The sequence below is a fragment of the Companilactobacillus bobalius genome (assembly GCF_009764355.1).
The window spans coordinates 1-57671 of the sequence record NZ_LNUA01000076.1 but is presented as its reverse complement, the minus strand read 5'-3'; the positions used below and the strand labels follow the sequence as shown (position 1 = coordinate 57671).

Below are 57671 nucleotides of genomic sequence, written 5' to 3'. Positions count from 1 at the left end.
CGAAGATCATCTAGATCATAGCCTTTATACAAGTATGCTTTTCTGAAACGGTAATGTGAAAAGGCTATTCCTAACCATGCAATGAATCCGGTTAGTCCTGATGCGGCAACTAACAATTCATAGAATGAATCACCATACAAACTTGTAAACAAGGCGATGGCTCCAACTAAAGCTGTTAATAATAGTGAAAATACGGGAACGCCTCGACCATTGGTTCTTTGGAAAGCCTTTGGTGCCATGCCTTGTTTACTCATTGACCAGAGCATACGGCTGGCAGCATATAATCCTGAATTAGCAGCAGAAATAACTGATGTTAAAATAACGGCATTCATTACTCCAGCAGCTAGTGGAATACCAACTTTTTTGAAGACAATAGTAAATGGACTGATAGCAATATCGCCAGCTCCTGATCCTAATAAGTTAGGACTTGTATAAGGAATCAAGGCACCGATAACGGCGATTGACAATATGTAGAATAACAAGATTCTCCAGAAGACTTGCTTGATAGCCTTAGGTATACTCTTCTCGGGTGTAGCAGATTCACCTGCGGTAATTCCGATCAACTCGGTACCCTGGAACGAAAAACCAGCTACAACGAATACACTCAGAATTGCCGGTATTCCACCAACAAATGGTGCTTTCTTGTAAGTGTAGTTAGTTAAACCAACAAAATTTTGATTGCCTAGAATACCTAAAATACTCAAGATACCAACAATCAAGAAGATGATTACAGCAATAACTTTAATTGATGATAACCAATATTCAGTTTCACCAAATGATCCAACTGAAATAAAATTAATTACTAGTAAAACAATCATAAAAGTTAAACTTATTTTCCATGATGTCCAACTTGGGAACCAATACTTAACAACCAATGAAATAGTTGATAAGTCTACCGCTAAGGTAATAGCCCAGTTAAACCAATAATTCCAACCTAAAGCAAAGCCAAAGGCTGGATCGATAAATTTAGTTGCGTAAGTTGCAAAGGAACCGGAGACCGGCATATAAGTTGCCATTTCTCCCAAACTTGTCATCAAGAAATAGACCATGATACCGATAGCCGCATAAGCTATCAGAGCTCCTCCAGGTCCTGCGGTTGAGATTGAAGAACCACTGGCAACAAATAATCCAGTTCCAATCGAACCTCCTAACGCAATCATTGATAGATGACGAGTCTTTAACGACCGACTCACATCATTATTTTCCATCTTTCATTCCCCTTTTATTTGGACATAAAAAAAGTCCCTATTATCAGAGGAACTACTGACAATAAGGATTATAATTATCCCAATAATCAATAGCTCAACGTTTTTCAAAAAATAAGAAACTCATTCTCTGAACGTACGACAGTCTACCACCTATTAAGTAATAGCCCAATCAACTTTATCAAGTAGGGATAAAATGATTTCGGCAACTTTTCCTTTAATGTTTTTTCAAGGTACCCTATCGTACTCCAAAACACGACTAATAAAAATTGCGCCTCTATCTGATTACAAAATATTATAAATAAATGTTAAGATAGTAGCAAGTAGTGTTTCTTATATTTATTAATCTTTTTAAATTAACAATTTAACATTGCCGGGGGAAACAAACATGTTGGAGCAAATTTTCTTAGTTAAGCAAGACGTAGAGAAATATCGAATGCTAACTGTTATTAAGTCGCTACCTCCTCGTGAAGTAAACTTGAGTAATATTAGTAGTAGATTACAATTTACGTACCAAAAAACATATAACATTTTCCAAGCACTGCTAGAAGATTTTGCCGATGTCGCCCCTGATATCGATCCTAGTGACACTAAGATTGAGTCAATCGACTTTAGTAAAATTTTCATTGATACTTACCGCCTATACTTAGTTAAGAACTCGGTAGTTTTTCAGGCCTTTAATTATGGCCTGACCAGTGCTAATCCATCATTTGAGAGTTTCAGTAACGAACACTTTACTAGTAAATCAACTCTCAATCGTCGAATGTCCAAATTCAGAGCCTTCCTTAAAAACTTTGGACTTAAAATTTCCAATTCAACCCTTGAGATCAAGGGTAATGAGAAAAATATCCGATGGATGGCTTATTATGTCTATTGGTATACTTACCATGCTCAAGAATGGCCATTTAGCCTTATTCAAGAGAACTCAATCGATCAAATTATTGCCAAAGCGGGAATAACTTTTGACAATCCAATCGTACATTTTCAACTGAAGTATTTCTTGGCAATCTCCAGAATTCGTTTGATCAAACGAAATTATATTGAAGATTTGCCATATTACAACGTTGTCTTCGATAATCAACAACTAGGTGAAGAGATTTTAACTCACGATGATTATCCAATTGTGCCACTAGATGCCTTACATAATGAAAATAAGCTGATCAATCTCTTTAGAAAGACAGCCTTTCAACCTAGTGACACCGCCTTTGAACAACCAATCAATACTAATGCTCGTATTAATCCGAAGTTCTACGCGCTCGTTTATCACTTTATAGATTTTCTTAAAGAGCATTATCACGATGATATGACTGTTTATCATAATCAAAAGACTTTGAAGCACATCATGACTTATGTCACCCGTGATATTGTTTTCTATTACATCATGGCGCCATATTCCTTGATGCATCTCGATACAATGTACGCTGAGGGTAATGAACAATCATATACTGACTTGTACAAAGACGTTTATACCTTCTTCTCAAATGTTGATCAAAATGAATTTCCGGGCATTTATAATGCGGCTGAATTAATTTCAAAAGATTTATATCAAATCTTGCCAAGTTATATTTCAACAATTCGTGAAGAAGATTTCATCCGTGTTAAAGTCTTAATTGACCCAGGTAATCAGGCCGCTGAGGTTGCTTTAAGAACAGTTCGTAATCTCGAATTCGTTGAAGTAGTTCCAAGTAACGTTTACGATGATGTCGACGTCTTAATCACTTCATTGGATGTCTTACCATTGGATATCGAGAAAAAGAAGTATCCAGGAAATCTTAAAGTCATTCCCTGGGATATTTCCTCCACTAGGCCAGACTATATCTGGTTATTGATTCAATTGAATCAAATCTACGTCAAAAAACTTAAAAATAAAATCACCACAAATAAAAAGAAAAAAGTTTTGTAAAGAAATAGACGAACTCATAACGAGTCCGTCTATTTTTTTACAATGAATTAATTGCTGTCCAATTTAAAGTACCAGTATATTGACCAGCCTCATTTTCTTTACTAGTATCATTCTCCAATAATAGACCTGAATTATTTGTCCAATCATCAGAAATATCATCAACTGTCTTCGTTTGAAAATGTTTTTTCATAATCAAGCCGCCTTCACTGTGAACTACGTCGGTACTAAAATACCGAGCTTCTAGGAACATTCCATACTTGCCAACTAGTATTTCAACTAGTCAGTAGAGGTTACTAAGGCTTGTTCCAAGCCAATATTTAATATGTTTTTACTTGCATTGACATCTCTATCATGGTGAATACTACAATTTGGACAATCCCATTCTCGAATGTTTAATCCGTGTTTACCATCGTCATAACCACAGTTAGAACAAATTTGACTAGTTTTGAATGGATTAACTATCAAAAGTTTTTTACCATACCATTCACACTTGTATTCAAGCATTAGTCTTAATGCACTCCATGATTGGTTGGCAATAACACGTGATAATTTATGATTCTTAAGAAGATTTTTGGTTTTCAAATCTTCAATTACAATCATGTCATTATTTTCAACTAATTCACGAGTTATCTTATGAAGATAGTCTTTCCTTTGATTAGCTATTTTTTCACTGTATTTAGCTACCATGAGCTTAGCCTTTATATAATTACTGTACTGTTCTAAAGTTTTTGGGTCACTCAATCCAAATTTTTTCTTGTATTGAATGTCCCTCAAAGCCTGAGTACGTCTTCTAGCTAATCGTTTTTCCCAATGGTGTTTCTTTTTAGCTAATTTTTTATCAAACCGTATAGCCTTATATTTTCTACCGTTTGAACAAATGACTAGATCAGAAACACCATATCAATTCCAACTGATTTATTAGTCTTAGGTAATTGCTCTGGTTCTTCATCAACCGTTAAAACAGCATAATACTTGCTAGTAGATGACTTACGAATCGTAACGTACTTGATGATACTAGGAATTGATTTCTTGTTCTTATATTTCATTACTCCAAGTTTAGGAAGTTTTATATAAGAGTTATCAATGATCTCAACGTTGTTATTTACGAACTTAGATTGATAACTTTGTTTGGGAAACTTCTTGCTCTTGAAACGAGGAAACTTACGCTTTTTACTAAAGAAACCCCTATATGCCTCAAACAAATCTTTATTAGTGGCCTGAAGACTGGTGCTTTCAGCTTTCTTTTACCGGATAAAACACCAACAAATACCGTAAAAAATCTAAAAAGAATATCGGTTAGAGAACGGCTCAAGAAATACCCGGAAACAAAATCACAATTATGGAGTGGCCATCTTTGGTCTTCAAACTATTTTATGAGCACATTAGGAAATGCATCTAAAAAATTGTAATAGAATGTGTTAATTAACAATTAAAAAATATAATAATGGTCGTCCAAAATATTGAAAAAACTCGGTAATAAATTACCGAGTTTTTTCAATTGACGACCTTTATAAAAGCTTTTATTTCATAAAATGAATCATTTTTAACCTAAATTGAGTTATTCAAAGTCCAACTAATTGTTCCTGTATATTTTCCACTAGAAACTAGATCACCATCTGAATGCAACAAGATTCCAGTATTTTTCGACCAGCCCTTAGTCACATCAAAGGTACCCGTCTCCGACTTTTCAATTTCTGAATTACTAATAAGTGTTGGTGAATTCAAATCAGCTACCTCACCTTGGGCATCCCGATAAAACATTTCACCATCAAAAGTCTCACTATCGTCGTTCACTAAAGAAGTACCACTGGCTGACAGAGACCACGATGAATCCTGAGCAATCACATTGACCTGCCAATCGTCATTTCGACGTACATCTCCAGAATAATATGATTGGATATTAGCAAATGAAAAGTTACCATCACCTAAATCAAGTTTCAACGATTGCGCATCAACTGTCACCGTAAAGGTCTTCGTCTCTGATTTATTATTGTAGTGATCATTGGCTGAAATTGTTATCGTGTGTGTACCTGGGCCTAGAATCTCTTGTTCAGGTAAGTCAGTTCCGGCGTCAGAACTACCATAAAACGGAAGTGAAAAATCAATCTTCTTATTGTCATCAGTAGCCGTGACTGCCATTTGACTCAAATTTTTACCATCAACTGTCACATTTAAAAGAGCTCCCTCACTTTCAAAGGCACTACCATCAGCATAAGTAAGTGAACCCTTCAAATTGGTACTAGTAATAGTTGAAATCTCAGTTGATGACAAACTAGCATCCAAATTTAGAGTTTTGATTTTAGGATTACGGATAACAAAATCAGTTGCCATTGCATCACCAATATAAGTATCACTGGCAAAATGAACATGACTAGATGCTACCTTCGTATTGTCAGCAACCGTTGTTGGCGTGGTACCAGTTAAAGTAAGCGTAGCCTGATTATTAGTCGTATTCAACACGTTCGTAACCAAACTGATTGTGTGGGTCAAAACACCAGTCTTATTAGCTGTGTCAATTTCTGAATTAGAAATATTCTCCGTATTGCCATTAGCAAATTTAATTGAAGCACCATAATTTAAAGTAACGTTTTTGGGCACATCAATTGTCGTTTTGATTTTACCAACATCTTCTTGTCCACCATTGTATTTCAAATCGTACTGTAACTTCAGATTATCGCCAGCATTGATTTCTTTATAATTAGAAGTCAATTCGCGATCATTTTGAGTAGAGTCGAAGATTTTAGCATCAACTGAAACATCAGCCAATGAAGATAATTGTTCATAAATCAACTGAGATTCACTTGCTCCCGTATTACCAGCACCAACAAAACCCCAAGTAACCTTTTTATCACTGCCTAAATTAAATTTACTCAAGTCGATTTCGACCGTTTTATCTGCCTCGATTGGATTTGTAGCAGAATCTACTCCAGTATTAGTGTTAGGTGTACCATCAATATTTTTATCATTGAATTTATAAGTAATATTGGCCGTCTTACCATCATTATTCGGATTATATAGAATCGAAACATGATGCCAACCGCTATTTGTACCAATCGTCCGATAAATTGGTGACTGATGAATCAATGAATAAGCCCCATTACTCAGTGGTGAATAAGATTGCTCATCATCAGGATATCCCGAAGCAATGTGAACCTTGTCACTGACTAATTGAGTACTATCCAAACTCGAATCTTTGTCAAAAGCATCATTCACGTTCCCACTGACGTTAGGATAATTATCAAATTCTAGTGCCCAACTATTTTGAATAGCGTTCGCCAAATGGGATGTATTCTGATCCGCTGCCCAAACACCTAATGTTTCCATTGGTGCCGTCGCATTGCCATTCAAAGTCGACAAAGCATTAGTGCCATTAGGATCGTTTTGCATAACGAATGCTAATCCACCACCACTAGCAGTGTCTACAGGAGTTTTTATCCAAAATGAAAAATAAGCATTCTTAGTGACATCCATCTTATTCTTCTCATTTGACCATAAAATCCCATTATTATTTTTACTACTCCAAAAAGTCATGTAAACCGTATTACTCAAAGTATTATTAACAACAGCGGCTGCATTCGTTCCACCATTGATCAAACTGGATGGTTTAGTAAAAATACCATCTTTTGCTGGTCTACCTATGATAGAACCATTCGGTGTATATCCCAAGACATCATCATTACTTAGCCCAGTTGGCGTATCATCAGCTTTAACTGTCGTTGCACTAAAAAGAACAATCATAATACTGGCAAAAAATAATAGAACATTCTGCCAAAGATTTTTAGTCTTCAAATTAACGCCCTCCTTCAGCCTACTCATCAAGCTTATTATATTCTCAATAAAATAATATCTCCACCTTAATTAAAAGAATAAAAAAATACCTCAAGCATTATTTGCTTGAGGTATCGGTAGCTTATTTCTTATGACGAGATGATCTTGTATTACCAGATCTAGTAGTCTTATTAGGATCATTCTTTGGTTTTCCACCAAATCTCAATCCACTACGACCTTTAGGTCCTTTACCGTTCTTATTACGTTGTGAATAGTACAAGTACATCCAAACAACAATTACGATTAAAACAATAATTCCAATGATGATACCAATCCACTGCTTATTATTACTTTCCTGCTTAGGATTGATGGCATCTTTAACACTATCGACTTCTTTTTGTTGAACCGATATATTTTTATCAAATGATTGAGAAAATCCAGAATCATTTTTCAAAGTAATATGTGCTTTATAAGTTCCCGATGTCAACTTACTAATCGGAATAAAGTAATTGAATTGTGAATTAGGCGCAATTTGCAAATTGTCAGCGTTGTACTTAATCGTCTTACCATTATGTTTGATGTGAGCAGTCAATTTAACTTTATTAATGTTAATCGGAGCTGTGTTATCTAACATATAAGAAATACCAGTTGAACCCGCCACAGCCCTTGGAGCAGCTGAAGTTAAATGCATACTAGGCATTACTCCATCGTCTTTTGAACGTAGAACAACACCCTTAACGTAACGCACTTGATTCTTGATATTGATATTTTTTGACTTAGTAGGACTGACTGACGCTGTGGTCGTGACTCCACCAAGAATAATTCCGGCGTATTCTGAATCTGGAGATTTAACTTTGAATTCAACCGTCTTATTCTCACCAGTATCCAACTTAACAACTTGTTTCCTTGAACCATCAACTAATGAAGTCAATGAAGGAAGCTTAGACTTATACAATTTAGTATTGTATTTATCATAGCCAATCACACCTGAGTCAGCTGTATAAGCATTGTTAACCTCAGCAGTAACTGTAATTGGTTTCGTACCAGTATTCGCAATTAAAACTTTTAAAGTTTGTTCCTTCTTAGGAGTTACCTTCAAATCAAAATATGATTCATTCTTGTCAATTTGATTGTCAGGTAAAATTGCTTGAATAGCATAAGATTTGTCTGGTGCTGCCTTCACCGTTGTTGCTGGTAAAAAGGCAATTAATAACATCAACAATGTTGAGAAAAATAATATTATTCGTTTTTTCATATTTTTAACTCCTACCTGAATACCAAATGGCCCAGAAAATAAGGAAAATCAATGATACTAAGACACAGACAATCAAAATATAAGTTGTGGTCTTGTTATAGATCAAGCCTTTACAACGTTTGTTGATATCATTCGCCTGATCTTGCGTAATTTTATATGTCTTATGGAAAGTCCAAGTAGCTTTTCCACTTCGGGCCGCACCCTTAACAACATATTCACCCGCTTGAATTGGTGTCTGATTCTGATCAAAATCAACCGGAATAGCTGAATTAGGTGCAACTTTATTATACGTCGTATCGGCAACCATTTCCTTAGGTCCCAAATTGAAACGATCCAACCAACTCTTACGTTTTACAGTCATATGAACGATAACATTCTTCATCTGACCAGGTTCTTTATTTTGCAAATTGATAATAATATGCGGTTTTCGACTAATTACGTCCAAAGCCAAATTATGTAAACTGATAATACCACCAACAGCTTTATTGTTGCCCGTTATCCAGACTGCAACATTGGCATTACCTTTGGCACCATCCCTAGCTGCATCATAGATGTTAAATCCACCCATAACTAATCCTTCTATCTTATCAGATGGCAATTTAATTTTAAAAGTCACATCTTTAGTCTTATTCGGCTCCAAAACTAAGGTCTGTGGCTTGGTCATATCGGCAAAAGCATATTTCAAACCATACTGACCTGCACGAACCTTGTCTGTATAGACGATTTTACCATCCATGGAAGTTGTTGCATTTGTTGGTACAATTCTCAAACGTAGTTTATTAATACTGAAATTACCAATAGAAATCTTAACTGTACGTGTAGCATTCGGTTTGCCAACAATATCAAACCTATCAGTAACATCACTATTAGCATCCTCAATTAAGGGAGTCACTGTAACATTACTAATATCGGCCTTCACGACAGTGTTGTTAAACGTTATAAAGCCTATAAAGGCAAAGAATACCATTGATAGAAAATAGATTATTTTTTTATTCATTGTTCTGCCCCTGATAATTACTTCACCTCTAATAATACTAAAAAAGCCGTTCCAAGTCTTGGAACAGCTCAATATTTAATTATTTATCAAAGAATATTAACGACGACGACGTCTTGTAGGTTGATTGCCATCTCCACCGTTGTTGTTCTTGTTATTGTTTCTCTTACCTAAGTAAATACCTAATCCTAGGATAATTGCCAAAGCAAGAATGCCTAATAGGATGTACAACCATAGATAATTAGGCTTGATACCAGCTAATTTATTATACTTAGCAGCATCGTTATTTGTGATTGCAAAGTCTTTATTTAAAACCCAACTCTTCAAACCACCATCTGTTTTATAAGTTAACTTCAAATGATAATTACCCGATTGAAGAGTTTTTTTACCCCACGGAATACTCAAATCATAATTAGTAGTTGAAGCAATATCTTGTGAACTATAATTCTGAGTTATCTTAAAGCTTTTATCACCTTTTTTAGTGACAACAGCCTTAGCAGAAAGTGTACCTGCATATGAATTAGTAGAGTTATGAACATTGGCTAAAACGCCTTGTTTTCTACCCTTAAATGTCTGTACCAAACCAGGTTTTACCGTTCTAACTGAATACTTAGGTTGTACTTTAGGTTGGCCAGTTTGATGAATTTGCACAGGTATAGAATAACTAAACTTATTTTTAATCAAAGTACCATTATCTGAGACGCTTCCTTTAGCCTTCTCTTTATATGGAGCAATTGTTACACCACCCATTAAAGTACCTGCAAATTTTTTCTTAGGAACAGTCACGTTTAAAGTAATTGTGGCTGTTGTATTGCCTGGAACTTTAAATATTGATTTTTTTGGAGATAACGCGTCTTTAGTTTGAATTTTAAGAGATGGATCTTTTACATTCGTATCATCATACGATAAAGTACCATTATTATTAGTATAGGCAGTTGCTGCATAATAAATAAAATTACGTGTATCACTGGCCTTATTAACAACCATCAATTTCAATTGTGCAGTTTGACCAGGTTTACCCGTTACCATATACGATCCATTATCAATATTTACGACATCATTACTTTCGCCACCTGGTTTAATCGTATAGTCACCAGAGGTTGCGGCCCTAACATTAGTAGCACCGAATAATCCTGTTATCATAGTAAAAATAAATGAAATTAGAAACAAGAATCTAACTTTTGGTTTCAAAACTTGAACCTCCCTTTTTAAAATCAATGCATAAGTCGTTTATATTATAAAATAAAAACCACTACTATTGTAGTAGTGGTTAACATTTTAACATTTATATTTTAAATACTCACTATGCTGTAACAGTAGATTTTGTCTTCAATGTCCATGTAATTGTAGCATTGTATGATTGAACACCATCTTTGCCACTTGTTGCTGGAGTATCTGTAGCTAAGTTCAAGTATGTGTTCTTGTCAGTTGGTGTAAATGAAGCATTGATAGGACCATCTGTATATGTACCCTTATCCAAGTCAATCATAGTTGAAGCTTCTGGAGCTGTTGAATCAGCACTTCCGGCTTTATTAGCTGCACCGGCAATATTGATACCTGTAGTATATCTAGGACCATCGGCTGAAACATCGCCACCCTTATCATTCTTCAATTGTGTCTTTTGTAGATTCAAAACAAATGGTTGACCTGTCTTGTCATCACTACCGGCAAAGAAGTTTGTAATAGCAGCATCAACTGTGAATCCAGGTGCGTCAGTACGTGAATCAGTTACTGTTAATACACCTTTATCTTGACTATCTGTAGCACTGTCATCACGATTGTTGCTATCCAAAGCAACTGTTGTGCCAATGGCAGCATTACCAAATCCAAAATCAGGAACAGAATCTAATGTCAAAAGACCTGATTGAACTTTAACATTAGCATTTGATTGAGCTGATGCTTCACCAACAGCTGTAGTCTTTCCATCTGTAGTTTCATCATATGCAATTGCTAATTTACTATCACTGCCACCAAGTGGTCCAACATCTGTACCAGCTTTGTATGAAACAGTTCCATCAGCAGCTGTAGCACCTGAAGATGTAGCAGCTTGTGCTGTGATTGTTGGTGCAATTGCTCCTAAAACGATTCCTGCTGTTGCTAATGATCCTGCTAAAACACTCTTAGATAATTTCATGATATATCCTCCCTGATATAGAAAATTATTTTTTGTTTTTGTCTTTCTTGATTACAATTAGATAATACCAAATTTTACGAACCGTACATCTCATAATTTGTAAAAGATATTTATCAGAATTGAATCAATTTGTTACCTTTGAAACGTGTAAAGATTGGAAGCTTTTCCGGAACTTCAATCCATAAAAAGCGAATAGACCAATCAAAATAGTAAAGCCTAAAATGACTAATCCGGTATCATGCGCATCCCCGGTTTGTGGGTATGTTGACATGTTGTTGACGTTGACTGACGGTGTATAGTCAGTATCTTTAGCTTGTGTTTGGCTACCGGTACTTGTTCCAGTATTATCACCAACTAAGACGTTAGCATTAGTTGCTGCACCGCCTGCGCCTGAAGTACTACTATCAGACGTCTTAGCGAGTACCGCAACTGGTGCTGCAGCGTCATTCCCTGCCGTGCTGTCAGATTCAGCAATAACTTTGTTAATACTGAATCCACCAACCACACCTAACAAAATAACGGCAATTGCGAAGAAACCGACTATTCGCTTTTTGACTGTGAGACTTTTTCTAGTTCTCGTTCTTTTTTTCATATAAAAACCTCTCATCAAAAGTCAGTCTATTTTCTCCTTACAAGAAGTATAGTACCATCCGTATACCATTTGCTTACTCCGAAATAATTAAGAATTTCTTACAAAAAGTGAACTATTCCTTCAGAAGATAATATCTGACTATATTGCTATGTGTTGCGAATGGAAGCGCTTGGTCGGCACTGTAGATATATTTGAACCCTAATTTTTCTAAAATCTTCTGAGGAACTTGATTTTTTTCTTCAGTGGACGCCCAAATCTCTTTCAAGTGCAACTGTTTAAATCCATAATCAATCACTAACTGCATTGCTTCTGTCGCAAATCCCTTTTGTCGATACTTTTGATCGATAACAAAGCCGATTTCTCGTGTCAAAACAAGGTCTGCGGACTCTCCACGATGATTGATCTCGATAATTCCTACCATTGTATTATTTTCTACTTCAGCAATGACATTAGCATCATCTCTTTTGCAATACATTTCAAACAACTGGTGAACATAATTGGAATCCGTGCTATATTCCAATCCCGCTAGTTCATGATTAGTCTTATCACCGACTAACGCTAGAAACTGAGGAAAGTCAGTTTCCGTAAAATTTCTTATCTTAATATCTTTTCCTACTATTAACATGGCATCACCTCAATTTGCAATCTAATTTCTAGGTTTTTATTTTGCCCTAACTTATAATGAGTCTAGCATCAAAAAAGAAAGGGTGAATATTCGTATGAATTTGGAATTTAAAGGACAAACTGTTGCCACAATTGGTCAACCACTATCTGTTGGAGATAAGTTCCCCGACTTTACCGTATTAAATAAGAACAATCAAGAAATCAAACTCAGTGATCTATTAAACAAACCATTATTGATCAGTGTCGTTCCTAACATCAATACTAGTGTCTGCAGTATTCAAACTAAACATTTCAATGAAGAAGTCGATGGTCACTCGGCTATCAACTTCGTTACCATTTCTACTAACACTGTTGAGGAACAAACCCACTGGTGTGCAGCTGAAAATGTGAAGAACATGCAAATGTTAGCTGATGTCAACCGCGACTTCGGTAAGAAATCCAATCTTTGGATCAAGGACTTGGACATTTTGGCACGTTCAGTCTGGGTAGTTGACCCTAACGGCGAAATCACTTATTCTGAGGTAGTTCCAGTACAAACTGACGAACCAAGTTATGATAAGGTACTGGATCAGATTGACCAAATGAATTAGATTCATCGAACCATTCAGCATTTGTAAAAATTCCTATACAAATGTAAAGAACCATTCCTGATAATAATACATTTCAATAAGAAATCTCGACCAATTTACAATAAATTGTCCGAGATTTTTTTAGTTTAACGACGGCGATGTTTGACAAACGTTACAAAGTGCAAGATACAAGCCAGTAAGACAAAGAAAATAATAGTAAAACTAGTATAATTCAACCAGAAATTGTTACCGATCCATCCTGAGAGTGGTAATTGAATCCCCATTGTTATTAGTGCCATCACGGCAATCATAAAGAATAGCTGTATATATCTTTTCACGGTTGAATCATCCTTTCTCTTTCTGACAGAAATCTTTTTAGCATACTTTTGACACAGTTTCTTCTTATTATATGGAATGGTTTTCATGCCAAAGGTATTCGGCAAAACTATTTCCCCTACTTTAATTACTCCAGCAGCGGACATTACTCGATCAATCGTCTTAAATGAATCGTCAGTCACACCAGTAACAAAGTTTTCTAATATAGAAACGTAACAAGACGAAATACTCAAGTAGTGCTTATTCTTGAATGGACCTGGTATCGTGTCGCCATTTTGTTTGAAATAGACAAACTTAGGTCGCATGCAGTCGAAAAAATTCTTTAAAACTCCTGACAATTCTCGCCAATAAGTAGGTGCAGCAAAGATCCAGACGTCACTGTCCATTAATTTCTGCGCCAATTCATCCAAAACAGGATTGTCCTCATGATATTTGTGAGGCGTAATATCATAATTCTCTAAGAAGATTGTTTCTGTTTCGATTCCACTATCAACATTTTTCAACACTTCATCCAACATTTGGGCATTGAGACCATGTTCTTGATGGGAGGCCAAAATTCCTAATATTTTCATACGCTATTTCCCCTTTGTATATAAGTCTAATATACTCAAATATAAGATTCAAAACACTAGCATTATTAAAAAAATGTTGCTACAGTATGTTTAACTAAGGAGGTTTTGAGTATGAAAGTTCTTATTATTGGTGCCCATGGCAAAATCGGACACCTACTGATTGGTGAATTACAATCAAGAAACATCGAATTTGTTGCTGGATTGCGTAGTCAAGAACAAATCAAGGCCTACAACGAAAACAATATCGAAACTCAATTTATCGATCTAACAGCTTCTCTAGACGATATTAAGAATTCAATTGAAGAGTCTGGTGCTGACATTATCGTCTTCTCTGCCGGTGCTGGTGGTGCTAGCGATGCTCTAACAATTGAAATTGATCTCGATGGTGCTATCAAAACAATGATGGTTGCCGAAGCAATTGGAATCAAACGTTATATTATGGTTAGTTCTGTCTTTAGTGACAATCGAAATAAGTGGGACGCAAGTGGTATCAGACCTTACATGACTGCTAAACATTACGCTGATGATCATCTGCGTGGCACTAGTCTCGATTACACAATTATTCATCCCGGAACACTAACTAATGAAGATGGTACTGGTAAGATCAAATTATTGGGACCTAATGAAAATGACACAATTCCTCGAGTTGACGTTGCTAAAGCTTTAGCATTGATTATTCAGAATTCGTCAACAATCGGTAAAGAGTACACCTTTGCCAGTGGTGATCAACCTGAAGAAGATATATTTAGTTAATATCGAAAATAACAGTCAGTGACTCAATTTGAGTTGTTGACTGTTTTGCTTTTTAAATATAATTCGTTATTTAATTATTTAATGTATAACTTTTAGATAACAATTATAATTATATAGATATAAATACGAACAATTATCCAAATTGTAGCTTGAATTAATCGTATTTTACTTGCTATTTTCCATAATTTTTGTAATACTTTCTAAGTAGTAAAAAACTTAGGGGGTTATATCATGGAATCATCAACAGATTCAAATCGTAGCTTCATTGAAAAATTATTCCATCTCCAAGAAGCTCAAACTACTGTTAGACGTGAAATTCTAGCTGGTTTGACGACTTTCGTATCAATGGCCTACATCCTCTTTGTCAATCCGCAAGTTTTAGGGGTCGCGGGTATGAACAAAGGTGCTGTCTTTACAGCTACTGCTCTTTCAGCAATCTTGGGTTCTATTTTAATGGCATTATTAGCTAATTATCCAATTGCAATAGCTCCAGGTTTAGGCGATAATGCCTTCTTCACTTACTCAGTTGTACTAGCCATGGGAATTCCTTGGCAAACGGCAATGGCTGGTGTCTTCATGTCCAGCGTTCTCTTCCTCTTGATTTCCGTACTTAAATTACGTGAACTGGTCATCGACTCAATTCCACATGATTTAAAATTGGCTATGGCGTCTGGTATCGGACTCTTTATCGCCTTTGTTGGATTACAGGGTGGTGGTCTAGTTGTTGGTAGTAAATCAACCCTTGTTGCTATGGGTTCACTGACAGTTCCTACAACTTGGTTAACTATCTTTGGACTAGTTGTAACTGGCTTACTAATGGCTAAAAAAGTTCCTGGTTCAATCTTCATCGGTATGGTGCTAACTACTATTTTAGGATTAGTAACTAAATTGATTCCTTTGCCAAAACAAGTTATCTCTACTATTCCAAGTATGAAACCAACTTTTGGTGTCAGTATCGCTCATTTACCTGATCTATCAGATCCAAAACTTTGGGCAGTTGTCCTAGTCTTCCTACTTGTAGCTTTCTTTGATACTGCTGGTACTTTGATTGGTTTAGCTGAACAAGCTGGCTTCATGAAGAACAACAAGATGCCTAGAATTGGACGTGCTTTGATGGCTGATTCTATTTCAATGCTAGGTGGTGCTGTTATGGGTACTACTCCAACTGCCGCTTACGTTGAATCTTCTGCCGGTATCGCTGTCGGTGGTCGTACAGGACTAACATCCCTCGTTGTCAGCATCATGTTTGCCATTGCCATGTTCTTCTCACCACTATTGACTGTTGTAACTTCAAACGTTACCGCACCAGTATTGATCATTGTTGGTATTTTAATGGCTCAATCAATGAGACAAATTAACTGGAACAAATTCGAAATTGCTATGCCAGCCTTTCTTACTATTGTAGGAATGCCTTTGACATACAACATCTCTTATGGATTTGCTTTCGGAATCCTCTTCTACCCATTAACAATGTGGGCTGCAGGTCGAGGCAAGGAAGTTACACCTATTATGTACATCCTCTTCTTCGTCTTCGTTGTTCTACTTTACTTTATTAATATTTTGCCAGGTTAAAAACGAATCTGGTACGAAAAAGAGACTCTAATTACAATTAGGGTCTCTTTTTTTGTCTCGAATTTTTAATATGATTTATTCCCTCAATTATTAGATATTATCTTTAACCAGAAACAACCAGTCTTTATTAAATCAATGTCATAACATGTCATTAGTTTAATAAAATTCAAATTATTATAATTTATATCTTATATATAGCACATTTTATATTTTGATATTATAATAATCGTGAAAGCTTACGGATAATGTATTTTTAAGGGGAAATTAATATGAATTATCACAAGTTATGGCATAATTTGCTACCTACGATTATGTTCTTTTTGACGTTAACAATTTTTTCTATGTGTACAACCAATGTTCATGCGATTGTGGACTTCTCAAGTGTGGCACCATCAAATGATGACGTCCTGAAGGCTGCTCCGAACGGAATGAAGATTGGTAATCTATTTGAATATCCTACAGACTATTCAGGTTCTAAGGACACCAAAAACTCTGTACAGATTCTAGAGGGTGGTGGTTCGAACCCTAATCCTGTCGATGTAATTCAAATGACGGGTGCTCAAGATAACGCAGTAGGTTCCATTTGGGGACGTATGACCAATCCTGATGATTCTACTGAATCATACAATTACTTTGATTTGACTAAAGAACAGACTATTACTGGTTGGATCTACGTTGGACCAACATTTAACGTTTCTGGTGACGGGATTGCTTTAGTCTTACAAAACGACGATAGAGGTATCAACGCAATTGGACGGTACTATAAAAAGGCTGGATTACTTTCGTTTATTGATCCAGAAAAAAACTATGCGGCTTCTGGTGAATCTCTCGGCGTTTACGGAGGAACTTCTTCGCCCGCTACTGTTTCTAATGCAACTGAGTTTGCTGGTAATGCTATCCAAAATAGTTTTGCTCTTGAATTTGATTCTTTTAATAATTCAAGTTCGAGTGCGGGTCTTAGCAATGGCAAAGAACAATTCAACGATAAAAAAACGGATGATCTATTCGACGGTTTATACGATTCTCATCTAACACAGGAGACCAAAGGTCAACATGTTGCTTGGGCCTACCCCGGTGATCCAGACACGTACGTACAAAAGATGGCTCTAACTTATTATTTCTTTGGTATGCATCACCACAATGTTATATTTAATGCTACTATTGGTGGTTATGACTCTCTTACTGGCGCTACAGGTAAAGATGCTTGGCATCACTTTACTTTCACTTACAAACCTGATAAAGATGATAGTAACTACGGCTACATCAATTACGTCTACAATGACCGTGAGACTGACGGAACTGTTAAGCCATATCACACTTGGGATAAACGTCCTCGTGATATTGATGATCCAATCAAAATTGATTTAAGAAAGTTTAATTTAAAAGATGGTCAGACTAAGATTCGTTGGGGCTTTACTAGTTCAACTGGTTCCCCTAATTCATTGCCTGGCTATAATGACATTATTCTTGAAAAAATACCAGCAATCGCTAACGTTACTGATGCATCCAGTCTTTATGATGTTACTCAAGATCGTGCTATCAAAGACCTTGATCGTCGTGATACAAATCCAACTGATAGTGATTCAGATTATACGGTTGATGATGGCGATAAATTAGCCTTTAACTACAATTTGAAATACACTTCTGGTGCTATTGGTACAGGTGATATTACTACCGAACTTCAGCTACCACAACATGTGCTTTACCAAAATGACAGCAATAACCGAATCGGTGAAATTACCTACCCTGACGATCCCGATAGTGTTACTTACATCAGTGCTTCACAGTTGACCACATCTAAAAATGCTGACGGTGATGAAGTACAGACACTCAATCTAGATCTTGGTGCTCTTTCCAAGAAGAGTACCGAAGTTAACATCAAGATTTACGGAACTGCCAACGCACCTATCAGTAATACACTCACTTCAACTACTGTTAGTCCTGAACATACTTCCTATAAGAGTGATTACTATAACGCCGATGTTATGAGTTATGGTTTCAAAATAACTAATCAAAAACTACAAATTGTGGCCGCAAAAGACAGCGAGACACAAAAGGTCAAAAGTACTGATGACTTTAAACTGGAAGGAACTGCTAGTTACCTATTTAGTTCTAAATTCAGTGGTGATGACCTTTCCGCTTACGGTGAAATCTTTGACGCTAATGGCAAGACCACAAATATGAAGAGTACTTGGACCGTGCCGGTTGCTAAAGATGCCACAACAGGTGACTATTCACTAGATGTCCCCAAAGGCACTCTAGATCCGGGCGACTATAAAATCAAAGTTTACCTAACCGACAGTCAAGGACTCGTTTCTAATACCGTGACCTATAACATCACCGTAACCGACAGCGAATTAGTTATCACTCCTGACAAAACTGATATTACGGTTAATGATAATAAACCAGTCACGCTATCAGGAAGCTACAAGTATTCTGATGATTCTCAATTTAAAGATGAAGATGCCACAAAGACTTATGAAATTACCAATCCTGATGGCACCGTCCATAAGATCACTAAAACTGTAGCCCACGATAAAAAGATCGATATTACTTTGAAACCAATTGCTTATGACAAGCCGGTTACTCAAACTTTAGATGATTATCTAAAGAATCCCGCTGAAGACAACGTCCTAGCTGAAGGTAAAAATACTGTTAAAGTAACAGTTCAAGATGGAAAATATGCTAGTGCAAGCACAACGATTACTGTCAATGTGCCTAAACTAACACCAAAGATCACTGCTAAATCTAATGACTTAACGGTCCTAGGCCCTAGCGGTAATATTTACTTCCCAATGGACTTCACTTACGATAGTGACTATGCCCTCAACTATCATGATTTAACTGGCGTCTTCACAGTTGACAATCAAACACCGATTAATCTCAAATTGCCTAATCCAACCGAAGCTCAAACTTCGAGTTTTGATATGAGTTTCAACTTATCCGGTGATCAATTGAAACTACCAACAGACAAAGATACTTCTGTGGTGTCTGTCTACTTCACCGATCCATATGGGCGAAAGACTAACACAGAAACCTTCAACTTAAAGATTTTAGCCAAAGCTTTGGAGCTAGACTTCAACAATTATCGTTTCAAGACAATTGACCCTAAGTCATTCAAGCCCGGTTATATCAACCGTTCTGGCGATTGGAAACTGAATGTCACAAGCTACAAGGCTGGTTGGACCCTCAGCGCTAAAGCTGGCAACTTGGACTACGCAGCTACTGACGAACAATCTGACCTTTCGATGGCATTCGTTAATAAAGATAACCTAGCTACTCCATTAAATATGGACCCTGTAATTGCTAAAGACAGCAGTTTAGCAGCTCATACGGTCGATATTAGTAACCAATGGAGTTCCGATAATGGTATTCTTTTGAAAGCTAATACCGTACCAAGAGCCGGCGATTACAAAGGTCGAGTTAACTGGAATTTGACCGAAAGTCTATAAAAAAAGAGACCCGTAAGGGTCTCTTTTTTGTGTTCAATATTAGTTATCAAAGTTAATAAATTGCAATCGAATTGCATTTAAAACAGCTATAATGGTTACTCCAACATCGGCGAAAACAGCTTGCCACATGTTGACCATTCCTAAAGCTCCCAATAATAGGAACAAAATCTTAATGACCAAGGCAAATGAGATATTCTCAACCACAATACGACGGGTCTTTTTGGCTATCTTCATAGCTTCGGAAACTTTTGATGGCTCGTCTCCCATGATGACGATGTCAGCAGCTTCAACCGCTGCATCTGAACCCAAACCACCCATTGCAAAACCGATATCAGCAGTTACTAGAACGGGAGTATCATTGATTCCGTCACCAACAAAGGCAACTTTCTTGTTGTTTTGATGTGATACTTTCAATAAATCATTGATAATCTCAACTTTATTTTCTGGCAAAAGATTCGTGTAAGCTGCACTCATTTTTAACTTCCGAGCCATTGCTTGACCGACAGTTTGATTATCGCCGGTTAACATGACATTCTTGTGAATTCCTCGATTGTTCAACAATTGAATTGCCTTTTGAGCATCACTCTTAGGCACATCCGCAATCACAATATCACCCCAGAATTGGTTATCGACAGCCACGTAAACAACTGTTCCCACAGCATCTGTTTCAGTGAAAGCAATCTTGTTTTGCTTGAGTGCTTTGGCATTTCCGACGATAACTTCTTGACCATCTACTTGAGCCATTAAACCATGTCCGGCTTTTTCATCAGCTTTAGTCACGGTCAATAACTCACCTTCGTAAGCCTGAAGGATTGATTTAGCAATCGGATGAGTTGAATTCTTCTCAACACTAGCCGCCATCTGCAACAATTTTTGTTCTAAAATATTTACCGAATTAACTTGCACAACTGAGAATTGACCTTTAGTCAAAGTTCCCGTTTTGTCAAAAGCTACTGTATCCACGTCATTCAAGGCTTCCAAGTAGTTGCTTCCTTTAACAAGGATACCTTGCTTAGAAGCCGCACCGATACCACCGAAAAAACTCAATGGTACTGAGATAACTAGAGCACAAGGACAAGAAATTACTAGGAAAATTAATGCTCGGTAAATCCAAGTATTCCAATCACTCGTCATAAGAGACGGTACGATTGCTAAGGCTACTGCTAGAAAGACTACGATTGGTGTATAAATTTTAGCAAACTTAGTGATAAATTTTTCCGTATCGGCCTTCTTGGTGCTAGCATTCTCAACTAAATCCAAAATCTTGGCTACGGTCGAATCGTTGTAAAGCTTAGTAACCTTGATGCGCAAAGTTCCAGTCTGGTTGATCGAACCACTCAAAGCTGTATCACCCACCTTGATCGACTGTGGCATCGACTCACCAGTTAGAGCTGATGTATCAACTGCTGAGCTACCTAAAACAACTGTTCCATCTAGTGGAATTTTTTCTCCAGGTTTAACCAAAATTGTATCACCAATCTGAACCAGATTAGGATCAACAACATTATTCTGATCGCCTGAAATCAAAGTTGCGTAAGCCGGCTTTACTTCTAGTAAAGCTGAAATAGAACGTTTTGACTTATTAACAGCAATGTCTTCAAAAACATTACCCAACTCATAAAAAAGCATAACCGCAATGGCCTCAGGATATTGTTTGAGAATGATTGCCCCAATCGTGGCGATACTCATCAGGAAGTTCTCATCGAAAATTTCTCCGTGAAAAATATTCTTGATGGCCTGCCAAACGATCCGTGCCCCAATAACTAGATAGGCTCCGACCAATAAGACAATATTAAAAGGTTCCGGAACAAAGGAACTGGACCCCACTATCAACAAAATGAAGGCAATCAATAGTCGCGTGATTGTCAGTTTTGTTTCCGAACTCATTTCACTTTTTATTTGATTAGCTTTCTTTTTAACTTTGTAATCAGTTTGGACATTATATAATTTCATAACGTTGTCCTCCTCGAAAGAGTTTACATGTTCAATTGAATATATGAGCATTCATTCATATGTGAATTATAATATAATAAAGTATCAGTTTGCAACCTATTTTTGATAAGAGGAACAAAAAATGTCAGAACAAAATTTTGAGATGGAACACCAACAAGCTCTCCATAATTTAAAGCAAGGTTTACCCGATGATACCGATTTGGAAGCCATGGTCAACATCTTCAAAGCATTCGGCGATATGACCCGAGTTAAGATCATCTTAGCTTTATCTGAAACGCCTTTAAGTGTCGGTGAGATTGCGGATACCTTGGACATGAGCCAGTCCTCCATCTCCCACCAACTCAGCATTTTGAAACAGTTAAATTTGGTCTCCAACGCCAGACGTGGTAGAAATATTCACTACCGTTTGAGCGATCAACATATTATTACCATCTTCAATCAAACTAAAGAACATATTATTGAAGATGACAATGACTTCTAACGCAAAAAATTCCACTAAAATAACTTGATTAGTTATTTAGTGGAATTTTTGATTTTCTACGATAATGAATTAAAGCATATTAACTCAAGATATAACTACCAAATCAGTTATTTCACTATATCCTTTATTGCTCATTACCAAAGCAGGTCTTCGTTTTTTTATCCCTTTCCCTGTGGAAGAATCAAAGACAATTTGAATAATATCTTGTTTGTCAGGTATACATTAGAGTTCATTTCCCAGAAGATGTCCTCCCATTTCCTCCTTTTGATAAGAGTTACGGTACTTTCTTATGATTTTTTTACACTATTATTATCCATAATTACTAACCTCTTTTTCATTACATCTTAAATATATATACTGTGTAATTTTAAAATCCAATTTAAAAGCAATTTTGAAATTGTGTAACAAAAAAAGGTTCCTTCAAGTTTAAATTTGAAGAAACCTTTTATTTTATTCACCATAACCTGATGATGCATAACCATTATTTACATCACTGCTAGAACTGTCAGTAGATGCTGATGAACCGCCTCCATATGAGGATTCACCACTATTACTTGAAGAACTGCCGCTACCGGTTGTTGAACTGGAGCTTCCGGTATTAGATGACGAACCGCCACCATAATAGCCGCTATTTGCTGAACTTCCGCTGTTACCTGTTGATGAACCACTTCCGTATGAAGAACCAGTACTAGATGATGTGCCACTTGAAGAATTGCTACCATAAGATGAAGTACTTCCAGCACTATTACCTGTTGCACCGGATCCGGCTGTTGAGGAAGAACCTGTTGCTGAACTCGTGGTACCAGTTGTATCAGATGCAGCACTATTGGCTGTTCCACTATCAGTATCAGAAGTATTGCTGTCAGTTGTTTCCTTCTTAGTCGATTCTTTCTTGGTCTTCTTCTTAGTTACCTTTTTCTTCTTGTCCTTCTTTTTAGCTGGTTCGGTAATCTTTTCACCCTTTTGATAAGAAATCTTACCTGTCTTGACGTGTTCTAAATTCAAATTGTCACGAATAAAGTTAGTTACTCGCTGCAACTCTGAATCCTTGACGATTTTCATACTTTGACCAGCAACTTTTGCCGCTGTACCTTTCATATGTGTTTGATTCGTTTCGCCATTATAGAAATAATTCTTAGCTAAAACGTTCAAATCAGCGAAGGTTAAATCAGTCTGTGTTTGTTCAGCCATTGAGTTGAAGAAACTTTGATTTAACAAGGTTGAAATTGAGTCACTCTTATGCAAAATGGCACTTAGAACGTCGAATTGACGTAACTGACGACCATAATCGTTATTGGCGTTATTGACATAATCAATGGCTTTGGCACCATCCATATGTGTCTTTTCCCCTTGTTCGTAGACATCAACTCCACCGACTTGATCGATCACATCTTCCATACCTTCTAAATTAATCAAGGCATAAAAATCGATTGGTACGTTCAAAAGTTTAGATACAGTTGTCACAGCTGTTTTAGCCTGGCCATAAGAATAAGCCGCATCTATTTTAGCAGGTGACTTCCCTTTGTAACCTGGAACTACAACTGCTACATCCCTTGGAATACTTGTAATAGAAGTTTTTCTAGTCTTAGGGTCGATTGTAACGACCATCATTGAGTCCGTGCGACCCGTATAATTACGACCAGAAGCTCCATTATCTGTCCCCATTAATAAGATTGAAACCGGAGTCCTCTTTTTCAAAATTGAACTGACATTACGTGATTTATTCGCACCAGACGGTGCAAAAGAACTGTTAATTGCTGCTTTGACACTACGATAGTGTGACATTCCAAATGCCGCTGTACCGAAGATGAGCAAAGCTAAAATTGACAAAAATACATTACGAAATGTGTGACTTTTGTGTTTTTTGTGCATGTTGTTTTCCCCCACATTTTCTAACTACCCTTAGGTGCTCATATGAACTTTATCATATTTGCCAAGGTGATTAGAGGTATAGACGGAAATATCTTTAATATAGGAAACAAAAATCGCTAAAATCTGTTTGATTTTAGCGATTTCTCATCATGCACGAACAAATTCATCTGTAGCAATACGATAATAAGCAATTCCATTAATGACAACCTTACGGTCAACTTTCCAAGAAGTACCAGTTGCCAATTGATAATCTAATAACTTACCAGTAGCCGAATAAACTGGTGTTTTAACTTTAGCAGTGAAGACTTTGGGGAATGTGGTTGAAACTACCTTACTACCAGAAACATTCACTGCATCAGCGGCTACCCACTCGTCACTGGCAACACGATACATTTTGATTCCATTAATAGTGGCACTACTATCAGTTAACCAATTGGAACGTGCTGGCAAAGTTGTACTCAATTTAATACCTTTTGAATTGAACAAAGGTACAGCTGAACTTGCTGCCAAAACTGTTCTCGTTTGAATTGGTGTATAAGTAATTCCACTATCAGCTAACAAGTATTCATTAGTTCCCACTTCATAATATTGTTGACCATTGATTTCCACTACTCTGTCATAAGTCCAACCGGTATTAGGCCCTAATTCAACTGCCAATGTGTTACCTTCAATATCAGTTAATTTTGTATAACCATTGAAAGTTCTGACAACACCACTCTTATCAACATATGTTGGTGCCACTGGAGTTGTGGTTGTTTCACTAGATTCATTACCTGCAGTGTCAAGAACGTTACTTGATCCAGTTGAATCACCAGTCTCTGTAGATTGCGCAGGTGTTGTCGGTTCAATCACAGGTTTAGTTGAAGTCTTCCAAATCAAAGGTTGTGAGTACATCCCGAAGTATTCCAAAGTTGAGTTGCCGTAGCTCTTCTGCAACATCGAATCGTCATTACTGCTGATGTAGTCGCCAATAATGCCGTAAGTTAATTTCTTAGCCGAAGTGTCAGGATCGGCAATCTTATAAACGTCGCCTTTAACATGAATCAAGTTATCGTCAGCAGGCGTCTTGACCGTCGTCGTGTAGTGGTAAGTCGAGGCCAGATCTTCACCATCAATTCCTTTAAATGGCAAAGCAGTAAAGATTAGACCTGCTTTACTTGCGGTAGCGTAGACAGGTATAGTGCTGGCTACATTATTGTGATTAACGAATACAGTTACCGATTTTGTTCGATTGATACCTTTCAAGGCCGAAAAGTTAGAAATCGAACCGTTATTCAAAACAATGTCATTGTATGTTTTACCGTTATTAGCATATTTGACCAGCCATGGTGCAATCTTTTCTAATTGTGCTTGCGTAATTCCTGAATTAGCTGAAACGGCAGTATCACCAGTTAATTCAACATTTGTAGCTTTAGAAATATCCAATTTAACCAATTGATTCAAATCAATTTCCTTAGCCTTAGCATTGCTATAGTTGCCGTCCAAAGTAAAATTGTAAATTGGAATTCCATACAAAGGTGACAAATCGAGGTCAGCTTTCGGATCTGAAGCTAATTTAACTTGGAAAAATACCTGAGTATTCTTTGGTAAATACTTCAAAACTTGCAAACCATCAAGATTTTCAATTGGCGTATCGGTTTCATCTGTCACATTAGGATTAATGCCAGATAAATAAACCGTTTCATTTAGGAAAAATTCAGAATTATTAAACTTTTGAAATTCTCCAACGGTTACTTTGTCCTTATCATTCAAACCCAATGACCATTTGACCATTGATGATAGTGTCGGATCCTTGATATCTATGACTGTATCTGCCGATTCTGGCTTGTTCGCTACCACATTAGTTGCTGGTGTTTTCTTAACTACAGTCGGTGCCACTTTAACTACTGGTTTGGCAGTTTGAGTAACTTCAGGTTTTGCTACTGAATTGTCAGTTGGTGCAGTTGTTTTTTGTACATTAGTAGTTGTTGACTGTGTTGTAGTCGTAACTGGTTTTGATGTAGCCGTGGTTGGCGTCTTTTCTGTTTGCGTATCAACTGTTGATGATTGCGTAGTTGTTACCAGTTTTGATACATCAGTATTATTTGTTGGTGCTTGAGTCGTTGTAGTGGTTGAAGTAGTTGGTGGTACAGCCTTTTCAACACTCACATTAGTATTTCCATCAGTTGTAGTATCGGCTTTAACGGTTTGATTTGATAATGATGTCAAAATCATTGCTGAAAATAGTGTTGCCCCTAAATATACACATTTCTTATTTAATAACATAACTATCATCCTTTTCCATATCTTCTGCCGTAATAATAGTTCATGAATTCTTATGTAGTTATTTATAAGAATCGTTTTGTACTTTTTGTCTAACTCCGCACTAGTCGTGGATAAAAAATCCATCTGACCAATTTAATTCTATTGACCAAAAAGCAAACGAAGAGTGACAATAACCAAGTCCCAGCAATCAAAGCCAATACAACCAAGAAGTAATTTGATAAAACAATCTTAAAGAGCAGCACTTTCAACAATGTCTTAATCGGAACGTGAACTAGATAAATTACGATTGAAGCTTGACCATATCTACTGAAGTAGTTATATAAACGACTTGGATGTAGATTACTAAAAAGATAGAAGAAAACGAAAATACTCAATAATTTAGAAATGCTAGTTGCCGGTACCATTCCATCAGTGTTGTACCAATCACTGACTAGAAAATATTGAAATACCAGACTGACCAACATCCCACCTAATGAACCAAAGAATAGTAACTTGTTCTTCAACAAAGCTTGATGTTTCTTTAAAACGACTCCAATCATAAAGCAAGGTAACCAACCAAAAGTTCCAGAAACCATGAATGGCAGTTGAACTGTCTGTACAAGAATGAATAAACCGCCATAAATAAGCAATTGCCAGTACCATTGAATGTGCAATAAATCGATCAAACCAACTACTAAAAAGATAAAGAATAAACTGTACAAAAACCACAACTCACCAATCGGTTTATTCCAAATCTGCCCCAAACTGCCCCAGGTATATAACTTATTAACATTACTCTTGTCGAATTGTTGCAGCATAATAAAAATTACGGAAAAAATTGCATAGGGAATCATCAATCCGCAAAATTTTTTCTCCATCCCTTTAAGATACTCACCACTCGACTTAGGAGCACGATACAAGAACCCTGATAGCGCAAAGAAACAAGGCATGACGAAGGTCAAAATAATTCCCAGTAAAAACTGTGATAGCAAATTATAATTTCCAAAGTGGTTTGATTCTAACAGATCACTCAGGCAGTGGGCTACGACCACAAAGAAAATCGTCAAACCTTTGCCAAAATCAATCCAGCCAATTCTTTTCATGATGTTTCCTCCCTTCAAAAAAAGGAATCATATCACACCGATATGGTTCCCTTTTTGATATCAAAATTTATTTCTTAGCGACTGGAGCTTGAACCGGTACGTATTCAATATCACCAGTTGTAGCTTTGGACAATCCTAGGTTAACTCTGAGATCATCTGTGACACGTTGTAATTCAGCTTTGTTAACAACTTCCATGCTTTGACCAGATACTTTGGCAGCACTGCCTTGGAGGTTATCTTCAACAGTATGATCACCGACTTCATCATAATTCTTGTCTAGTAAAGTCATACTATCGAAAGTTAAATCTGTTTCCATTTGACCAGAAACTGAATTGATCAAACGTTGGTTGAACAATGTAGAAATTGAACGCCCCTTGTGTAGCAAAGCTGATAGAACAGCTCTTTGACGGTCCTCACGAACATAGTCATTGCCATTACTGATGTAAGCCATAGCTTCTCTGCCGTCCATATGTGTTGAACTGCCCTTTACAAAGTTATAACCTGCAACGCTAAATGAAACATCAGGAACGACTTCGATACCTTTGACATCGTCAATTGCTTGTTTCATACCATCCATATTCAATAGCAAGTATGAATCAATTGGCACATTCAAAAGTTGTTCAACAGATGTAACAGCTGTCTTAGTTTGACCTAATGAGTAAGCCGAACTAATTGTAGCTGGTGAACTCTTTTCAAATCCAGGCACTTTAATAGCAACATCGTGTGGAATTGTAGTGATAGTAGTCTTCTTAGTAGCTGGGTTCACGGTTAGAACCATCATACTGTGAGTATCACCTTTGTATGAACTGATCGAACTATTGGTATTAATACCCATCAACAAAATGGAAAATGGTTTGCGAGCTGCCAATTCAGCGTGGACATCACGACTTTCAGCTCCAGAAGGTACAAATGAACTGTTGACCGCACTCTTAACATCACGATAACGAGTCATTCCAAAGGCTGCGCCACCTAAAATAAAGATTAAAACGAACCACATACATAAATCTCTTATAGTGTGTCTCTTATTTCTGTTTCTATACATAAGGCCTTTCCTCCTCATATAGGTATTTATTTTTTCAAGAATCGCTTAGCTTGAGTTAGCATCTTAACTTTAAATAACAATATCAAAGCCAAATATGTCAAGAAACCAATGGATACTTCAAAAATGATTGAGAACCATCCATTAGGTAGAATTCTATCTAATGAAAAAACAATACAAAACATAATCAATCCCGACAGTAAGTACTTATAAGTGTCGTCAAACAACTTAGAATAAGATACTTGGTGCCGGATAGAGACTAATTGATACAAAGTGACCGATAATTCTGACAAAATCGTTGAAATAGCCGCTCCAACTGTACCCCAAAAGAAAATCAGTGGAATATTGGCAATCAGATTTACCACTGCCCCTAAAATAACTGAAATCGTATAGGCCTTGGTCTGATTAGTTGGTAACAAATATTGCATCCCAATCGCATTGCTCCAAGCAATCAAGATGATAATCAACGCTTCGATCATCATAATCGGAATAACTCCGTGAAATTTGTTGGTAAAGAACAATGGTACAAATTTAACGGTAATCGCCATCAACCCCAACATCATCGGGATGGACGACATGGTAATAAAAGAAAAACTGGTATACAAATACTCTTTAGCTTTGTCCAGATGACCATTAGCAAAGGCATTTGCAACGTGTGGTAACATCACAGTTCCCGTCGCCGTCACTACTGCTAAAACCATTTTGATGATTTTGTCTGACTGATCAAAGTACCCAGAAGCTTGAACCGAAACCATCGAACCTAACATCGTCTTATTCAAAACAACATAGATTTGAGTGGCAATTTGCGGTACGAATAGAATCAAGGCTGGCTTGAAATGTTTTGCAATCCGCAAATCGTGAAATCTGGGTCTACCGATATACTTGTGCAAACTGGGAAACAGGGTCAAATTCCCAATCAACAATGACAGTGACAAAATCAAAATGTAGATAGTCAAATCAGCTTTTGACTTCACTAAAGTAAAAATACTGACCAAAGTTAAAATCTTAATGATGAAATTTCGTAGCACTGTCACAGCAAAATTCTCAATTCCCATAAAAAACCAGGAAATATCGAAGATAACGGCTATTAACGAAATTGCTTGAGCTAAGTAATAGATTTGGTAATCACTCACTAATCCAAAGAATATTCCAAAGGCTAAAGTAGCTATGACCACTGTTATTAGCCGCATCAGAAAGATTTCGTAGAACGTGGCGGTCAATTTTTGCCGATCATTGCGGACAAAAGCAATTTGTCGATTTCCATAAAGATTCACGCCAATGCTTCCAAAGAGGATGAAATATTGAATAATTGAATTCGTGTAAGAATTTATTCCAACTCCCCTCGGACCCAGCACTCTAGCTAAATATGGCGTTGTTACTAAGGGAACTATCAGAATAAATACTTGATAAAAAGCATTATAGAGGTAATTTTTAATAACTTTCATTAATCGTCAAATTCTTTCTTGACAGTTTGTAGAGCTGCCATAATCGTCTGATCCATATTGTAGTAACGATATTGACCTAAACGTCCGCCAAAAATCACTTGAGGATAATCTTTACGAGCTAGTTGCAGATACTTGGCATAGAGTTCCTTGCTGGCGTGGTCATTGATTGGATAATAAGGCTCATCCCCAATCTCCCAAGCCTTAGGATATTCATGCGTTATAACGGTTTTATCTTTAACATCTTGTCCAGGATCAAAGAATTTATGTTCAATGATTCTCGTGTAAGGCGTCTGGGAATCGGTATAATTAACAACTGCATTGCCTTGGTAATTAGCCTGATTCAACACTTCAGTTTCAAAACGAAGGCTTCGATACTCTAAGGCTCCAAACTGGTAGTTGAAGAACTGATCGATCATTCCGGTGAAAATAATTTTGGCACCTGACTTCAAATATTCATCCTTATGATCAAAGAAATCGGTCTGGTTCTGCACTTCAATCAACTTATTACCCAACATTTTTTCGATAATTGGTGTATAACCACCAATGGGAATTCCTTGGTATGGATCGTCGAAATAATTGTTGTCATAAGTAAACCGAACTGGCAAACGACGAATGATAAAGGCTGGTAAATCCTTAGCTGACTTGCCCCATTGTTTCTCTGTATAACCCTTGATCAATTTTTGATAAACGTCGGGACCTACTAAGGAAATAGCCTGTTCTTCCAAATTCTTGGGATTACCATCCAGTTCTAAAGACTGCTTCTGTTGCTCAATCTTGGCTTGTGCTTGAACTGGAGTAACTACGCCCCACAACTTATTAAAGGTGTTCATGTTGAAAGGTAAATTGTAGATTTCCCCATTGAAATTAGCGATGGGACTGTTGATGTAGTGATTGAATTCCGCAAATTGATTGATGTACTGCCAAATTTCTGATGACTTGGTATGAAAGATGTGAGCTCCGTACTCATGAACCTGAATACCGGCAACTTCATGCGTATAAATGTTGCCGCCGATGTGACTACGTTTCTCAATTACTTTGACTTGATGACCTCGTTTAGCAGCCTCATAAGCAAAAACAGCTCCAAACAATCCTGAACCAACGACTAAATATTTTGTCATATTGCACCTCCATCAAAGTGCCACGGTCTGATAAACTGCAACGTACCAATATCCAAAGAGTACAAAGGCTGTGGCGTAAGTCATCAAATTATAGAAGAACATCAGATAAGCCGTTCTGTCTTTGAGTCGTTCGGTTGAAAACAGTAATGCCTTCAAAGGTGCGCTCATGAAGAGCAGTAACATGATGGCTCGCAAGTAAATCTGTGAATTCATAAATGATCCAATTGTAAAAGCGATGATATATAGATAGAGCGTCAAATAACCTTTTGGTAAAACCGTATCTTTATACAAAGATAGGAACAGCAGCAGCTCCACAATCAAAGCTACAAAAACCATCGAGGTGAAGGAAACCTCCGCTCTACCGGTTGAAGCACTAAACTCAGTTTGTCCATAAACGTAATTCTGTGACTTGGAAAATAGTGAACTCATCATTGGCAACTCACTGACTTGAGCCAAAAGATTAACGATGAAAGTCATGAAATGGTTATAGATCAAAAGAATCACCATCACTACTGCGTCAAAAATGTGATTGCCAAAGAAAACAAATTTGTTTTTCAAAGCCAGTAACAATCTGAAGAGGACAAACACGATGGCAATGGGATGAAAGAACATGCAGAAGATGTAAGCAATAATGGCTTCGACTTTTTCATGCTTTTGTGTTGCGGTCAAATCGGTGAAGATAGCCCAGGCGAAAATCATAAAGGCTAAGAAATTACGAATTCCCTCAATTTGGTAAAACAAGTTAAAAGTTGTCAGAATCACAAACTGAATCAAAATCAGATTCCAGTGCGAAACTTTGAAATACTTGCCAACTTTCAATAACAAATGCGACAGAAAAATCAGGAATAAGAACGTTGTTATGAAGAAGAACATCCCATTATTTTTGAAAAAGCTAAAGATCCAAATATACACAGCCACCACCGGTTCAGCGGCATACTCTGAATAATTCAGTACCCAATTTAATCCACCACTCAAGCCTGAAATTAAATTAGCATCACGAATCTGATCCAAAATATATTGAAAACGAACTGTATCGAAGTAGACACCATTCATCGGATTAGCCACATAAGCTGGTAAAGCTAACAGAATATCGCTAATCAAAAAATAATGTTTGAGATCATTTTCTTTGAAGATGTAACCAAAAATCAAAAAGAGTACTAATAGCACTGCATAAACCATTCCAAAATTCATGTCATCATCAGTCCCTCCTTGAGATTAGTCACCCTTAGTTTTGGCGTTCAATACGTAATGAATTTTTGGATTGAAGTACATGCCCTCGATAATACCTTTGGACATGATGCCCAATTTCTTAAACCGTTGATGTACCTTGTGGCTAAACAAAACTTGACCATATTCAATTCCGATTCGACCTAAAGATTTAATTTTCTCCGCACCTTTGGCCTTACGAGCACGAAAAGTTTTATTCCGGAAAAGATAAAAGTATCTGCTTAAACGACTGCCACTTTCATCTATGATGTCAATTCCGTCATTAGATTTGGTCTTATGATGGACAATACTTTCTGGAACAAAATAACAGCTGTATTCCCGACTGATTCGAGAGGTATATTCGGCATCATCTTCCCAAATGAAGAATTCCTTGTAAGGTAGACCCTTGACGGAAATCACTTCTCGAGGCACTAGTAAGGAAACAAAACTAGCTGAACTGACTCGTGGATAAAAGATATTGTCGCTGATTTCCAAGTCGTCGCTACTCCAATGGGCCTGGTCTATAGCTGGTACATTCATCACAGCTGGTTTACCGTCAATCCAGCGAACATTGCTAGCTAAAAATCCAAATTGACCAATCGTTGACCAACACTGACTCAATTCTTTTAAAGCTGTCGAAGTCGGAATCGTATCATCATCCATGATCCAAACAAAATCATCAGTCAATTGCTCTTCAAAGATTTTGATGCCTTCGTAGAAACCACCTGAGCCGCCCAGATTCTTGGCTAAATGTTTGACGATCAAACCGTCGATTTGAAGCGAGTCAAGATATTCTTTGGTACCATCTTGACTGTTATTGTCGATCACCAAAATATGTTTCACTGGATAAGTTTGTGCAGTGATGGCGGCAATATTCTCTTTTAAAAGTTTCAAACGATTATAAGTAACTACTAATGCTGTAACTTGTTTCATTTTGCTCACCAGACTAACTAAAATTACGTAACTGGATTCTTCTTTTGGTACAAACGGATATAAGTTTGTGGTGAAAATCTAGCTAAGATAACCGCAGCTGCGTATCTTTTTGGCAAATATTGCAAGGCCTTGAGAATCGCTGGAATTGAATAAAGTGACCAGTATCTTCTTTGCTTTGTCTTATTCCAACTCGTGTCATATTTGATGTGATGATGAATGATATATAACGTCGTTCTGATCTTAAAAGCATTGATAATCGCTGTTTTGACATGTAGTCCGCGACTATTCAAAATTGCTTGTACCTTATTTTCATACTTACTAGCCCAATAGCTGATCTTGGGATTGAACGAAGTTGTTGTTGTTCCCAAAGTCTTGTAGAGGTCGTACAGTATCTGATTGATGAAGACAACTTTTCCCGGTCGGCAATTCAACAAGTACCGCAGATTGAACAGTGAATCCTCGAAGAAATTGCCATTATTAAAACGGAGTTGGTGCCCTTGAATCAGACTCCTGCGAAAAATTTTGTTCCACAAGCCAGTGTCGAATTCCTTATTTTTATCCAAATAATTGGTGATCAAATCTTTTTCATTCTTAGCACCAGTTAGGTCGGTTTGATCTTCCACAACTGTCTTATCCGGATAGATTTTTTTGATTCCACACATAACCAAATCATTGTCAGCTTCAATTTTATGAACCATGATCTGCAACATATTTTTTTCAACAATGTCATCACTGTCAAAGAACATGACATAATCACCTTTGGCATGATCTAGGCCATTATTACGAGCTGCGGACTGTTTCAAATTCTGTTGTCTGAATAATTCAATATTGGCAAATTTCTTCTGATACGCTTCAATACAACCAATCGAGTCATCAGTTGAACCATCGTCAACTACGATAATTTCAAATGGAAAATCAACTTGTTGTCGCTCAATTGAATCAAGACAACGACCAATCGTTTGCTCGGCGTTATACATCGGAATGATAATACTCAAAGTTATTTTCATTTTTATCATCTACTTCATTTCCGCCAAACTAGCCCAAAAACGTTGGCAAAATTTATCAGTCGCATATTTTCCTAACGTCTGTTGCACCGTGACGTGATTGAAATGTACTTGCTTGATCAACTTCAAAATGTCAGTTACTAAACCTTTGACGTCACCGACTCGATAGAGAAACCCATTCTCTGAATCGATAATATCTGCCGGTCCAGTCGGACAATCTGAAGCAATTCCGGGAACGCCATAACTGATTGACTCCGCTAGAGCCATCGGAAAGCCTTCATACTGTGAAGTCAAAACCGTCGCATCTAATGTCCGAATCTCTTGCCATGGATCTTTCACCCAACCATGCCAGATAACTGTCTGTTTTACATGATGTTTAGCCAGATAAGCCTTACATTCAGCTATCTGTCCAGTGCCATAAATATGTAAAACAACTGCCTGTGGTGGTAAAAGAGTTAGCGCATCAAACAATTCTTGCAAATCCTTTTGCCCCTTCAACATCACTCGTCCGACATAAGCTAAATGAATCACACCATCATCAGCTGGCATGATTACTCGTTTCTTTTTGTCGACTGGATTAAAAATCAAACGAATTCGTTCGGCTTTGATACCCAATGATTCCAATTGCTTGACGATACCAGAACTGATAGCTAAGTGATAGTCGGCATAATGCAACTTGTCAGGATCAACTGTCTTTTCATTAAAAATTGAGAAGTGAATCCAAGAGACTATCAAATAATGTTTACGGAAAACTTTCCTGATTAAAGCTGACCAATGAATGATAGTTGTACTCAAACAAATCACCTGCTCAAAACCACCAAACAACAACCAGTAACTCAAAACCAACATTCGTAAAATTTGATTATCTGTCGCAAAATGAACTTTCACTTTGGTCGGTAATTCAGTGATCCATTGATTATTTTTGTGACCACCCAAAATAACTAAGTCGATCCGATTTAAATTTTCAAAATACTCATTTTCCTGTAAAACTGTCTTCAGAACCGTTTCCGTACCACCATTACCCGATAACTTAGGTGTGATGATAGCAACTTTTCTTTTCATTAGAAGTGCGTCTTTCCTACTTCTAAGCCAAACCTCCGGCAGAAGAAATAGAAGTATTTTTTCATCAGATGCTTGGGACCCACTTCATACCAACGAACTTCGGTATAACGAACCCGATTCTTCTCGACCCAGACATCCATTAACAATTCGCCCAGATAACCATAAACGCGTGAATCCTGTTGCGAATAGTTCGAGATATCCAGTTGTTGTTCCAAAATGTCTAAGACGTTAAACAGAAATTGAGAATATTGATCAAAAAATTGTTTCTTCATGATAAACATGTTGAACATGTGTGCACTGCGACGATGCATCACTTTATCAAAGGAATCTAAGTAATCAGGATAGTAAGTCGCAATCACGTAACGTAATTTATCTAAGGGGTCACTCTTGTGGGCGTGAACGTAATGCGAATAATTCGTCTCAATATAGTAGTGCCGCTTAGTTGGCAAAATAACGTCAGTTGTCTTCAAAATATCGGCAATCTCTTCATCAGTCAGTGGACCATTTTTATCTTCATATGATTTGAAAAAGCGGCGGTACTGTACGAGTCCAATTGCGTCTGACGTATCAAAATTCTTCCAGGCCCAATACATTGCGGTCAACTCGTTATAATGAGGGTTCTTTTCAGAAATGTTCTTGCCAGTATCATCACGTTGAAACTTAATACCTTGTTTAAAATTTTTAACAGCTCCTACCAAAACTGGTAGATATGTCTTTTTATCAACTGGCATTGGAAAAACTTTATGTGCCGCTACGAGTACTTTTGCATCCATATCAATAAGCCCCGTTTTCCTTAAAAATATCGACAAAGTTAGCTAAGATAATTTTCAAATCGACTGTTAAACAAGCTTCATCAATGTAATGCATCTCAATTTCAGCTCGTCTGGGATAGCCAACTTTACTGCGACCTGACGCTTGCCAAAGCCCCATGGCGCCAGGTTTAACTGATAATAATTTCTTACGGTCATATTCCTTCAGTTCATCCTCGACTACTGGTCTTGGCCCTACCAAGCTCATATCACCCTTAAAAATATTGATAAACTGCGGTATCTCATCAATTGAAGATCTTCTCAAGAATCTCCCTAGCTTGGTAATACGTGGATCTTCATCTGGTGGCAGTTTAAAATTATTTTTAACGTATTCTGCGTACAGTTTCTTATCAGCGTGCAGTTCTTCGTCTGCGTTAACGACCATAGAACGAAACTTATACATTTTAAATTTTTGTCCATGGAGCCCCATTCGTACTTGCCCGTATAACACTGGTCCGCGATTAAACTTACTCAAGTGATCTACTAAGGCAATGACCAGATATATTGGACACAAACAGATTAATGCCAACGCTGAAACAAGAATGTCGAATAGTCGCTTGATAAACAGATACCAAGCTGTTTCAATGTCAAAATGTAACTTCTTATACTTCTCATGTTTCGATTCGATCATTTATCCTGCCCCAAAAGCCATTAGGCTTTCCAGTCAATTTAAATTCTCTCCTCGGATATACTTCATTAACTCTTTCTCTGATATTTCTCTAAACCGTAATAACTCCCGTAATAACCATAATGTTGGTCACGAATGACTCGATTCATTACTGCCCCTAAGATGTGTGCGTGAACCATCAACAAAGCTTGTTTAGCATGAGCAACAGCAGCCTTATTAGCAATTCCTTGTGGAACAACTAAAATCACACCATCAACTAAATTGGCCAGAACCTGAGCATCCGTTACTGTATTGATTGGCGGTGCATCTAAAATTAATAGTCCAAAACTTTCTGATAGTCTGGTAAATAATTGTTTAATTTTATTACTACCAAGCAACTCTGAAGGATTAGGTGGAATTGGACCACTCGTAATGACGTACAAGTTGTGAAAATCAGTTGGTTGTATAATCTCTTCAAAAGTTGCGTTGCCCAATAGATAATTGGATAAACCTTTTTTGTTATCAACATTAAAGGTTTGATGAACCGTAGGTCGACGTAGATCGGCATCAATCAATAGAACTTTTTCATTCTGTTGCGCCCAAGTCACGGCAATGTTGCTGCTGACAGTAGACTTACCTTCAGAAGGTTCTGACGAAGTAAATAGAATTGATTTCAAGGGCTTATCAACCGATGAAAACTGAATGTTAGTCCGAATCGTTTTAAATTGTTCCGAAATGATACCGTTAGGATCATCCGAAGCAACCAGACCAACACCATGATGCAAACTGTAATTATCTAATTTTTTATGCTTATTTTTGAAATTTAACATTTGGTTTAAACCCTCCTGTAATTTCTTTCATCGACAGTATTTAAAGTTGGTTCGTCTACAACTGACTTCTTAGTATCTGTCTGTTCAATTACTTTTTGGTCAATCTCATCGACAATTCCCAAGCTGGTCAAACCTAATTCATCACTTAACTCAGTTTCAGTAGTGACAGCACTATTGCTTAACTCTTTCAAACAGGCAAACGCGATACCGAAGATGATACCTAAAACAATTCCAATCAAGACGTTTAAAATTTTCTTAGGACTTGTTGGTGTCGGATCAACTGTAGCTTTAGAAACAACCGAAACATTGTCGACACTCATCAACTTACCAACACGTTTCTTAAAGACACTGGCGGTCTCATTAGCAATAGCGGCCGCAGTTCCCGCATCCGTCGATTTAGCTGTTAAAGAGAACACCTGCGAGTTCTGTGCATTACTAATCGATAAAGATTTGGATAAATTACCGGCACCTTGATAACCGGGATAATCATGAACTCGTTGATTAACCTCGTTTAAAACTGTGGGACTGGTAATGATATCTTTATAAGTACTGATCAATTGCACATCAGCTTGAGCTTGTTGAAACTGACTAGCTTCCGCATCAGAAGAAGCTTTACGGTTGACCAAAATCTCAGTTGTGGCACTGTACTTAGGCGTCATAACGAAGAAAGTTACAAAAATGGAGATAATGATTACAAAGAATGCGGTACCGATAATCATACGAATGTGTTTTCGAATTATCTCCCAAATCCGCAACACACTGATTTTTTGTTGATTTTCCAATTTGCTCCTCCTAATGAATAGAATTTAGGGTATGCAAAAAACCTCACGAAACACTAATTGCACAAAAGCCACTCATAGCTTTCATGAAACCAGTCCCTCATAAGGTTTCTGATTGTCATAGTACTATCATTTTCCATAAACATTCATCATTAAGCCCTCGATTAGACTTAATGTATGAAACACCTACTTTTATATGATTATTTTTTAATTCTAAAAATTAATGTGCTAATATCTATCAAAAAGTTATGCCTTGGAGATGCCAATCATGACTAAACATGCATATTTGATTATTGCGGATAATAAATTTGAACAACTAGGATTCCTATTAACGCTATTGGATGACTCAAGAAATGATATTTATCTTTTAATCGACAAAAAAACGTCGCTAACTCAACAAGACAAGCAGAAGTTACACACTTGTGTTGAGAAAACGACGTTATTAATATTGCATGATATAAAAATCACTTGGGGTACTTACTCCCAAATTGCAGCCGAAATGGAATTGTTTGAAATCGCCAGTGAACATGATAAGTATGGTTATTACCATCTAATCTCCGGCCAAGATTTGCCGCTACGCAATCAGAATTATATTCATAACCTCTTTGACCAACATTCCGATATGATTTTTCTGACCATTCCCTGTCAGGAGATCTATCAAAAAGTTAAGATACCTGAACGGGTTTTGTATGAACACTATTTTATTCGATTTTATGGTAGATCTAGTTTGAATAAGTATGCTAAGAAGTTCTTTCGTATCTTGGAAAGAATCAACTTTGAAATTCAAAAGATTACTGGCGTTACCAAACGTAGAAAAGCTAGTTTGCCACCTATTAAATATGCCTCTAATTGGGTTAGTTTAAATGATGCGGCTGTTAGATATTTAGTCAGCCGGAAGGACTTTATTTATTGGACTTTCCGACATGCTTTTCTTTGTGATGAATTGTTTGTTCCTACTGTTTTGTTGAACAATGAGAAATTTAAGGATACTGTTTACCACCCTCAGCCTGTGCATGATCGACCTGATGAGTTGCAGGGTAATCTGCGGTATATCAATTGGTGGGATGGCTCTCCCTATACTTGGTCTAGTGATGATTGGGATAAGGTGGAATATGGTCGGGATTTGGGACATTTGTTTTCTCGGAAATTTAATTTGGAAACGATATTGCAAACTAAAACCTCATTTTTCAACATACATATTTATACTAGTTCCATGTAATTTATACCTATTGTACTCACCATACAGCACATCTGATTCTATTTTAACTTTTTTATAATTATTATTTTTGAAATCCTGAAACATTGTATACCAATAATTATATTTTGCAAAAATGTTCTTATAGTATGAGGAATCAGCATAATTTTTACTATCAATTTTAACAGTATCCTCTTTCAATGACTCACGTATAGTAGAAAGACTCCCATAAAGTTCAGCCGCAATTCTACTATTTTTTCTATATCCCTCTAGAGAATGTAAATCAAATTCTATATTTTCGATACTAACTTTTACTCTTTCTCTTAAAGAATCAATATCTGAACTATTCCCCGCTGCAAAAGGACCAAAATCACGTCTCAATTCGTCAGTCGTATTTATACTATTATTTGTAGTTATTTCAATTGATTGACGCGTTATATTGTTCTCTAACTTTTCAGTATGTACCTTATCATTTTCAACTTTCCACTCTGTCACTATATTAAGTAACATTGGTACAGTGGCTAAAATCATTGTTGTAATAGTTTTTGATACCTTCTTTTCTTTTTTCGATAAAATCCAAATTGTAATAATCATTATTATTACAATTCCAATATAAATTAATGCTATGAGATGTTTTTTCATAAGATTCTTTTATAATCATATTCTTTAGAAGATTGACAGGTGATTTAAAAAAGCTTCATACCCATTAAGGTACATTAGTTGGTAATTATTTTATTTTTAAATATTTATTAGGATGGAAAAAGAAATTTATTATGTTTACCTTCCTTGAAAGATAACAAATAAATAATGAAGCGAACCATGATAAAATTATTGATAAAATCAAAAAGATAAAATAATTTGGAATTCCAATTTTAATCAATAAAATTTAAAAAAAGGACGTCAAAGGTAAATGTACCAGATAAATAACTATTGAATAATTTCCATACTTCTCAAAATATTCAAAAAACTTATTATTTTGAACATGGTAGAAGAAAAAGAACATCAGGAATATACTTCCAACTTTGAAAATTGCAGTATTCATTAGCATATCATTGTTTCTAAACCATGAACCGCCTAAATATATTCTTATTGCTAAACCAAAAATCGTAATTATTAAAGAAATTACAAATACCATATAATTATTCAGAATATTCATATTCCTCTTAATTAGAATTCCCATATAAAAACATGGTAACCATGAAAATGTCGCATATATAAAGTAAACTGGATTTATCAGTTGTACTACAATAAACAAAATTATGCTTAAAACTAACTGAATGTTAAAAGGAACCTTTATTATATCCATCAAACCTATAAAAACAAATATTAAAAATAATACATATAAAAACCAAAGGTAACTTATTGGCTGTTTATATATAAATATCAGACTTCCCCATGGATTCAATCTATTAACTTTCGTCAAATGCTGTAAAGATACATATAAAATTGAAAATACGATATACGGTATCGAAAAATTTACAAATTTTTTTCTAATTGAATACAGATATCCTTTATTCGATTTAGGTGACTTATATAAAAAACCTGACAGTGCAAAAAAGCATGGCATTATAAATGTATATATTATTGCCAACATCAATTTAGAAAACACATCATATTTTGGAAAAATATTTGTTCCATAAAGTTCATCTATACAATGTGCAGTCAATACAAAGAATATGGTAAATCCTTTACCAAAATCAATCCATCTAATTCTTTTCATTAAATTATCGCCCCTCAAAAGTCATTTTAAAACTTCTTTTTTGACAAAAAAATGAGAAATCACTATTCTTAAGAATCATGATTTCCCATATGTAAATATATAGTTTTCAAAAATTCTAATACCCTGTATTTGAATACCCTGAGTTGCTAGTAGTTCCCTTACTTTTTGCAGTAGAATCATTTGTAGTATTTGAACGCTGTGAACCAATATTATTAATATCTTGAACTGATTTATTGGTATTAGTACTCTGTGTTGACGGTTTAAACTCAATATTACCAGTCTTAGCGTGAGGCAAATCCAAATTCTCACGAATAAAGTTTGTTACGCGTTGTAATTCAGATTTTTTCATAACTTCCATACTTTGTTTAGCAACTTCATCGCTACTACCCTGCAAATGTGTTTCTGAGGTATGTTTTCTAACCGAATTATAATCCTTAGCAATTGTAGTTAATTCATCGAACGTTAAATCAGTTTGCGTTTGATCAGACAATGAGTTAATAAAGCTTTGATTTAATAACGTAGATACTGAACTACTCTTATGTACTAAGGCAGTAAGAACTTCCCTTTGACGAGTCTGACGACCGTAGTCGCCTTTTGGATCGTCATATCTCATACGCGAGTATGCCAAGGCCTTTTTCCCGTTCATATGAGTTTTTTCATTCTTTGTAAATGAAGATCCTTCATATTTAAAACTCAAGGACGGTGTTACATCAACTCCGCCAGCCTGGTCAATAACTTTTTCCATACCACCCATATTGATAAGTGCATAGAAATCAATCGGAATGTTCAAAAGTTTTTGAACAGTTTTAATAGCTGTCTTAGTTTGGCCGTATGAATATGCAGCATTGATTTTAGCAGGAGAAACTGACTTATATCCTGGAATATTAACAGCCGTATCACGAGGAATACTTGTTACAGTAGTCTTCTTATTATTCGGATTTAAAGTAATTACCATCATACTATCAGTACGTCCCTTATAATCTCGACCTAATGCACCGGTATCTGTTCCCATTAAAAGAATAGACACTGGCTTCTTATTCTTTAAGGCATTACTTACATCACGTTCTTTAGTCACACCTGATGGTTTAAATGAACTATTTACTGAATTCTTTACGCTTCGATAGCGCGTCATTCCATATGCTGCTCCACCCAAAACAAGTAACAATACGAATGATAAAAATACATTTCTTAATGTATGTTTTTTCTTTTTTCTATTATTATGCATCTTATCCCCCTAAAACCAAATCATCCATGTTCTAATTAATTAAACTAATACAATAAATACCCGAGCTATTACAGATAGACTATCTAATGATTCATTAAAATTTCTAGATATTCACATGGTAATCTAATTTTCAAATTCTCTTTTTACTATTTGCATTGCTGACATAATAGTTTGATCCATATTATAATAACGGTACTGTCCTAATCTACCACCAAATATAACATTTGGAAATTCATTTCTTGCTAATTTAACATAATTTGAATATAAATCTTTATTTCTTTTATTATTGATTGGATAGTAAGGATCATCCCCACGATGCCATTCTTGAGGATACTCATGGGTAATAACTGTTTTTCCATTATTCCCTTGACCAAATTCAAAATGCTTATGTTCGATGATTCTAGTAAATGGTGTATCTGAATCAGTATAATTTACAACTGCATTTCCTTGATAATTATCTTCATTCAAAACCTTTGTATCAAAGCGTAAACTACGATATTCTAATTCACCTAATCTGTAATCAAAGAATTGATCAATCATACCGGTAAAAATAATTTTATTATCAGATTTCAAATATTTGTTCTTATTTTCAAAAAAATCTGTATTAATTTTAACGTCTATTAACTCATTACTTAGTAGCTTATTAATAATTTGAGTATAGCCGCCAATTGGAATTCCTTGATATGGATCATTGAAGTAATTATTATCGTATGTAAATCTTACAGGTAATCTACGGATAATAAAAGCTGGTAAATCCTTTGCGGATTGCCCCCACTGTTTCTCTGTATATCCTTTAACCAGTTTTTCATACACATCTGGCCCTATTAAAGATAGTGCCTGTTCCTCAAGATTTTTGGGATTTCCTTCAATATGAAGCGCTTCTTTTTGACTTTCAATTTTTCTTTTGGCTTCAGTAGGTGTTATTACTCCCCATAGCTTGTTGAATGTATTCATATTAAATGGAAGGTTATAAATCTCACCTTTATAGTTTGCAATTGGACTATTTATATAATTATTAAAGTCTGCAAATTGATTAACATAATCCCATATATCCTTCATTTTAGTATGAAAAATATGAGCACCATACTTATGTACTTGAATTCCCTCTACTTCTTTAGTATAGATATTACCTCCAACATGATCTCGCTTTTCAATAACAGTCACATTATTTCCTCTTTTTGCCGCTTCGTTGGCAAATACCGAGCCAAATAAACCTGAGCCAACCACTAAGTAGTTCATATAAATCCTCCTAATTTATTGTTTTCCTCGTCCAAATAGTGGTGAATACACCTTAAATATTAAATTATATACATGAACGCCTAAATATTTTTTTATTCTTCTAGAAACCCTTGCATGCCTATATTGTTTCTCTAATGAGAATTTATTCTCTGAAACCCAGCTACTATTAAAATGATGTGTCGTATAAGCATTACCAAAATCTTTAGAATTCTTAATTTCTCCATACTGCTGAGGACAAAAAACAGAAGTTTCATAAATTATATGATTATCAATATTCTGACGTTTCCCATTAAATTTAAATCCTCTATCTTTGAAGAAAGATGTCACTATCTCAACAGTACTACTATAATTTATTGCATTTATAGCCGCATCCTTATCCATTGAAGAATATATATTCAAAATTTCACCTAAAATAGTATCCCCTTTTTCAGCAGCAAAAATTAAACCTGTATTAATCCGATCAATTTCCTCAGTAGCAAAAAAGGAGCCATTATTGACAATTTCATCTATATTCCTTAGGAACTCAACATCAACATCAACATAAATACCACCATTCTGATGAATAATATCTAACCGTGCATAATCCGATACAAAGGCAAATTTGTTCATCGAATAGGCACATCGAACAAACTCATTGGAATTTATATCGTAATTTTTCTCATTCCATTCTACAATTTTGTAATCTGGACAATATTTTTTCCAAGATGAAATTATAGATTCAAAATTATCTGGCTTTGTTCCATGTCCAAACCAGCAGTAATTAATAACTTTCGGAATCATATATTCATTTCCCCTTCTATAAAACTAATCAACAAATTTTAGTACTTCATTTGTAGGTTTTCTTGCTGATTTTGCTGCTAGTACTTCATCCTTAGGATACCCTGCCGCAACAAATGCTATTAAAACCTCTGAAGGTGAAATTCCTAATATTTTTTTTACCTTCCTTTGTTCTTCGTTAGGTAACATCGAGTTAAGAATGCATGATGCCAAGTCAAAGTATGTTAAAGAAAAATCAAAATTCATTAAAAAGAGTCCACCATCTATATATGCTTCATTTCTTTCATAACTCCCTATAAAGGATCTTCTATCGACAGTAACTAAACTTAATGTTGGAGGTAACTCATAACCATTGAATCCTTTTTGCAACCTTAACAATTCAGCTATTTTATTTTTATTACTTGTTGTGTAGACTTTCCAAGGTTGCCTATTACAGACGGAAGGTGTTTTTAAAGCCAACTTTACTGCTTCATCAAATACACTACTATCCACGCCTTTATGTGAAAATTCACGTTGCGTTGTTCGATAATATTCAAATTCTTCAAAGCTCATGTCATTTGCTTCTTTATTAACATGTTTCTCTGCACCAGCCATTTGCTTTCCAAATGAAATTTCATCAAGATTAAATAATGAATCAAAAAAAGGAGTATCAATACCCGCATTTTTATGCTTGTTTTTGTAAAATTTTAAAACGGAAATAGCATTTTGGTAAGAAAAGTCATTTTTATCAAGATTCAAACGTTCAAATTCATCTAAATTTGCCTTCAAACCAGACAGTGCTCTTTTTCCAAAATTAGGTCTAAAATGCGGATGACTAAGTCCCTTCTCCAAAGCATGCGTATGAAAAATCAATAATTCTTTAACTCCCTTATCCGAACTACCTACCAAATGGAAATTAGTTGAATTATTATATTGAACAGCATCTTCGCGAAATTCATTCTTTACACGACCATGTTCTCTAAACTCTCTATACTTAATTACCCAGATGTTGGGAACAATCTTTTTTACAAGTTCTTTCATCTCGTTACCTCTTTGATATACAATTTAATTATTAATTAAAAAATTTTGCCTTTATTCCAGAAACAACAATTCCAAGAATTTGTTTATTTAAGACAATGGAATACCCCATAGCAAATATGCAGGAAGAAATTATTGCCAAAGGTGTCTGAACCATGAATAAGCTCAATACAACACCACTGGCTATAATATTGATAAAAATGATTCTCTTTGAGTAACTCAATTTAACCATGCCTTTAACTTTCATTCTTCTATACCAATAGATGAAAAAACTTGACAGCAAGGTAGCAAATGCCGCAGCATATATTCCCATGGTCTTAATAAGGACAATATTAAGAACCAGATTAATAATGGCAGACCATACAGTGGTTGTACCCAATATCCACGTATTTTTATGGGCTGTGAAAACACCACCAAAAAAACCAGACAAATTCGAAAAGAACGTTGCAAAAAGTAATATTGGTACACAATAGATTGCACTATAATAACGATGATTGACAAAAAATCTAAAAATAATTGGCATAAATGCGGTCATTAAAAGAACTACTGAAATTAAAAAATTAATCAAATACACAAAAATCTTTTGAAAAAATGCATCACTATCATCTTTTGCAAGAGCACGTGCAGAACTTTCTTTCCATGACTGATAGAAAAAGCCATATACTGTATCCATTAATGTAGGAAATTTATAAGCTACGGCATATAAACCTGATGCACTGGCACCTAAAACATTCATTATCACAATTCTATCCGATAAATTTATAATAGACCAAGAAATACTATTTGGAATCATTGGTATTGAGTATCTAAGCATTTCTCTGTAATTCCCTGACGCCTTGAAATCTATGAAACGCCAAACATGTATTCTGAATGCCGTAAATATGGCTACCGAACTTTGTGCAATTATAAAAGCAAATAGCATACCATATACACCAAATCTAAATACAGCAATCAAAGTTACATTCAAAATAACATTCAAAATTCCTGTAATACAATTATATAAGGCATACCAATCTGTTCTTCCTATACCTCTCAAAAAAGCACTAAAAAGAGTTGCCACAACGGACGAAATCATATACATTAGGAAAACCAATATCATCACTTTATTGATAAATAGATATAATATTCCACAAATAGCACTAACTATTAAAATTCCTACTCCAGTGATTTTTACCGCTACACTAATTATCGATTTTCTTTCATTATCATTTTTTGCATCAATTAAATAACGAAACATAGACTCATCCATTAGCATAGTTGCAAAGGGAACACAAAAGGTTGAAATACTTATTATATAATCGACAGTACCATATTGGTTAGTGGTTAATAACGCCGTATATAATGGTAATAGAAAAAAAGAAACCAGCTTAGTACTCAAATTTCCTAAAGCAATTAATCCCGTGTTCTTTATAAGCCGATGTTCTTCTTTCATAACCTACTCCTCTTGATAAAAAGTTAATCATTTTTTGATAATGCTGATTTCAAAAAATTAATCGAATTCTGCTTAAGTAATTCGAGTTTTTTATTAACAGTTTTGAAGTCAATTTGATCATCCATATTAAAATTTGAATCCATTATCCTATTAGTTAATCCTAAGTTACCCAATAAATCTAACATTCTAGGAAAACTCTTCCTAGTTTTAAAAGTTGCAAATCTTTTTTCGAATATTATTGAAAAAACAGTAGCATGAAAGGAATTAGTAACTACATATTCAGCGTTCTTCAATTTAGATAGAAATTCATTTGGTGCCAAACCATATAAATTTTCAGAATTAACTGAATCAAAAATTTTCTTTTTTGTAATGTTAGATATATATAATACCTTTAGTTCTTTTTCCTTGGCTAATTTAGATACATAATCTACCAATTCATTATTTGGCTCCAAGAGATAAACAAATATGTACTTACCATCATTATCTTTATTCAATAAAGTGGAATAATCATCACTTTTTAAAAGCAGAGTGGGATCTAGTACAACTTCAAAGTCCCTATTTGTTAAGCTTTCTAGTTTTTTCTCCATACTTTTTTCACGTATTGATAAAGAATTAAAACTTTCTAACATTGGTTTTATGGTATCAAGATCTTTTTGATTTTGTCCGTTTTGTCCCATACTTGGTGCGTACGCAATTTTTTTCTTTGAAGAACTAACGAAATCCAAAAAGTAAACCGAATCTACTCCACCTGTACACTCAAAGTTCCAAATTTGATCGCTTCCAGCTACAAATGCATTCATTTCAGTATTTAAGCTTTTTAATTCTTCAATAGAGTTATACTTTTTTGAAGTTATTTTTAGATATTTCTTATGAAATTTTCTAAATGAATGTCTTCGTTTTAAATTTTTTTTCAAATATAAAATATCTGAAAGAAAAGTTTTAGGTCTATTCTTATACTGATGAATTCTAAACAATTTATAATTTTCAAAATCATACATACATATATAATCTATTATTTCCGATTCATACCCCATTTGCTCAAGTACTTTTTGTAAAGCAAAGGCCTGTAGGGTAGAACCGTAATTATATGGGTAATGCAATGTTACTGTACCCACTTTTTCCATTGTATTTACCTCAAATCCTCTGAACCATTAGTTTCATTACTTTTTAAATTCTTAAACATAAAGAACGATAGTAAAAACGCCCCGGTAAAAGTAAATGTTCCAAATTGCCATCTAAAAAAGGACGATGCTAGTATTTCAACTAGGATCATAGCTGGAAATACATATTTCTCATTTTTAAATTCTGTAGATAATACATATATCCATTTACTTAATCCACCCAAAATCAGGGAACCGATGAAGACTCCCCAAATTCGAAAATCAATATATAAATCATAAAACATAGTATCAAACGCGTTATACCAATTACCTGAATATATTTGAACCCAATTTTGTTGAGGTATATTAATTAAATTTGCAACATTTTCATATACTGGTAAATTTATTCCAAATTTGTTTAGGATCACATCCAAAAGCTGAAAGATTCCACCAAAAAATGCTAGACCATTTCCCTTAACGCCACTAGTATCTACTGTACCTATCCATCGAGATAATATTGGTAAGTTTACATTGAAATATGCATATACTGAATTGATTTTTAAAGATCCGACACTTTGAGACTTAACCCTAAACAATGTGGTAACAAAAGCAACTATTCCTAAAACTAGGACAAACATTCCAACTCTTCTAATAGTTTTCCATGGAATATCTTTCCTATAGTATCCCATAGCAAAAATAAACTGGAATAGCATAAACATAATAATTAATCGTCCACCAGTTGCTATTATGTAAGCACCAATACTTATCCAACTCATTACTTTATATTGTAACTTTAGCCTACCATGAAAGAGTTCAATAACTGCTACTGGTGCAACACAATACGTCATTGGAACATCGACAATATTATAAACATTCAACATTAGCTTAGAAGTAAAAAACTTTGTTCCATCATCATTATATGAATATAGCAAGTCTCTAATATATGCATAACTAATACCACTTCTTAAATAATTAATCATAATGACAACTAACATAATATTGAATACGGTACTGAAAACAATTATTAGTTTAATCAACCAATTTCTATAAGTTGTTGGGAAAGCACTTCCAGAATTATTTATTCTAAATGCCCCTACTAAAGTCTTACGGATTAATACAGTTCCTAAAATGAAACTTAATGTACCTATAATTACTAAATTTAAAGCTTCCTGATTTATCTGCCCATTAATCCGATATATATCTAACACATAAGTTAAAAGACACAAAACCCATGGAATTAAAAAATAAATTAATGGGTGTGTAAGATCACGTCTTATAAAGACAATGAAAATAATTATGCAGATAAAAAATATTAATAAATAACCCATCTCATTTCCCCATCCGTTTAATATGAATAACTAAACTATTCAACTTATTTTCCATAGAGTAAAACATCCCTTTAGAAAGCTTTAATAGATTTAATTCAGCTCTATACCTAGGAGAGAGAAGTTTTTTTTCTAACTTCCCATAATTCTTTGACAGAATTAATTGTAGTTTTTCATCCTCACCAAAGTCTAATCTCTGATTTGACAATGCAGCCTCTCTATATATGTCAATTATTGCTGCAATAACAGAGACTTTTAATTCAGGTAAAAATTTTGGTTTCAATTTACCTAGTTCCTTTTTTCTCAAAATCCTCGCATCCAACAAATTAAAAAAGGACTTATAACTATCGGAATGAACTATGGAATTATCTCGTTGATTATAAAAGTACAATGGTTCATCTAATAAAACTATAACTTTGGCTTTTAAGTACGTTTTATAAACCGTAGAAACGTCCTCATAAGTTGTACCCGAAGGAAATGAAATTCCTTTCCAAGTAGAGGCTTTATAAATTCTCCCCCAAGTTCTACTTCTGAACTTTCTGTCATCCAGTAATGTCTTCAAACTTGAATCACTATCTTGACGAACACATTTTCCAGAAGTATCTGGTTTTTCTATTCTATCGCCATATACAAAGTAGTTTTCACAAGCAACAATATCAGCATTTTCATTTAAAAGGACGTTCAACAATCGTTCTATCATCTCAGACTTCACCCAATCATCCGAATCAATGAATACTATAAAATCACCATGCACATTCTCTAATCCGACATTTCTAGTATCAGCTATTCCCGAGTTTTTTTTATGAATAACCCTAATACGAGCATCATGATTTGCAAGAGAATCACATAATTTATCAGACCCGTCTGTTGAACCATCATCTATTAATAAAATTTCTAAGTTATCATATGTTTGAGTACAAACACTTTTTACAGACTTTTCTAAATAACTTACTACATTGAATACCGGTATTATTACTGATACTACTGGATTTGATTTTTCCTCTTTATTTAAAGAATCCATACTATATTCCCTTTTTTACTTTAAGATAATACTTCCAAAAACAACTGTATACGGGATAGCCAAGGTATATTAAAATTAAGGCAACTTTATCCCTTGTAGGCGTCTTAGAATCACCTAGAACTTTAAATCCATTCAAGCGAATTTGTTTCACTAGTTTGTTCTTTATATCCCTATGTTCTTTAACACCTTGCATTTGGTTAAGTGTACTAATTTTAGCATAGACCCTTCTACGTAAAACAGCTCTTTCCAGCAGAGGAAATTTCTTGCTAACGTCTTTCCCCATTTGATCAGTCATACTAATCAAATCCATCTTATTCAAGCTGAACTTTCTATTAACAATAGACTTAGAGCGATATACATAATTATATTTTTCATCGCTACCAATAGAAACGTACTCTGACGCCATAATAAACTTATAAGTGGTTGAAATATCTTCAAATAATTTTCCGACAGGAAATTCTATATTCCAAAATAAATCTTTGCTATATAATTTTGCCCAAGCAGAAGTATCCACTTCATCAGAATATAAAAGTCGTTCTAATGTTTTTACAGATGAAAGTTTCTCATTTCCATGGTAAAAATGATGTTCTACTTTCCCATTAGTAAAAACAGTCCTGTGTTGGCAAATAGACATTTTTACATTATTTTTTGATAGAAGATCATAAAGATACTCGACATAATCATTATCTATAAAATCATCTGAATCAACGAAAGTAACAAAATCACCACTAGATTTACTGACTCCAAAATTTCTTGCATCGGACAATCCACCATTAATCTTGTCAAATAGTTTAAATCTAGAATCTTCATTCACAAATTCTTTACAAATACTTCTACTACTGTCTGTAGAACCATCATTAACCATTACTACTTCAATATTCTCATAAGTTTGATTTTCTACACTTTTTAAACATTTTTTAAGATATTCTTCAACATTAAATACTGGAATCACTACTGAAACTAATGGTGTATTCATAAAATCTCTCTCCAATTATTACCTAATCAACATGACTTTTAATATGTGCTTCACCATGTCCAATAACTTTTCTTTTAATAAATCCAATTCCCTTTTTAAACAATTGTTGTCCCTCTACATACAACACTGGCACTTCTACAAACGAAATCTTATTGTTCTTTAACCATACATCCAATAAAAGTTCACTTACATAGCCAAAAACTCGAGCCTCTTGCTTTGAATAATCTGATATATCTAATCTATTTTGTAATTCAAAAAGAATAGAAAATAACCACTCACAATATTCATCAAAGAATTCTGATTTCATAATAAACATATTAAACATATGAGCAGATCTTGCATTCATTACTTCATCATACGAACTTCTATATTTGGGATACATCTCGGAAATAATATTCTTTGTACATTTCAATGCCTCAGATGGATGGGCATGAACATAATGTGAGTAATTTGTTTCAATATAATATTTTCTCTTTTGAGGTAAAATAACATCAGCGCTTTTAAACAACGATTCCAAATCTGAAGTAGTTAAAATCTTATCAAAAATTTTATTTTCCCCATTAGTAAAATGATTTTCTTTACTTTTAAGATATCTGCGATAATGAACCAATCCTTTATACCTAGAATTAACATTTTTCCAGATATAGTATATTCCTGTCAATTCACTATAGTTGGAATTCAAATTAGAAATATTATCCCCTATATCATCTCTTGTAAAATTTGGTATTGTCATTTTACCCGAGGCACCAACTTGAATGGGAACATAAGAATTATCTTTCGGCATATCATATTTCTTGTGCCCGGCAACACCAATAAAAAAATCTTTCATAGTTAAACATCCTCAATTAACTTCTTTTAACAATATAAGGCCCAGTGAGATTATGCAATCAACACTCAGCCTTACAAAAAATATAGTTATAAATTTATTAATATGCCCCATTAGGGACAAAGAAAATACCGACAGTCTTGATCATAACGTACAAATCAAAAGAAATACTTCTTTTACTTATATATTTAAGATCCAAACTAACCATTTCATCAAATCCAACATCGTTTCTTCCACTAACTTGCCATAAGCCCGTACAACCAGGTTTCACAGTTAGTCTTTGCATGTCATGATCTGTATACTTAGCAACTTCTCTTGGTAAAGGTGGACGAGGTCCCACTAAACTCATTTGGCCTAACAATACATTAACTAATTGTGGAAGTTCATCAATACTATATTTTCTGATAAATTGTCCTACCCTTGTAACTCTAGGGTCGTTTTTCATCTTAAACATAGCACCTTCAATTTCATTTTGTTTCAATAATTCCTTTAAATGACTATCAGCATCAACTATCATTGAACGGAATTTAAACATTTTAAATGACTTTTTATTTTTTCCTAATCGTATTTGTGAATAAAAAACGGGGCCTTTTGGATCTTCAATTTTTATCATAACTGCGACAATCAAAAATAATGGTGATAAAATTATTAATCCTAATAAGCTTGCAACAAAGTCAAAAATTCTTTTTGACATTCGATAGATATACCTTCTATTCTGATATTCAAGATTAACAGTTGCCTTATCACTTTTATCATCAAAATATTCCATATTAAAATCCCCCCTAAAAACACTGTCTTTATACTAAAATAGCCAAAATTTCTTTTTCTTCTTAGGTAATGAAGATATCTCAATAAAATCAGTATCACCAACGTCATCACCATTGATGATATTTCTTGCATTAAGATTAAATAATTGTGCCTTGCGAAGTCCCTCTTCTTTTTCTAACTTCTCAAAGGCTTCCTTCATCAAATATCTACGCCCCTTAAAATTATGGGCATCAGATGAAAAAACAAATCCTAAATTGGCTTTAATGATTTCTTCAGTAAGTGTTTGAACCCTTTTACCAAACACACCAAGATAACTGCTACTTGTCAATTGTGTTAAACATCCCATTTTAACGAAATCATATAATTTATCAGGATCCTCTTGGATTCCTTGATTACGCTCTGGATGGGCAATAACTGGCGTTATACCACGAGTAGTTAAATCAAAAATCATGTCCGCTGTATATTCAGGAATACCATCGTGTGGCATCTCTAACAATATATAACGATTAGTTTCATCCATGAACAGAACATCATCTTTAGCAATGGCATCCATTAGTTCCCCTGTTAGATGAACTTCCTGACTAGCAAACACACTCAACGGTATGCCTGCATTATCTAAAGCTTCTTGAAATTCATTAGTCTTTCTAATCACATCTTGTTTGTGATTAGTGTATTCCCCATCCATATGGTGAGGAGTTACCAGACTATTGGTAATTCCTTGATCTACAGCTGCCTTAGCCAAATCTAATGACATCTGCATATCTTTGGAACCATCATCAACGCCTGGCAATATGTGGCAATGCAAATCAATTAATTTCATTTCTCTTTCTCAGCTCCATAGTATCCGCCATAATAACCACCATAGTATCCACCATAATAGCCTTGTGACTTTTCTTTTGTGACACGATTCATAATCACACCTAGAATATTAGCATGAACCGTATCTAATAATTGCTTAGCATGAGCAACGCCAGCTTTTTCAGCAATTCCTTGAGGTACAACCATAATTACACCATCAATTTGTGCTGCCAAGACTTGCGCATCAGTAACTGTATTAACTGGTGGCGTATCCATAATTAATAATCCAAATTTATCTTCAAGACGATTAATTAAATCCTTAGTTCTCATACTCCCAAGAAGTTCGGACGGATTAGGTGGTATTGGTCCACTAGTAATAACAAATAGATTTTTAACCATAGTTGGTTGAATAACATCTTCAAATGAAGCATTTCCCAATAAGTAACTGGACAATCCAACACGATTACTTACATTAAAGGTTTTATGGATTGTTGGACGACGAAGATCGGCATCAACAAGAACAACGGTCTCACCTTGTTTAGCCCAAGTTACCGCAACATTGTTACTTACGGTAGATTTACCTTCAGATGGAGCAGATGAAGTGAATAAAATTGAATTCAACTTTTTATCTACAGATGAGAATTGAATATTAGTTCTGATAGTATTAAATTGCTCTGAAATCGTACTGGTAGGGTCATCATAAGTAACCAAACCAACACCATTTTTCAAACTATAATTATCTAGCTTTGTAGTTTTCTTTTTAAATAATGCCATTTTATTCCCTAGACCCTTCTATGATTTCTTGAAGATTTATTGATACTCAATTTAGATTGAACTTTCTTATGTTCAACAGTTCTTTCAATATCTTTTTGATCAATTTCAGCAACAGTTCCCAAACTCGTAAGTCCTAAATCATCAGTTAAGAACGTCTCAGTTGAAACTGTTCTATCAGTTAACTCACGAATAAATGCTAATGCTATTCCTAAGATTAAGCCTATAATTACACCAGCTATAACATTTAAGGCCTTTCTAGGACTTACCGGTTTTGTATTTGCCGTAGCTTCAGAAACAATTGAAACATTATTAACACTCATAATTTTTACTACTTTTTTCTTAAAAACTTTTGCTGTCATATTAGCGATTGCTGCTGCAGTTCCTGCATCAGAAGATTTTGCCGTTACTGAAAACACTTGAGAATTCTGAGCATTACTGATGGATAACGAACTCTTTAACGCATTTATTGAACCCGGATATCCCGGATACGCGCTTACTTCCTTATTAACATCTCTTAAAACAGTAGGACTAGTAATAATATCCTTATAAGTACTAATCATCTGAACATCAGCCTGAACTTGTTGGAACTGCGCTGATTGCATATCATCTGATAATTTACGATTGACCAAAATTTGTGTAGTGGCGCTATATTTTGGTGTCATAACGAAAAAGGTAACGAAAATTGCTGCCAAAGTAACAACAATAGTTGTTCCGAAAATTGCTTTTATATGTTTGCGTAAGATGCCTACGATCTGCATCATACTAATATTTTGTTCTGATTCCACTTCGTCCTCCGAATATATACAAGTTATTGTAAATTATATACATAAAAACCCCAGCTTAATTAAAGCATGTATAAAAAAGTATAGTCCATTAGCTCGTTCCAAACAATAATTCTTGACAAATTTAAAAATTTGGCAACGTTTACCAGACGCTTTTTTCCGTTTAGTAAAGGTTAACCAGATTTTTATTTTTACTTTTTGATTAATTGTTTTTACATATATTTTGGACGACCAAGTTTAAATTTCTTAGCTTCATTTTTTATCCTTAAACAATGCCTTTCTAATCCATCTCTGGGAAAAACCATAGATGTGTGACAAATCTTTAATACTTATGGTCTTATCACTGATGCTTCCCAAATATTTTTTAAGTGTTTGACGATCATAGAGTTTCATCGGCATCTGTACTTGGGTGCCTCGGAATTCATGATAAACTTTCATCATATTATCTTCGCCAACTAAATCATAAAGAGCCTTGTATGTTGGATGTAAAACCTCGTAGCGAATTTTTTCCTTTTTCAAAATTATTTCCTCCCGAACTCCACTAATATATAAAATAGCAAAAACTTGGATACTGTAAAAATGCACGGCGCAATACAAAAAGCATGTATAAAGTCCTATGAAATGACATATTAATGGAGACTTATTATTTTTATTTTTTGTGTTTCTTCCTATTATTAATAGTTAGTTAGGCTATTAATAAAAAAGAATAACTATATTCGAACCGGTTCATTCATCTTTGTATGTTCAAATATATCGGGAGTCAAGTTCAATTGTACAAAAAAAGGACGTCATTAAACGTCGCTTTCTCGTTTTAACCACTCAATATGATTTTTTTCTCGTTCGATAGCACGCGTCAAAATCAAATAGTGACCATAATTATTTTTTATTTGTTGCTGATTGGAAAATACTGTTTGGAGTCGTATTTGCAAATGAGCATACTTATCCTGATTAATTTTTAACTCTTCAAAAATCAGTTTCTTCATCAGCGGATCTGTTTCATCCAATACAAAGTACATTTTTAGCGAGAACAAGTCCTCATCTGCTTGCAGTGGTTCTTCCATCCAGGCACGCAAAACTCCATGGCCGACTTCAGTAATTTGATAGTAAGTTGATTTACCATCTTCTTGATCAATTAACCAACCGTCCTCTTTCATACGAGCTAGTTCGGGATAAATCTGACTGTGTGATGCACGCCAAAATTCGCCAACTTCATTTTTGAATTCTTGACTGATTTGGTATCCGGATAACTTGCCTTTATTGTTTATCAATCCAAGCAATACATATGGCAAAATTCGTCTCTTAGGCATAATTCCTCCAAAAAAAATGATATACGATGTTCTCGTATATCATTCTAATACTATTTATTAATACGGTTATAATTCTTATCGAAATATTTACCATTTCTAATATCATCAGGCATCCCTTTATAAGGTGCTTCACTGATAACATCTTCGTTATCTTGACCAGCATCACCCATATATGTGATATTAGCAAATTCAGGCACAACTAATTTTGGATATGTCTCGTACTTTTCACGTGATTCTTCCATTAAATCAATATGTTCATTTTGATATGTCACAGTAATTTCTGGATGTTCTTCAACCCACTTAGGGAAAAAGATTGTTCCGTGTAATTTCTTTTCATTAGGCATGAAGTCCAAGGCTACGTCTGTACCTGTTGGTTCTGTCCAAGAAATCTTGTAAATACCTTCTGTTAACATAATGATATCAGCTTTTTGATCAGTTACCCAACGGCCACCAACCATACCACCGTGAATACGGTAGTCAACTGTGTGGTCGTTTTTTGCGTACCATTCATATTCCCAACCGTTATCGTATGTGTAAATGAAATGTGTTCCTAAAAAGTCTTCTAAAGTTTTAAATGTTTTTGTCATAGTTATTTGCCTCCTTGTGTCGTTATCGACAATTAATAGTATATGTCGATATAAACATATAGTCAAGAGCTTTGTTTTTTTAGAGATAAAAAAAGCCCTCATGCTGAGGGTTATCAAAATACTTATGCTCAATTATCACAAATCAAATTTTAAAAGTTTGATTTATTTAGTTATACTCAAGCTAGAGTCGTAAAGGGTCATTTCTCTTTATTGACTTTAGTGGCTTTAAAAACAAGTAGTATACTCCCTCTCGATTACTGGAGAAATGGAGGGTTAACTATGAGTGAAATGATAAGGTGCGTTGGGCTGTGTTTGCTTTCGCAGAATCCGTTGTTCAACTAGGTATCGCCTGCATATTTTTTGCAGTGGCCTATTGGATAATAAAAAAAGCTAACCACTAGGGTTAGCCAACCAACGAAATTTTTCGAGTCATGATTGAGATCACGGGAGCCATATTCCTGTGGTCTCTTTTCGATTACATAAATATTATAAATGATGATTATTCTTTTTGCAATCTTGAGCGGTTCTTTATTTAGATAACCAATGTTCTTGGCAATATAGTGGAAACGAGCTGCGTGAGGGCAACCT

At 35.2% G+C, this 57671-nt stretch carries 56 protein-coding genes and 1 riboswitch (1 of these 57 running past the window's edge); of the genes, 8 read left to right on the top strand and 48 right to left on the bottom strand.

The features are described from left to right. Positions 1-1208, bottom strand: partial view of an amino acid permease gene (locus tag ATN92_RS15445; protein ID WP_056953593.1) — the 5' portion only. Its footprint begins 241 nt before the window's first position; only the first 1208 of its 1449 coding nucleotides appear in the window; the start codon lies at positions 1206-1208; its stop codon lies off the left edge, out of view. Between the two features lie 82 nt (positions 1209-1290). After that, a riboswitch (Lysine riboswitch) is annotated at positions 1291-1493 on the bottom strand. A 100-nt stretch (positions 1494-1593) separates the two neighbouring features. Here ATN92_RS15445 and ATN92_RS15440 point away from each other — a divergent pair. Next, positions 1594-3108, top strand: a complete 1515-nt coding sequence (locus tag ATN92_RS15440) for a helix-turn-helix domain-containing protein (RefSeq protein WP_056953591.1) — start codon at positions 1594-1596, stop codon at positions 3106-3108. 37 nt (positions 3109-3145) lie between these two features. Here the strand turns inward: ATN92_RS15440 and ATN92_RS15435 are convergent, their stop codons facing one another. The 3 genes from ATN92_RS15435 to ATN92_RS18940 all read right to left on the bottom strand — a co-directional run bounded on the left by ATN92_RS15435 (position 3146) and on the right by ATN92_RS18940 (position 4154). After that, positions 3146-3298, bottom strand: coding sequence for a hypothetical protein (locus ATN92_RS15435; protein WP_156638767.1), 153 nt, complete (start codon positions 3296-3298; stop codon positions 3146-3148). Positions 3299-3384: 86 nt separating this feature from the next. Next, the gene (locus ATN92_RS18945; protein ID WP_234032522.1) at positions 3385-3957 is read right to left on the bottom strand and encodes an RNA-guided endonuclease TnpB family protein; all 573 of its coding nucleotides are present in this window, start codon (positions 3955-3957) and stop codon (positions 3385-3387) included. Between the two features lie 32 nt (positions 3958-3989). Continuing rightward, positions 3990-4154 (bottom strand): hypothetical protein, encoded by a 165-nt coding sequence (locus tag ATN92_RS18940; protein WP_234032517.1) that lies wholly within the window; start codon positions 4152-4154, stop codon positions 3990-3992. 69 nt (positions 4155-4223) lie between these two features. Between ATN92_RS18940 and ATN92_RS15425 the strand changes: the two genes are divergently transcribed. Further along, positions 4224-4517 carry a transposase gene (locus tag ATN92_RS15425; protein WP_143444178.1) on the top strand — a complete coding sequence of 98 codons (294 nt, stop codon included), beginning with the start codon at positions 4224-4226 and terminating at the stop codon, positions 4515-4517. Between the two features lie 139 nt (positions 4518-4656). Here ATN92_RS15425 and ATN92_RS15420 read toward each other — a convergent pair whose 3' ends face one another. The 7 genes from ATN92_RS15420 to ATN92_RS15390 form a co-directional block, all read right to left on the bottom strand. After that, a complete protein-coding gene (locus ATN92_RS15420) occupies positions 4657-6897 on the bottom strand; it encodes an L-type lectin family protein (protein WP_056953587.1) in 2241 nt (746 codons plus the stop codon). Positions 6898-7018: 121 nt separating this feature from the next. After that, on the bottom strand, positions 7019-8131 hold the full coding sequence (locus ATN92_RS15415; protein ID WP_087721267.1) for a DUF916 domain-containing protein: 1113 nt from the start codon (positions 8129-8131) through the stop codon (positions 7019-7021). A 4-nt stretch (positions 8132-8135) separates the two neighbouring features. Beyond that, positions 8136-9128, bottom strand: coding sequence for a WxL protein peptidoglycan domain-containing protein (locus tag ATN92_RS15410; protein ID WP_056953584.1), 993 nt, complete (start codon positions 9126-9128; stop codon positions 8136-8138). A 96-nt stretch (positions 9129-9224) separates the two neighbouring features. Beyond that, positions 9225-10316, bottom strand: a complete 1092-nt coding sequence (locus ATN92_RS15405) for a DUF3324 domain-containing protein (RefSeq protein ID WP_056953582.1) — start codon at positions 10314-10316, stop codon at positions 9225-9227. Positions 10317-10428: 112 nt separating this feature from the next. Beyond that, the gene (locus tag ATN92_RS15400; protein ID WP_056953579.1) at positions 10429-11259 is read right to left on the bottom strand and encodes a WxL domain-containing protein; all 831 of its coding nucleotides are present in this window, start codon (positions 11257-11259) and stop codon (positions 10429-10431) included. Positions 11260-11383: 124 nt separating this feature from the next. After that, positions 11384-11851, bottom strand: coding sequence for an LPXTG cell wall anchor domain-containing protein (locus ATN92_RS15395; protein ID WP_056953577.1), 468 nt, complete (start codon positions 11849-11851; stop codon positions 11384-11386). 112 nt (positions 11852-11963) lie between these two features. Continuing rightward, positions 11964-12476, bottom strand: a complete 513-nt coding sequence (locus ATN92_RS15390; protein ID WP_056953575.1) for a GNAT family N-acetyltransferase — start codon at positions 12474-12476, stop codon at positions 11964-11966. 94 nt (positions 12477-12570) lie between these two features. Here ATN92_RS15390 and tpx point away from each other — a divergent pair, with 94 nt between their 5' ends. Beyond that, a complete protein-coding gene (gene tpx / locus ATN92_RS15385) occupies positions 12571-13065 on the top strand; it encodes a thiol peroxidase (RefSeq protein ID WP_056953573.1) in 495 nt (164 codons plus the stop codon). Between the two features lie 125 nt (positions 13066-13190). Here the strand turns inward: tpx and ATN92_RS15380 are convergent, their stop codons facing one another. Then, positions 13191-13952, bottom strand: coding sequence for a flavodoxin family protein (locus ATN92_RS15380; protein WP_056953572.1), 762 nt, complete (start codon positions 13950-13952; stop codon positions 13191-13193). Positions 13953-14063: 111 nt separating this feature from the next. Here ATN92_RS15380 and ATN92_RS15375 point away from each other — a divergent pair, with 111 nt between their 5' ends. From ATN92_RS15375 to ATN92_RS15365, 3 genes are all read left to right on the top strand, one after another. Further along, the gene (locus tag ATN92_RS15375; RefSeq protein WP_056953570.1) at positions 14064-14705 is read left to right on the top strand and encodes an SDR family oxidoreductase; all 642 of its coding nucleotides are present in this window, start codon (positions 14064-14066) and stop codon (positions 14703-14705) included. Positions 14706-14936: 231 nt separating this feature from the next. Then, entirely contained in the window at positions 14937-16277 is a 1341-nt protein-coding gene (locus ATN92_RS15370) for an NCS2 family permease (RefSeq protein ID WP_025085615.1), read from the top strand. A 269-nt stretch (positions 16278-16546) separates the two neighbouring features. Then, positions 16547-19729: an L-type lectin family protein gene (locus ATN92_RS15365; protein WP_056953568.1), complete on the top strand. Its 3183-nt coding sequence runs from the start codon at positions 16547-16549 to the stop codon at positions 19727-19729. Between the two features lie 39 nt (positions 19730-19768). Here ATN92_RS15365 and ATN92_RS15360 read toward each other — a convergent pair whose 3' ends face one another. Continuing rightward, positions 19769-21682, bottom strand: a complete 1914-nt coding sequence (locus ATN92_RS15360; protein ID WP_056953566.1) for a heavy metal translocating P-type ATPase — start codon at positions 21680-21682, stop codon at positions 19769-19771. A gap of 121 nt (positions 21683-21803) precedes the next feature. Here ATN92_RS15360 and ATN92_RS15355 point away from each other — a divergent pair, with 121 nt between their 5' ends. Beyond that, positions 21804-22163 (top strand): ArsR/SmtB family transcription factor, encoded by a 360-nt coding sequence (locus ATN92_RS15355; protein ID WP_054643830.1) that lies wholly within the window; start codon positions 21804-21806, stop codon positions 22161-22163. Positions 22164-22247: 84 nt separating this feature from the next. On the opposite strand, the gene ATN92_RS19445 is transcribed toward ATN92_RS15355, so the two are convergent. The 15 genes from ATN92_RS19445 to ATN92_RS15280 form a co-directional block, all read right to left on the bottom strand. Continuing rightward, on the bottom strand, positions 22248-22361 hold the full coding sequence (locus ATN92_RS19445) for a hypothetical protein (RefSeq protein ID WP_411762955.1): 114 nt from the start codon (positions 22359-22361) through the stop codon (positions 22248-22250). 252 nt (positions 22362-22613) lie between these two features. Next, positions 22614-24035 carry an LCP family protein gene (locus tag ATN92_RS15345; RefSeq protein WP_082604558.1) on the bottom strand — a complete coding sequence of 474 codons (1422 nt, stop codon included), beginning with the start codon at positions 24033-24035 and terminating at the stop codon, positions 22614-22616. 147 nt (positions 24036-24182) lie between these two features. Then, the gene (locus tag ATN92_RS15340) at positions 24183-26300 is read right to left on the bottom strand and encodes an SLAP domain-containing protein (protein WP_056953564.1); all 2118 of its coding nucleotides are present in this window, start codon (positions 26298-26300) and stop codon (positions 24183-24185) included. Positions 26301-26389: 89 nt separating this feature from the next. Further along, entirely contained in the window at positions 26390-27382 is a 993-nt protein-coding gene (locus ATN92_RS15335) for an acyltransferase family protein (RefSeq protein ID WP_056953561.1), read from the bottom strand. A gap of 67 nt (positions 27383-27449) precedes the next feature. Continuing rightward, positions 27450-28424 (bottom strand): LCP family glycopolymer transferase, encoded by a 975-nt coding sequence (locus ATN92_RS15330; protein ID WP_056953559.1) that lies wholly within the window; start codon positions 28422-28424, stop codon positions 27450-27452. A 26-nt stretch (positions 28425-28450) separates the two neighbouring features. Then, entirely contained in the window at positions 28451-29866 is a 1416-nt protein-coding gene (locus tag ATN92_RS15325; protein ID WP_056953558.1) for an oligosaccharide flippase family protein, read from the bottom strand. Continuing rightward, complete coding sequence (gene glf / locus ATN92_RS15320; RefSeq protein ID WP_056953556.1) at positions 29866-30984, bottom strand: UDP-galactopyranose mutase; 1119 nt, start codon at positions 30982-30984, stop codon at positions 29866-29868. The genes ATN92_RS15325 and glf (ATN92_RS15320) overlap by 1 nt, the downstream gene beginning before the upstream one ends. A 12-nt stretch (positions 30985-30996) precedes the next feature. Next, on the bottom strand, positions 30997-32175 hold the full coding sequence (locus tag ATN92_RS15315) for an EpsG family protein (RefSeq protein ID WP_056953553.1): 1179 nt from the start codon (positions 32173-32175) through the stop codon (positions 30997-30999). Positions 32176-32199: 24 nt separating this feature from the next. Continuing rightward, positions 32200-33123 (bottom strand): glycosyltransferase family 2 protein, encoded by a 924-nt coding sequence (locus tag ATN92_RS15310; protein WP_056953551.1) that lies wholly within the window; start codon positions 33121-33123, stop codon positions 32200-32202. Between the two features lie 23 nt (positions 33124-33146). Beyond that, complete coding sequence (locus ATN92_RS15305; protein ID WP_056953549.1) at positions 33147-34139, bottom strand: glycosyltransferase family 2 protein; 993 nt, start codon at positions 34137-34139, stop codon at positions 33147-33149. Beyond that, complete coding sequence (locus ATN92_RS15300) at positions 34140-35189, bottom strand: glycosyltransferase (protein ID WP_056953547.1); 1050 nt, start codon at positions 35187-35189, stop codon at positions 34140-34142. Next, positions 35189-35962: a DUF4422 domain-containing protein gene (locus tag ATN92_RS15295; RefSeq protein WP_056953546.1), complete on the bottom strand. Its 774-nt coding sequence runs from the start codon at positions 35960-35962 to the stop codon at positions 35189-35191. Before ATN92_RS15295 ends, ATN92_RS15300 begins: the two co-directional genes overlap by 1 nt. A 1-nt stretch (position 35963) precedes the next feature. Then, positions 35964-36629 carry a sugar transferase gene (locus ATN92_RS15290; protein WP_056953544.1) on the bottom strand — a complete coding sequence of 222 codons (666 nt, stop codon included), beginning with the start codon at positions 36627-36629 and terminating at the stop codon, positions 35964-35966. A gap of 65 nt (positions 36630-36694) precedes the next feature. Next, on the bottom strand, positions 36695-37435 hold the full coding sequence (locus ATN92_RS15285; protein WP_056953542.1) for a CpsD/CapB family tyrosine-protein kinase: 741 nt from the start codon (positions 37433-37435) through the stop codon (positions 36695-36697). A gap of 5 nt (positions 37436-37440) precedes the next feature. Further along, a complete protein-coding gene (locus tag ATN92_RS15280; RefSeq protein WP_056953540.1) occupies positions 37441-38217 on the bottom strand; it encodes a YveK family protein in 777 nt (258 codons plus the stop codon). Positions 38218-38482: 265 nt separating this feature from the next. On the opposite strand from ATN92_RS15280, the gene ATN92_RS15275 reads away from it, so the two are divergent. Then, on the top strand, positions 38483-39433 hold the full coding sequence (locus ATN92_RS15275; RefSeq protein WP_056953538.1) for a beta-1,6-N-acetylglucosaminyltransferase: 951 nt from the start codon (positions 38483-38485) through the stop codon (positions 39431-39433). Here ATN92_RS15275 and ATN92_RS15270 read toward each other — a convergent pair. From ATN92_RS15270 to ATN92_RS18930, 20 genes are all read right to left on the bottom strand, one after another. After that, positions 39395-40051, bottom strand: coding sequence for a hypothetical protein (locus tag ATN92_RS15270; protein WP_056953536.1), 657 nt, complete (start codon positions 40049-40051; stop codon positions 39395-39397). The two genes, ATN92_RS15275 and ATN92_RS15270, sit on opposite strands and share 39 nt — an antisense overlap. 244 nt (positions 40052-40295) lie before the next feature. Next, the gene (locus tag ATN92_RS15265; RefSeq protein WP_056953534.1) at positions 40296-41129 is read right to left on the bottom strand and encodes an acyltransferase family protein; all 834 of its coding nucleotides are present in this window, start codon (positions 41127-41129) and stop codon (positions 40296-40298) included. Between the two features lie 115 nt (positions 41130-41244). Beyond that, positions 41245-42354, bottom strand: a complete 1110-nt coding sequence (locus tag ATN92_RS15260) for an LCP family protein (RefSeq protein ID WP_056953532.1) — start codon at positions 42352-42354, stop codon at positions 41245-41247. Between the two features lie 123 nt (positions 42355-42477). Then, positions 42478-43593 (bottom strand): UDP-galactopyranose mutase, encoded by a 1116-nt coding sequence (gene glf, locus ATN92_RS15255; RefSeq protein ID WP_056953529.1) that lies wholly within the window; start codon positions 43591-43593, stop codon positions 42478-42480. A gap of 15 nt (positions 43594-43608) precedes the next feature. Then, positions 43609-44373 (bottom strand): glycosyltransferase family 32 protein, encoded by a 765-nt coding sequence (locus ATN92_RS15250; RefSeq protein WP_056953527.1) that lies wholly within the window; start codon positions 44371-44373, stop codon positions 43609-43611. A 24-nt stretch (positions 44374-44397) separates the two neighbouring features. Further along, positions 44398-45390: a nitroreductase family protein gene (locus tag ATN92_RS15245; RefSeq protein WP_056953524.1), complete on the bottom strand. Its 993-nt coding sequence runs from the start codon at positions 45388-45390 to the stop codon at positions 44398-44400. A gap of 31 nt (positions 45391-45421) precedes the next feature. Further along, positions 45422-46819, bottom strand: a complete 1398-nt coding sequence (locus tag ATN92_RS15240) for an oligosaccharide flippase family protein (protein ID WP_056953522.1) — start codon at positions 46817-46819, stop codon at positions 45422-45424. 23 nt (positions 46820-46842) lie between these two features. Next, positions 46843-47943, bottom strand: coding sequence for a polysaccharide pyruvyl transferase family protein (locus tag ATN92_RS15235; RefSeq protein WP_056953520.1), 1101 nt, complete (start codon positions 47941-47943; stop codon positions 46843-46845). A 5-nt stretch (positions 47944-47948) separates the two neighbouring features. Further along, entirely contained in the window at positions 47949-49247 is a 1299-nt protein-coding gene (locus ATN92_RS15230; RefSeq protein WP_056953518.1) for an O-antigen polymerase, read from the bottom strand. 1 nt (position 49248) lies between these two features. After that, a complete protein-coding gene (locus ATN92_RS15225) occupies positions 49249-50265 on the bottom strand; it encodes a glycosyltransferase family 2 protein (protein WP_056953516.1) in 1017 nt (338 codons plus the stop codon). A 1-nt stretch (position 50266) separates the two neighbouring features. Beyond that, positions 50267-51241 carry a glycosyltransferase family 2 protein gene (locus ATN92_RS15220; protein WP_056953514.1) on the bottom strand — a complete coding sequence of 325 codons (975 nt, stop codon included), beginning with the start codon at positions 51239-51241 and terminating at the stop codon, positions 50267-50269. Between the two features lie 22 nt (positions 51242-51263). Beyond that, a complete protein-coding gene (locus ATN92_RS15215; RefSeq protein WP_056953512.1) occupies positions 51264-52070 on the bottom strand; it encodes a DUF4422 domain-containing protein in 807 nt (268 codons plus the stop codon). 97 nt (positions 52071-52167) lie between these two features. Then, a complete protein-coding gene (locus ATN92_RS15210; RefSeq protein WP_056953509.1) occupies positions 52168-52836 on the bottom strand; it encodes a sugar transferase in 669 nt (222 codons plus the stop codon). A 33-nt stretch (positions 52837-52869) separates the two neighbouring features. Further along, a complete protein-coding gene (locus ATN92_RS15205; protein WP_056953507.1) occupies positions 52870-53655 on the bottom strand; it encodes a tyrosine-protein phosphatase in 786 nt (261 codons plus the stop codon). Next, complete coding sequence (locus ATN92_RS15200; RefSeq protein ID WP_056953506.1) at positions 53652-54407, bottom strand: CpsD/CapB family tyrosine-protein kinase; 756 nt, start codon at positions 54405-54407, stop codon at positions 53652-53654. Before ATN92_RS15200 ends, ATN92_RS15205 begins: the two co-directional genes overlap by 4 nt. Before the next feature lie 8 nt (positions 54408-54415). Further along, a complete protein-coding gene (locus tag ATN92_RS15195; protein ID WP_056953503.1) occupies positions 54416-55192 on the bottom strand; it encodes a YveK family protein in 777 nt (258 codons plus the stop codon). A gap of 249 nt (positions 55193-55441) precedes the next feature. Continuing rightward, positions 55442-55708, bottom strand: a complete 267-nt coding sequence (locus tag ATN92_RS15190) for a hypothetical protein (protein WP_056953502.1) — start codon at positions 55706-55708, stop codon at positions 55442-55444. 272 nt (positions 55709-55980) lie between these two features. Beyond that, a complete protein-coding gene (locus ATN92_RS15185) occupies positions 55981-56496 on the bottom strand; it encodes a PadR family transcriptional regulator (protein WP_056953499.1) in 516 nt (171 codons plus the stop codon). A gap of 50 nt (positions 56497-56546) precedes the next feature. Then, on the bottom strand, positions 56547-57083 hold the full coding sequence (locus tag ATN92_RS15180) for a phenolic acid decarboxylase (RefSeq protein ID WP_056953497.1): 537 nt from the start codon (positions 57081-57083) through the stop codon (positions 56547-56549). Between the two features lie 338 nt (positions 57084-57421). After that, positions 57422-57671: hypothetical protein (locus ATN92_RS18930; protein ID WP_234032616.1), on the bottom strand; the 250-nt coding region annotated here is incomplete at its 5' end.

Coding starts and splice junctions, on each gene's coding strand:
- ATN92_RS15440 (WP_056953591.1), top strand. CDS start 1,594: ATGTTGGAGCAAATTTTCTTAGTTAAGCAAGACGTAGAGAAATATCGA.
- ATN92_RS15435 (WP_156638767.1), bottom strand. CDS start 3,298: ATGAAAAAACATTTTCAAACGAAGACAGTTGATGATATTTCTGATGAT.
- ATN92_RS18940 (WP_234032517.1), bottom strand. CDS start 4,154: ATGAAATATAAGAACAAGAAATCAATTCCTAGTATCATCAAGTACGTT.
- ATN92_RS15415 (WP_087721267.1), bottom strand. CDS start 8,131: ATGAAAAAACGAATAATATTATTTTTCTCAACATTGTTGATGTTATTA.
- ATN92_RS15410 (WP_056953584.1), bottom strand. CDS start 9,128: ATGAATAAAAAAATAATCTATTTTCTATCAATGGTATTCTTTGCCTTT.
- ATN92_RS15400 (WP_056953579.1), bottom strand. CDS start 11,259: ATGAAATTATCTAAGAGTGTTTTAGCAGGATCATTAGCAACAGCAGGA.
- ATN92_RS15395 (WP_056953577.1), bottom strand. CDS start 11,851: ATGAAAAAAAGAACGAGAACTAGAAAAAGTCTCACAGTCAAAAAGCGA.
- ATN92_RS15390 (WP_056953575.1), bottom strand. CDS start 12,476: ATGTTAATAGTAGGAAAAGATATTAAGATAAGAAATTTTACGGAAACT.
- tpx (WP_056953573.1), top strand. CDS start 12,571: ATGAATTTGGAATTTAAAGGACAAACTGTTGCCACAATTGGTCAACCA.
- ATN92_RS15380 (WP_056953572.1), bottom strand. CDS start 13,952: ATGAAAATATTAGGAATTTTGGCCTCCCATCAAGAACATGGTCTCAAT.
- ATN92_RS15375 (WP_056953570.1), top strand. CDS start 14,064: ATGAAAGTTCTTATTATTGGTGCCCATGGCAAAATCGGACACCTACTG.
- ATN92_RS15370 (WP_025085615.1), top strand. CDS start 14,937: ATGGAATCATCAACAGATTCAAATCGTAGCTTCATTGAAAAATTATTC.
- ATN92_RS15365 (WP_056953568.1), top strand. CDS start 16,547: ATGAATTATCACAAGTTATGGCATAATTTGCTACCTACGATTATGTTC.
- ATN92_RS15360 (WP_056953566.1), bottom strand. CDS start 21,682: ATGAAATTATATAATGTCCAAACTGATTACAAAGTTAAAAAGAAAGCT.
- ATN92_RS15355 (WP_054643830.1), top strand. CDS start 21,804: ATGTCAGAACAAAATTTTGAGATGGAACACCAACAAGCTCTCCATAAT.
- ATN92_RS15345 (WP_082604558.1), bottom strand. CDS start 24,035: ATGCACAAAAAACACAAAAGTCACACATTTCGTAATGTATTTTTGTCA.
- ATN92_RS15340 (WP_056953564.1), bottom strand. CDS start 26,300: ATGTTATTAAATAAGAAATGTGTATATTTAGGGGCAACACTATTTTCA.
- ATN92_RS15335 (WP_056953561.1), bottom strand. CDS start 27,382: ATGAAAAGAATTGGCTGGATTGATTTTGGCAAAGGTTTGACGATTTTC.
- ATN92_RS15330 (WP_056953559.1), bottom strand. CDS start 28,424: ATGTATAGAAACAGAAATAAGAGACACACTATAAGAGATTTATGTATG.
- ATN92_RS15325 (WP_056953558.1), bottom strand. CDS start 29,866: ATGAAAGTTATTAAAAATTACCTCTATAATGCTTTTTATCAAGTATTT.
- glf (WP_056953556.1), bottom strand. CDS start 30,984: ATGACAAAATATTTAGTCGTTGGTTCAGGATTGTTTGGAGCTGTTTTT.
- ATN92_RS15315 (WP_056953553.1), bottom strand. CDS start 32,175: ATGAATTTTGGAATGGTTTATGCAGTGCTATTAGTACTCTTTTTGATT.
- ATN92_RS15310 (WP_056953551.1), bottom strand. CDS start 33,123: ATGAAACAAGTTACAGCATTAGTAGTTACTTATAATCGTTTGAAACTT.
- ATN92_RS15305 (WP_056953549.1), bottom strand. CDS start 34,139: ATGATAAAAATGAAAATAACTTTGAGTATTATCATTCCGATGTATAAC.
- ATN92_RS15300 (WP_056953547.1), bottom strand. CDS start 35,189: ATGAAAAGAAAAGTTGCTATCATCACACCTAAGTTATCGGGTAATGGT.
- ATN92_RS15295 (WP_056953546.1), bottom strand. CDS start 35,962: ATGGATGCAAAAGTACTCGTAGCGGCACATAAAGTTTTTCCAATGCCA.
- ATN92_RS15290 (WP_056953544.1), bottom strand. CDS start 36,629: ATGATCGAATCGAAACATGAGAAGTATAAGAAGTTACATTTTGACATT.
- ATN92_RS15285 (WP_056953542.1), bottom strand. CDS start 37,435: ATGTTAAATTTCAAAAATAAGCATAAAAAATTAGATAATTACAGTTTG.
- ATN92_RS15275 (WP_056953538.1), top strand. CDS start 38,483: ATGACTAAACATGCATATTTGATTATTGCGGATAATAAATTTGAACAA.
- ATN92_RS15270 (WP_056953536.1), bottom strand. CDS start 40,051: ATGAAAAAACATCTCATAGCATTAATTTATATTGGAATTGTAATAATA.
- ATN92_RS15265 (WP_056953534.1), bottom strand. CDS start 41,129: ATGAAAAGAATTAGATGGATTGATTTTGGTAAAGGATTTACCATATTC.
- ATN92_RS15260 (WP_056953532.1), bottom strand. CDS start 42,354: ATGCATAATAATAGAAAAAAGAAAAAACATACATTAAGAAATGTATTT.
- glf (WP_056953529.1), bottom strand. CDS start 43,593: ATGAACTACTTAGTGGTTGGCTCAGGTTTATTTGGCTCGGTATTTGCC.
- ATN92_RS15250 (WP_056953527.1), bottom strand. CDS start 44,373: ATGATTCCGAAAGTTATTAATTACTGCTGGTTTGGACATGGAACAAAG.
- ATN92_RS15245 (WP_056953524.1), bottom strand. CDS start 45,390: ATGAAAGAACTTGTAAAAAAGATTGTTCCCAACATCTGGGTAATTAAG.
- ATN92_RS15240 (WP_056953522.1), bottom strand. CDS start 46,819: ATGAAAGAAGAACATCGGCTTATAAAGAACACGGGATTAATTGCTTTA.
- ATN92_RS15235 (WP_056953520.1), bottom strand. CDS start 47,943: ATGGAAAAAGTGGGTACAGTAACATTGCATTACCCATATAATTACGGT.
- ATN92_RS15230 (WP_056953518.1), bottom strand. CDS start 49,247: ATGGGTTATTTATTAATATTTTTTATCTGCATAATTATTTTCATTGTC.
- ATN92_RS15225 (WP_056953516.1), bottom strand. CDS start 50,265: ATGGATTCTTTAAATAAAGAGGAAAAATCAAATCCAGTAGTATCAGTA.
- ATN92_RS15220 (WP_056953514.1), bottom strand. CDS start 51,241: ATGAATACACCATTAGTTTCAGTAGTGATTCCAGTATTTAATGTTGAA.
- ATN92_RS15215 (WP_056953512.1), bottom strand. CDS start 52,070: ATGAAAGATTTTTTTATTGGTGTTGCCGGGCACAAGAAATATGATATG.
- ATN92_RS15210 (WP_056953509.1), bottom strand. CDS start 52,836: ATGGAATATTTTGATGATAAAAGTGATAAGGCAACTGTTAATCTTGAA.
- ATN92_RS15205 (WP_056953507.1), bottom strand. CDS start 53,655: ATGAAATTAATTGATTTGCATTGCCACATATTGCCAGGCGTTGATGAT.
- ATN92_RS15200 (WP_056953506.1), bottom strand. CDS start 54,407: ATGGCATTATTTAAAAAGAAAACTACAAAGCTAGATAATTATAGTTTG.
- ATN92_RS15185 (WP_056953499.1), bottom strand. CDS start 56,496: ATGCCTAAGAGACGAATTTTGCCATATGTATTGCTTGGATTGATAAAC.
- ATN92_RS15180 (WP_056953497.1), bottom strand. CDS start 57,083: ATGACAAAAACATTTAAAACTTTAGAAGACTTTTTAGGAACACATTTC.